This window comes from Streptomyces sp. NPDC033221, from assembly GCF_055577005.1.
The window spans coordinates 56051-113721 of record NZ_JBVIQN010000030.1; the positions used below are offsets into that span (position 1 = coordinate 56051).

At 72.6% G+C, this 57671-nt stretch carries 48 protein-coding genes and 1 tRNA gene (2 of these 49 running past the window's edge); 33 read left to right on the forward strand and 16 right to left on the reverse strand.

What is annotated here, in order from left to right:
* Window positions 1–309 carry the end of an endonuclease V gene (locus ACZ53K_RS31300; protein WP_468843173.1) on the forward strand. Its footprint begins 420 nt before the window's first position, so 309 of the gene's 729 nt are visible here — the last part of the coding sequence; the start codon falls outside the window, past its left edge; it ends in the stop codon at window positions 307–309.
* Window positions 310–354: 45 nt separating this feature from the next.
* Here ACZ53K_RS31300 and ACZ53K_RS31305 read toward each other — a convergent pair whose 3' ends face one another.
* Window positions 355–1575, reverse strand: a complete 1221-nt coding sequence (locus ACZ53K_RS31305; RefSeq protein WP_468843176.1) for a saccharopine dehydrogenase family protein — start codon at window positions 1573–1575, stop codon at window positions 355–357.
* Window positions 1576–1835: 260 nt separating this feature from the next.
* On the opposite strand from ACZ53K_RS31305, the gene ACZ53K_RS31310 reads away from it, so the two are divergent.
* Together ACZ53K_RS31310 and ACZ53K_RS31315 are read left to right on the forward strand one after the other, a co-directional pair.
* Window positions 1836–2765, forward strand: a complete 930-nt coding sequence (locus tag ACZ53K_RS31310) for a dihydrodipicolinate synthase family protein (protein ID WP_468843178.1) — start codon at window positions 1836–1838, stop codon at window positions 2763–2765.
* Window positions 2762–4225 carry a sialate:H+ symport family MFS transporter gene (locus ACZ53K_RS31315; RefSeq protein ID WP_468843181.1) on the forward strand — a complete coding sequence of 488 codons (1464 nt, stop codon included), beginning with the start codon at window positions 2762–2764 and terminating at the stop codon, window positions 4223–4225. Before ACZ53K_RS31310 ends, ACZ53K_RS31315 begins: the two co-directional genes overlap by 4 nt.
* Here the strand turns inward: ACZ53K_RS31315 and ACZ53K_RS31320 are convergent.
* Window positions 4210–4644: a phosphatase domain-containing protein gene (locus tag ACZ53K_RS31320; protein WP_468843184.1), complete on the reverse strand. Its 435-nt coding sequence runs from the start codon at window positions 4642–4644 to the stop codon at window positions 4210–4212. The genes ACZ53K_RS31315 and ACZ53K_RS31320 overlap by 16 nt on opposite strands.
* 24 nt (window positions 4645–4668) lie before the next feature.
* Entirely contained in the window at window positions 4669–5406 is a 738-nt protein-coding gene (locus ACZ53K_RS31325; protein ID WP_468843187.1) for an MgtC/SapB family protein, read from the reverse strand.
* 347 nt (window positions 5407–5753) lie between these two features.
* On the opposite strand from ACZ53K_RS31325, the gene ACZ53K_RS31330 reads away from it, so the two are divergent.
* The 4 genes from ACZ53K_RS31330 (at window position 5754) to ACZ53K_RS31345 (ending at window position 11748) form a co-directional block, all read left to right on the forward strand.
* On the forward strand, window positions 5754–6998 hold the full coding sequence (locus ACZ53K_RS31330; RefSeq protein WP_468843190.1) for a CaiB/BaiF CoA transferase family protein: 1245 nt from the start codon (window positions 5754–5756) through the stop codon (window positions 6996–6998).
* Window positions 6999–7063: 65 nt separating this feature from the next.
* Window positions 7064–8206: an acyl-CoA dehydrogenase family protein gene (locus tag ACZ53K_RS31335; protein WP_468843304.1), complete on the forward strand. Its 1143-nt coding sequence runs from the start codon at window positions 7064–7066 to the stop codon at window positions 8204–8206.
* Between the two features lie 117 nt (window positions 8207–8323).
* Window positions 8324–9538 (forward strand): acetyl-CoA C-acetyltransferase, encoded by a 1215-nt coding sequence (locus tag ACZ53K_RS31340; RefSeq protein ID WP_468843192.1) that lies wholly within the window; start codon window positions 8324–8326, stop codon window positions 9536–9538.
* Between the two features lie 35 nt (window positions 9539–9573).
* Window positions 9574–11748: a 3-hydroxyacyl-CoA dehydrogenase NAD-binding domain-containing protein gene (locus ACZ53K_RS31345; RefSeq protein ID WP_468843195.1), complete on the forward strand. Its 2175-nt coding sequence runs from the start codon at window positions 9574–9576 to the stop codon at window positions 11746–11748.
* 117 nt (window positions 11749–11865) lie between these two features.
* Here the strand turns inward: ACZ53K_RS31345 and ACZ53K_RS31350 are convergent, their stop codons facing one another.
* Both ACZ53K_RS31350 and ACZ53K_RS31355 read right to left on the reverse strand, forming a co-directional pair.
* Complete coding sequence (locus tag ACZ53K_RS31350; RefSeq protein ID WP_468843198.1) at window positions 11866–13260, reverse strand: ATP-binding protein; 1395 nt, start codon at window positions 13258–13260, stop codon at window positions 11866–11868.
* 88 nt (window positions 13261–13348) lie between these two features.
* Window positions 13349–14080 carry a MerR family transcriptional regulator gene (locus ACZ53K_RS31355; RefSeq protein ID WP_468843201.1) on the reverse strand — a complete coding sequence of 244 codons (732 nt, stop codon included), beginning with the start codon at window positions 14078–14080 and terminating at the stop codon, window positions 13349–13351.
* A gap of 196 nt (window positions 14081–14276) precedes the next feature.
* On the opposite strand from ACZ53K_RS31355, the gene ACZ53K_RS31360 reads away from it, so the two are divergent.
* Together ACZ53K_RS31360 and ACZ53K_RS31365 are read left to right on the forward strand one after the other, a co-directional pair.
* Window positions 14277–14468, forward strand: a complete 192-nt coding sequence (locus tag ACZ53K_RS31360; RefSeq protein ID WP_468843204.1) for a hypothetical protein — start codon at window positions 14277–14279, stop codon at window positions 14466–14468.
* Between the two features lie 384 nt (window positions 14469–14852).
* Entirely contained in the window at window positions 14853–16349 is a 1497-nt protein-coding gene (locus tag ACZ53K_RS31365; protein WP_468843207.1) for an amino acid permease, read from the forward strand.
* A 63-nt stretch (window positions 16350–16412) separates the two neighbouring features.
* On the opposite strand, the gene ACZ53K_RS31370 is transcribed toward ACZ53K_RS31365, so the two are convergent.
* The gene (locus tag ACZ53K_RS31370) at window positions 16413–17915 is read right to left on the reverse strand and encodes an MFS transporter (RefSeq protein WP_468843209.1); all 1503 of its coding nucleotides are present in this window, start codon (window positions 17913–17915) and stop codon (window positions 16413–16415) included.
* Window positions 17916–18095: 180 nt separating this feature from the next.
* On the opposite strand from ACZ53K_RS31370, the gene ACZ53K_RS31375 reads away from it, so the two are divergent.
* On the forward strand, window positions 18096–18983 hold the full coding sequence (locus ACZ53K_RS31375; RefSeq protein ID WP_468843212.1) for a CPBP family glutamic-type intramembrane protease: 888 nt from the start codon (window positions 18096–18098) through the stop codon (window positions 18981–18983).
* Here the strand turns inward: ACZ53K_RS31375 and sph are convergent.
* Both sph and ACZ53K_RS31385 read right to left on the reverse strand, forming a co-directional pair.
* The gene (gene sph / locus ACZ53K_RS31380; RefSeq protein ID WP_468843215.1) at window positions 18877–19875 is read right to left on the reverse strand and encodes a sphingomyelin phosphodiesterase; all 999 of its coding nucleotides are present in this window, start codon (window positions 19873–19875) and stop codon (window positions 18877–18879) included. The two genes, ACZ53K_RS31375 and sph, sit on opposite strands and share 107 nt — an antisense overlap.
* Window positions 19876–20028: 153 nt before the next feature.
* Window positions 20029–21540 carry a M1 family metallopeptidase gene (locus ACZ53K_RS31385; RefSeq protein WP_468843218.1) on the reverse strand — a complete coding sequence of 504 codons (1512 nt, stop codon included), beginning with the start codon at window positions 21538–21540 and terminating at the stop codon, window positions 20029–20031.
* 245 nt (window positions 21541–21785) lie between these two features.
* On the opposite strand from ACZ53K_RS31385, the gene ACZ53K_RS31390 reads away from it, so the two are divergent.
* The 3 genes from ACZ53K_RS31390 to ACZ53K_RS31400 all read left to right on the forward strand — a co-directional run bounded on the left by ACZ53K_RS31390 (window position 21786) and on the right by ACZ53K_RS31400 (window position 27039).
* Window positions 21786–23753 carry a Xaa-Pro dipeptidyl-peptidase gene (locus tag ACZ53K_RS31390; protein ID WP_468843221.1) on the forward strand — a complete coding sequence of 656 codons (1968 nt, stop codon included), beginning with the start codon at window positions 21786–21788 and terminating at the stop codon, window positions 23751–23753.
* Window positions 23754–23905: 152 nt separating this feature from the next.
* Window positions 23906–25219, forward strand: coding sequence for a M14 family metallopeptidase (locus tag ACZ53K_RS31395; protein WP_468843224.1), 1314 nt, complete (start codon window positions 23906–23908; stop codon window positions 25217–25219).
* 113 nt (window positions 25220–25332) lie between these two features.
* Window positions 25333–27039, forward strand: a complete 1707-nt coding sequence (locus tag ACZ53K_RS31400) for a BCCT family transporter (RefSeq protein WP_468843226.1) — start codon at window positions 25333–25335, stop codon at window positions 27037–27039.
* A gap of 57 nt (window positions 27040–27096) precedes the next feature.
* On the opposite strand, the gene ACZ53K_RS31405 is transcribed toward ACZ53K_RS31400, so the two are convergent.
* On the reverse strand, window positions 27097–28062 hold the full coding sequence (locus ACZ53K_RS31405; protein ID WP_468843228.1) for an FAD-dependent oxidoreductase: 966 nt from the start codon (window positions 28060–28062) through the stop codon (window positions 27097–27099).
* Between the two features lie 138 nt (window positions 28063–28200).
* Between ACZ53K_RS31405 and ACZ53K_RS31410 the strand changes: the two genes are divergently transcribed.
* The 3 genes from ACZ53K_RS31410 (at window position 28201) to ACZ53K_RS31420 (ending at window position 32131) form a co-directional block, all read left to right on the forward strand.
* The gene (locus tag ACZ53K_RS31410; RefSeq protein ID WP_468843230.1) at window positions 28201–29247 is read left to right on the forward strand and encodes an oxidoreductase; all 1047 of its coding nucleotides are present in this window, start codon (window positions 28201–28203) and stop codon (window positions 29245–29247) included.
* Between the two features lie 279 nt (window positions 29248–29526).
* The gene (locus tag ACZ53K_RS31415; protein ID WP_468843233.1) at window positions 29527–31683 is read left to right on the forward strand and encodes an FUSC family protein; all 2157 of its coding nucleotides are present in this window, start codon (window positions 29527–29529) and stop codon (window positions 31681–31683) included.
* A gap of 229 nt (window positions 31684–31912) precedes the next feature.
* A complete protein-coding gene (locus ACZ53K_RS31420) occupies window positions 31913–32131 on the forward strand; it encodes a hypothetical protein (protein WP_468843235.1) in 219 nt (72 codons plus the stop codon).
* Window positions 32132–32333: 202 nt separating this feature from the next.
* Here ACZ53K_RS31420 and ACZ53K_RS31425 read toward each other — a convergent pair whose 3' ends face one another.
* From ACZ53K_RS31425 to ACZ53K_RS31435, 3 genes are all read right to left on the reverse strand, one after another.
* On the reverse strand, window positions 32334–34796 hold the full coding sequence (locus ACZ53K_RS31425; protein WP_468843237.1) for a Tex family protein: 2463 nt from the start codon (window positions 34794–34796) through the stop codon (window positions 32334–32336).
* 142 nt (window positions 34797–34938) lie between these two features.
* Window positions 34939–35676 (reverse strand): SAM-dependent methyltransferase, encoded by a 738-nt coding sequence (locus ACZ53K_RS31430; RefSeq protein ID WP_468843239.1) that lies wholly within the window; start codon window positions 35674–35676, stop codon window positions 34939–34941.
* 144 nt (window positions 35677–35820) lie between these two features.
* Window positions 35821–36693: an SCO6745 family protein gene (locus ACZ53K_RS31435; protein ID WP_468843242.1), complete on the reverse strand. Its 873-nt coding sequence runs from the start codon at window positions 36691–36693 to the stop codon at window positions 35821–35823.
* 141 nt (window positions 36694–36834) lie between these two features.
* Here ACZ53K_RS31435 and ACZ53K_RS31440 point away from each other — a divergent pair, with 141 nt between their 5' ends.
* Window positions 36835–37803 carry a GlxA family transcriptional regulator gene (locus ACZ53K_RS31440; RefSeq protein ID WP_468843244.1) on the forward strand — a complete coding sequence of 323 codons (969 nt, stop codon included), beginning with the start codon at window positions 36835–36837 and terminating at the stop codon, window positions 37801–37803.
* 108 nt (window positions 37804–37911) lie between these two features.
* Window positions 37912–38550 carry a DJ-1/PfpI family protein gene (locus tag ACZ53K_RS31445; RefSeq protein ID WP_468843247.1) on the forward strand — a complete coding sequence of 213 codons (639 nt, stop codon included), beginning with the start codon at window positions 37912–37914 and terminating at the stop codon, window positions 38548–38550.
* 9 nt (window positions 38551–38559) lie between these two features.
* On the opposite strand, the gene ACZ53K_RS31450 is transcribed toward ACZ53K_RS31445, so the two are convergent.
* Complete coding sequence (locus ACZ53K_RS31450) at window positions 38560–40653, reverse strand: hypothetical protein (RefSeq protein WP_468843249.1); 2094 nt, start codon at window positions 40651–40653, stop codon at window positions 38560–38562.
* A gap of 138 nt (window positions 40654–40791) precedes the next feature.
* On the opposite strand from ACZ53K_RS31450, the gene ACZ53K_RS31455 reads away from it, so the two are divergent.
* Entirely contained in the window at window positions 40792–41187 is a 396-nt protein-coding gene (locus tag ACZ53K_RS31455; RefSeq protein WP_468843251.1) for a hypothetical protein, read from the forward strand.
* 21 nt (window positions 41188–41208) lie between these two features.
* On the opposite strand, the gene ACZ53K_RS31460 is transcribed toward ACZ53K_RS31455, so the two are convergent.
* Window positions 41209–41961 (reverse strand): enoyl-CoA hydratase/isomerase family protein, encoded by a 753-nt coding sequence (locus ACZ53K_RS31460; protein ID WP_468843254.1) that lies wholly within the window; start codon window positions 41959–41961, stop codon window positions 41209–41211.
* A 55-nt stretch (window positions 41962–42016) separates the two neighbouring features.
* On the opposite strand from ACZ53K_RS31460, the gene ACZ53K_RS31465 reads away from it, so the two are divergent.
* The 4 genes from ACZ53K_RS31465 (at window position 42017) to ACZ53K_RS31480 (ending at window position 45225) form a co-directional block, all read left to right on the forward strand.
* A complete protein-coding gene (locus tag ACZ53K_RS31465) occupies window positions 42017–43669 on the forward strand; it encodes an ABC-F family ATP-binding cassette domain-containing protein (RefSeq protein ID WP_468843256.1) in 1653 nt (550 codons plus the stop codon).
* Window positions 43670–43729: 60 nt separating this feature from the next.
* A tRNA-Met gene (locus tag ACZ53K_RS31470) sits at window positions 43730–43803 on the forward strand.
* Between the two features lie 115 nt (window positions 43804–43918).
* Complete coding sequence (locus tag ACZ53K_RS31475) at window positions 43919–44587, forward strand: HdeD family acid-resistance protein (protein WP_468843259.1); 669 nt, start codon at window positions 43919–43921, stop codon at window positions 44585–44587.
* Between the two features lie 131 nt (window positions 44588–44718).
* The gene (locus ACZ53K_RS31480; RefSeq protein ID WP_468843261.1) at window positions 44719–45225 is read left to right on the forward strand and encodes an ATP-binding protein; all 507 of its coding nucleotides are present in this window, start codon (window positions 44719–44721) and stop codon (window positions 45223–45225) included.
* Here ACZ53K_RS31480 and idi read toward each other — a convergent pair.
* On the reverse strand, window positions 45200–45811 hold the full coding sequence (gene idi / locus ACZ53K_RS31485; RefSeq protein ID WP_468843264.1) for an isopentenyl-diphosphate Delta-isomerase: 612 nt from the start codon (window positions 45809–45811) through the stop codon (window positions 45200–45202). The two genes, ACZ53K_RS31480 and idi, sit on opposite strands and share 26 nt — an antisense overlap.
* 164 nt (window positions 45812–45975) lie before the next feature.
* The gene (locus tag ACZ53K_RS31490) at window positions 45976–46923 is read right to left on the reverse strand and encodes a cation diffusion facilitator family transporter (protein ID WP_468843266.1); all 948 of its coding nucleotides are present in this window, start codon (window positions 46921–46923) and stop codon (window positions 45976–45978) included.
* Between the two features lie 571 nt (window positions 46924–47494).
* On the opposite strand from ACZ53K_RS31490, the gene ACZ53K_RS31495 reads away from it, so the two are divergent.
* The 10 genes from ACZ53K_RS31495 to hpnE all read left to right on the forward strand — a co-directional run.
* Entirely contained in the window at window positions 47495–49318 is a 1824-nt protein-coding gene (locus ACZ53K_RS31495) for a DUF5941 domain-containing protein (RefSeq protein ID WP_468843306.1), read from the forward strand.
* The gene (locus ACZ53K_RS31500; protein ID WP_468843268.1) at window positions 49315–50052 is read left to right on the forward strand and encodes a phosphocholine cytidylyltransferase family protein; all 738 of its coding nucleotides are present in this window, start codon (window positions 49315–49317) and stop codon (window positions 50050–50052) included. The genes ACZ53K_RS31495 and ACZ53K_RS31500 overlap by 4 nt, the downstream gene beginning before the upstream one ends.
* Window positions 50040–51101 carry an iron-containing alcohol dehydrogenase family protein gene (locus tag ACZ53K_RS31505; protein ID WP_468843270.1) on the forward strand — a complete coding sequence of 354 codons (1062 nt, stop codon included), beginning with the start codon at window positions 50040–50042 and terminating at the stop codon, window positions 51099–51101. The genes ACZ53K_RS31500 and ACZ53K_RS31505 overlap by 13 nt, the downstream gene beginning before the upstream one ends.
* On the forward strand, window positions 51079–51858 hold the full coding sequence (locus tag ACZ53K_RS31510; RefSeq protein WP_468843272.1) for a CDP-alcohol phosphatidyltransferase family protein: 780 nt from the start codon (window positions 51079–51081) through the stop codon (window positions 51856–51858). The genes ACZ53K_RS31505 and ACZ53K_RS31510 overlap by 23 nt, the downstream gene beginning before the upstream one ends.
* A gap of 41 nt (window positions 51859–51899) precedes the next feature.
* The gene (locus ACZ53K_RS31515; RefSeq protein WP_468843308.1) at window positions 51900–52745 is read left to right on the forward strand and encodes a glycosyltransferase family 2 protein; all 846 of its coding nucleotides are present in this window, start codon (window positions 51900–51902) and stop codon (window positions 52743–52745) included.
* A gap of 78 nt (window positions 52746–52823) precedes the next feature.
* Window positions 52824–53753 (forward strand): ABC transporter permease, encoded by a 930-nt coding sequence (locus tag ACZ53K_RS31520; protein WP_468843276.1) that lies wholly within the window; start codon window positions 52824–52826, stop codon window positions 53751–53753.
* Window positions 53746–54543 carry an ABC transporter ATP-binding protein gene (locus ACZ53K_RS31525; protein WP_468843278.1) on the forward strand — a complete coding sequence of 266 codons (798 nt, stop codon included), beginning with the start codon at window positions 53746–53748 and terminating at the stop codon, window positions 54541–54543. The genes ACZ53K_RS31520 and ACZ53K_RS31525 overlap by 8 nt, the downstream gene beginning before the upstream one ends.
* 424 nt (window positions 54544–54967) lie before the next feature.
* Window positions 54968–55912: a squalene synthase HpnC gene (hpnC, locus tag ACZ53K_RS31530; protein WP_468843280.1), complete on the forward strand. Its 945-nt coding sequence runs from the start codon at window positions 54968–54970 to the stop codon at window positions 55910–55912.
* Window positions 55909–56886 carry a presqualene diphosphate synthase HpnD gene (hpnD, locus tag ACZ53K_RS31535; RefSeq protein ID WP_468843283.1) on the forward strand — a complete coding sequence of 326 codons (978 nt, stop codon included), beginning with the start codon at window positions 55909–55911 and terminating at the stop codon, window positions 56884–56886. Before hpnC ends, hpnD begins: the two co-directional genes overlap by 4 nt.
* 133 nt (window positions 56887–57019) lie before the next feature.
* Window positions 57020–57671, forward strand: the beginning of a protein-coding gene (hpnE, locus tag ACZ53K_RS31540; protein ID WP_468843310.1) for a hydroxysqualene dehydroxylase HpnE. It continues 830 nt past the right edge of the window; 652 of the gene's 1482 nt are visible here — the first part of the coding sequence; it begins with the start codon at window positions 57020–57022; the stop codon falls past the right edge of the window.

Genomic DNA, 57671 nt, shown 5'->3' on the forward strand with positions numbered 1-57671 from the left:
ACCGGCCTGCCCGCCATCGGCGTCGCCAAGAACCCGTTCACCTCGCGGTACGACCTGCCCGGCGTGGCACGGGGCGAGTCCTCACCGCTGCTGGACGGCGCCGCCGACGGCGGTGAGGAGGTGGTCGGGCGGGCGCTGCGTACACAGCACGGCGTCAAGCCGGTGTTCGTGTCCGTGGGCCACCGCGTCGACCTCGACCGGGCATGCGCGCACACCCTCCACCTGGCGCCCAAGTACCGCATCCCGGAGACGACCCGGGCCGCCGACGCGCTGTGCCGGCGTGCCCTGTCGCAGGCGCGCGCCGACTGACGCCGGGGCGTCCGGCCCGGCTACGGGGACGTCCGCCCGGCCGGGCTACTGGGTCGTCTGCCCGGTCCGGGACGCCGACTCGGCGACCACCCGGAACGTGATGCCCGCCCGCCGGAGCCGCCCGGTGAGCGCGTCGCCCATCGCGACCGCCGTGGTCACCTGGCCGGACGTCTCGGGCAGCTCGTCGAAGGCCAGGCTCAGCGCCGACTCCGCGAGGATCTTCGCCGTCTCGTCATAGCCCGGGTCGCCGCCCGAGACCTCCGTCAGGACACGCCGGCCACCGCCCTCGCCGACGAACCGCACGCTGAACGAACTGCGCGCCCGGCGCTCCTCGTCCGGCCCCGAGCCCGGAGCCAGCCGCCCCGACAGCCAGCGGCGCGCGGGCGGCAGCTGCGCGACCGCGCACGCGGCGCCCGCGCCCAGCACGCCGCCCACGGCGACCGGCAGCCACTTGACGGCGGCGTAGTGGTGATAGGTGAAGTCGGGCCCGTACCGCTCCAGTCCGGCCGCCGAGCGCGCGACCACCTGGGGGTCGAGCGTCGGCAGCGGCACGGCCCACGCCTGTACGACGCCGTTGCGGTACGGCCGTCCGACCGGTGCCCGTACCGTACGGCCCGCCGGCCGCCCCTCCAGACGCTGCCGATCGCGGGCGGCGCGCGCCATGCCCAGCGGACGCGAGGCCGCCGTCAGCGCTGAGGCCAGGGTGCCGCCCGAGATGGTGCCGTTGCTCCGTACGAAGCCGTCGACGCGCAGCGGCACACCGGGCGGCAACTGGCCGACGGTGAAGTGCACGCCGAGGTCGGGCGGTACGCAGTCGAAGCCGCAGGCGTGCACGATGCGGGCGCCCGACGCGCGCGCCGCCGCGTCGTAGCGCACATACGTCCGGTCGACGAACTCGGCCTCGCCGGTCAGGTCGGCGTAGTCCGTACCGGCCTCGGCGCAGGCGGCGACCAGCGGATCCCCGTAACTGAGGTACGGGCCGACGGTCGTGGCGAGCACGCGGGTGCTCGCGGCGAGGGCGCGCAGCGAACCGGGGTCCTCGGTGTCGGCGTACAGCAGGGGAAGGTCCGCACAGGCCGGGTCGGTCTCCGCCAGGCTGTCCCGCAGCCGGGCGAGCTTCGTGCGGTCGCGGCCGGCCAGGGCCCAGCGGCAGCCCTCGGGAGCGTGCCGGGCCAGGTACGCGGCGGTCAGCCGGCCCACGAATCCGGTGGCGCCGAACAGCACCAGGTCGTGGGGTCGTGCCGCGGTGTCCTGCCGTGTGCTCACGCCTGCCTCCGCATCGGGTCCCCGGCCGTGGCGCGGCCGGTCCGGCGCCACGCTAGGCAGCGGTCCATCTTCCGTCAACGAGGGGCCCCGGGCGCGCGGTCTTGACACGCCCGGGCGGCTGGTCCACATTCACCCGCACGTCCGCCAACATGGGACGTCCGACGTCCGGAATGTTCCTGGCCGGGGGCGGGCGCCGGGCCTGGCCGGGCGGCCGCGCCGCTCCCGTACGGCACGCGGCACGAGCAGAAAGCTGGTCACCGATGACGCTCCCCGCGCCGCTCACCGGCGTCGTCCCGCCGCTGTGCACCCCGCTGACCCCGGACGGCCGGGTCGACACCCGCTCGCTGGCCGCGCTCGCCACCCGGCTCGCCGGTGCCGGGGTGAGCGGGCTGTTCGTCCTCGGTTCCAGCGGGGAGACCGCCTTCCTGACCGACGCGCAGCGCCGCACCGTCGTCGAGACGGTGACCGAGGCGGTCGGCGGCCGGCTGCCCGTACTGGCCGGTGCCATCGACATGACGACCGCCCGGGTACGGGAACACGCCCGTACCGCACGGGACCTGGGTGCCGACGCGATCGTGGCCACCGCGCCCTTCTACACGCGCACCCATCCCGCCGAGATCGCCGACCACTTCACCCGCGTACGGGAAGGCGCGGACCTGCCGCTGTTCGCGTACGACATCCCGATGGCCGTGCACACCAAACTGCCCGCCGACATGGTGCTCACCCTCGCCCGGAACGGCGTACTGGCCGGCCTCAAGGACAGCAGCGGCGAGGACGGGGCGCTGCGGCGCCTCCTGGTGCGGGTACGCGCGCAGGCACCGGACTTCTCCGTGCTCACCGGGTCCGAACTGACCGTGGACGGCGCCCTGCTGGCGGGCGTCCACGGCGTCGTCCCCGGCCTCGGCAACGTCGACCCGCACGGCTACGTACGCCTCTACGAGCACGCCGTGGCGGGCCGCTGGCGCGCGGCCGCCGCCGAACAGGACCGGCTCGCCGCGCTTTTCGCCCTCACCGAAGCGGGCGACCCGGCGGTGATGGGCCGCGGCTCGTCCGCACTGGGTGCCTTCAAGGCGGCCCTGCACCTCCAAGGAGTCATCGACTGCCCGGCCACCGCACCGCCGCAGCTCCCGCTGGACGAGGCGGCCGTCGGCACGGTCCGGCGGTGCCTGGAGGAAGCCGGACTGCTGTGAGGACGCGCCCCGCGAAGGCCGCCCGGCACCAGGACCGGCACCCGCCCTGGTACCGGCAGGTGACACCCCGCCAGTGGAAGTCGATGTTCGCCGCCTGGGTGGGCTACCTCCTGGACGGCTTCGACTTCGTCCTGATCACGCTCGTCCTGACCGAGATCGCCGGCACGTTCGGCCTGAGCACGGCCGGCGCGGCCTCCCTCGTCTCCGGCGCGTTCATCACCCGCTGGCTCGGCGGGGCGCTCCTCGGCGCGATGGGCGACCGGTACGGGCGCAAGGCGGCGATGATCGCCAGCATCCTCCTGTACTCGCTGGGCACCTTCGCCTGCGGCTTCGCCTGGGACTACACCAGCCTGTTCGCCGCCCGGCTGGTCATCGGCATGGGCATGGCGGGGGAGTACAGCGCCAGCGCCACCTACGTCCTGGAGAGCTGGCCCGCCGCCCTGCGCAACCGGGCCTCCGGCTTCCTGATATCCGGCTACGCGGGCGGGACGGTCCTCGCCGCCCAGCTGTACCGGTGGGTGGTGCCGAACTGGGGCTGGCGCTGGATGTTCTGGATCGGGGTGCTGCCCGTGCTGGTCGCACTCTGGGTCCGCAGGTCGCTTCCGGAAGCGGACGACTGGAGCGCCGAGGTGGGAGCCGCCGGGGTCCGCCCGAACCCGTTCCGCCCGCTGTTCGCCGGGCGCGCCCGGCGGCAGCTCAACATCCTGCTCGCGGCCGTCGCCTCCACCGCCCTCTTCTGCGTCTTCACCCCGGCCGGTGCGGGGTACGTCCCCTGGCTGGCGGCGCTCGCCGCGCTCTGCCTGACCGCGTTCGCCGTCCAGCTCGGCGGCCGGCGCGGCTGGGTGCTGTACGTGGCCCTGACGCTGACCGTGTTCTGCGCGTTCCTCTACAGCTGGCCCGTGCAGGCGCTGCTGCCCACCTACCTCAAGACCGAGCTGGGGTACGCGCCCGCGCAGGTCGCGGACGTGATGTTCTACGCCGGGTTCGGCACGATGGCGGGCTGCTGGCTGGCCGGCTTCACCGGCGACCGGTTCGGCACCCGCCGCGCGTACGCCGGGACACTGCTGGCCTCCCTCGCCTTCGTCTTCCCGGTGTTCGCCGTCCAGGACAGCCTGGTCGCGCTGGGCGTCCTGCTCTTCGGGCTGCTCGCCCTCGGCCAGGGCATCTCCGGCATCCTGCCGAAGTACATCGCCGGGCACTTCCCGACGGCGGTCCGCGCGGCGTCGCTCGGCTTCGTCTACAACGTCGGCGCGCTCGGAGGGGCGGTCGCCCCGGTGCTCGGCGCCCGGCTCGCCGAGGGCATGCCACTGGGCCGGGCGCTGGCCGTCCTGACCTTCGGGCTGACGCTGGCCGTCATCGTCCTGGTGGGCGGCGACGTACCGGTGCGGCTCGCCCGGCTGCTGGACCGCGAGGTGGTGGGCGACCACCTCGCGTCACCTGGAGGTCAGCGCCCGAAGTGACGGATGTAGCGCCGCTGCCAGGGCGTCTCGACGGCTCGGCGGTCGTAGCCGCTGCGGACGAAATCCACCGCCTGACCAGCCGGTACCCCGTCCAGGACGGCGATACAGGCGAGGGCCGTGCCGGTACGGCCGCGGCCGCCTCCGCAGGCGACCTCGACACGTTCCGTCTTCGCGCGTTCCCAGACCTCGCCGAAAAGGTCACGCGCCCGGGCGCGGTCGCTCGGCAGCCGGAAGTCGGGCCAGCGCAGCCAGCGGGTCTCCCAGGGGACCTCGGGCGGCTGTTGCCCGAGCAGGTACACGGCGAAGTCCGGTGCCGGGCCCGGCGGCAACGGGCGGCGCAGGCCGCGGCCCCGGACCGTGCGTCCGGAGGGCAGCCGCAGCACCCCGGGGCCGTCCTCCTGCCACATCGCGTTCACCATGCCGTGCCCGCCCTTCCCCGCCCGTCACTCCGTACGGTCCGATTCCCGCCCCAAGGACACCCCGCGCACGCCGTCCAGCTCCGCCAGCCGCTCCACGAGCGGATGCGCCGAGCCCGGGCCCTCCAGCCGGAGCAGCACCTCGGCCGGTACCTGCTCGTCCGAGCCCGTCTCCACCTGGACATCGGTCACCTGGAAACCGCTGCCGGTGCACATCTCCAGCATCCGGCCCAGCAGACCGTGCTGTGCACGGTAGCTCAGGCGCAGCTCGATGCGCTCGACGAACGGAGCACGCCGCCGCCCGGAGAACAGCTTCGGGAATCCGCGGACGACGAGGAAATGCACGAGGGTCGCCCCGAGGGCGAGCAGGGGCAGACCGCCGCCGCAGGCCATGCCGATGGCGCAGGTCAGCCAGATCGTCGCGGCGGTCGTCAGGCCCCGTACCGCGTCCTTCTTCACGAAGATCAGACCGCCGCCGATGAAGCCGATGCCCGAGACGATCTGCGCGGCCACCCGGGACGGGTCCAGCGCGACGCCGTCCGTGCCCAGCAGTGCGTAGAACCCGTGGACCGAGACCTCCATGAACAGCGCGCTGCCCACACCGACCAGGGTGTGGGTGCGCAGCCCCGCGCTCTTCTGCTGGACCTGCCGCTCCAGCCCGATGAGGGAGGACAGGACCAGGGCCAGCGCCAGTTCGGCGAACTGGCGGAGGCCCTGACCGTGGCTGATGTCGAACAACGGGGCTGCGAGGTGCGTATGAGGCATCCGGCCATTGTCCCTCCATGACCGGCGTGCGGGCCGTTGTCAGTGGTCGCCGCTAGCGTGGTTCTCACGGTGACCGGCAGGCGGCCGGTCCGGCGGGGGAGGGGTGGTCGCGGTGGTGGAGCGGTCCATATCCGGGCGGGGGTCCATCGCCGGTTCCGACGGGGGAGCGCGCCGCTGGTGAAGTGACGCGTGAAGGCCCGTGGCGGCGGTGGGAGTTGGCCACCGCCGCCACGGGCTTTTCCGGTGCCGGCCGATGGCCGTGGGGGCTTGTGGAAAGTGGAACACGTTCTTAACATCGCGAGTGTTACATCAGTTGTGTCACAGTGCTGCGGAGCTCAGGGGGCCCGATGGCAGGGACAGGAAACGGCCCGCTGAGCGGGGTGCGCGTGGTGGAGCTGGCCGGCATCGGGCCCGGCCCGTTCGCCGCGATGCTCCTGGCCGACCTCGGCGCCGACGTGGTCCGCGTCGACCGGCCCGGCGGCTCCGGCCTCGGCGTCGACCCGGCGTACGACCTCACCAACCGCAACAAGCGCTCCGTGCTGGTGGACCTGAAGTCCGCCGCAGGACCCGGCCAGGTGCTGGACCTCGCCGCCCGCGCCGACATACTGATCGAGGGATACCGCCCCGGCGTCGCCGAGCGCCTCGGCATCGGCCCGGACGCCTGCCTGGCACGCAACCCGCGGCTGGTCTACGGCCGGATGACCGGCTGGGGCCAGCAGGGCCCGCTGGCCGGGACCGCCGGACACGACATCGGCTACATCGCCGTCACCGGCGCGCTCGGCATGATCGGCCCGCCCGGCGGGCCGCCCGCCGTCCCCGCCAACCTCCTCGGCGACTACGCCGGCGGCTCCCTCTACCTGGTCGTCGGTGTCCTCGCCGCGCTGCGGCACGCGCAGACCGAAGGCGGCCGCGGCCAGGTCGTGGACGCGGCCATCGTCGACGGCACGGCCCACCTCACCGCGATGATCCACGCCATGCTCGCCGCCGGTGGCTGGCAGGACCGCCGTGGCGCCAACCTCCTGGACGGCGGCGCGCCGTTCTACGGCACGTACGAGACCGCCGACGGCGGCCACATGGCGGTCGGCGCCCTGGAGCAGCGCTTCTACGGCGAATTCATCCGGCTGCTCGGCATCGAGGACGAGGCACCCGCCCGCGAAGACCTCGCCGCCTGGGAAGAGCTGCGGGCCGCCATCGCCGCCCGCTTCAAAACCCGTACGCGCGCGGAGTGGACGGCAGTCTTCGAGGCGTCCGACGCCTGCGTGGCGCCCGTGCTCTCCCTGCGCGAGGCGCCCGGCCACCCGCACCTCGCCGCCCGCGGCACCTTCGCCGGCCACGGCGGCATCACCCAGCCCGCACCCGCCCCGCGCTTCTCCGCCACCCCCGGCGCGATCCGCCGGCCGCCGGCCCAGCCCGGCGCCGACACGGTCGAGGTGGCCCGCGACTGGGACGTCCCGGCGCTCGCCGACCGCCGGGACCCGGCGCCCGGGGCAGGTCGCGGCACGACCTGGCCGGACGGCACCCGGGCCGCCGACGCCTTCGCCCCGCCACCGGGGTCGGACGCCGGCTCTCCGCCACCGGGATCGGACGCCTGATGGACAACACCCCCCTGATCCCTCCCCCGCCGTCCCCGAGGAGGCTCCCCGCGATGACCGCGCAGCTGGAACGCCAGATCTTCACCGAGGACCACGACGCCTTCCGCCGCACCGTACGGACCTTCCTCGAAAGGGAGGTGACACCGCACTACGACCAGTGGGAGAAGGACGGCATCGTCAGCCGCGACGCCTGGCGTGCGGCGGGCAAGCAGGGCCTGCTGGGCATGGCGGTCCCCGAGGAGTACGGAGGCGGCGGCAACACCGACTTCCGCTACGCCGCCGTACTGGCCGAGGAATTCACCCGGGCCGGCGCCGCCGGACTCGCCGTCGGCCTGCACAACGACATCGTCGGCCCGTATCTGACCCAGCTCGCCACCGACGAGCAGAAGCGCCGCTGGCTGCCCGGCTTCTGCAGCGGCGAGACCATCACCGCCATCGCCATGACCGAACCGGGCGCCGGCTCCGACCTCCAGGGCATCCGCACCACCGCCGAGGACCGCGGCGACCACTGGCTGCTGAACGGCTCCAAGACGTTCATCTCCAACGGCATCCTCGCCGACCTGGTGATCGTCGTCGCCAAGACCACGCCCGAGGGCGGCGCGCACGGCCTGAGCCTGCTGGTCGTGGAGCGGGACACGCCGGGCTTCGAGCGCGGCCGGAACCTGGACAAGATCGGCCAGAAGGCGCAGGACACCGCCGAGCTGTTCTTCACCGACGTACGGGTGCCCAAGGAGAACCTCCTCGGCGAGCTGAACGGCGCGTTCATCCACCTGATGACCAACCTCGCACAGGAGCGGATGGGCATCGCGGTCGCCGGGATCGCCGCCGCCGAGCATCTGCTGGAGATCACCACGCGGTATGTGAAGGAGCGCGAGGCGTTCGGCCGGCCGCTCGCCAAGCTCCAGCACATCCGGTTCGAGATAGCCGAGATGGCCACCGAGTGCGCCGTCACCCGCGAGTTCCTGGACCGCTGCATCGTGGACCACTCCGACGGGAAGCTCGCCGCCGTACACGCCTCGATGGCCAAGTGGTGGGCCACCGAACTGCAGAAGCGCGTCGCCGACCGCTGTCTGCAACTGCACGGCGGGTACGGCTACATGAGCGAGTACCCGGTCGCCAGGGCCTTCACCGACGGCCGTATCCAGACCATCTACGGAGGCACCACCGAGATCATGAAGGAGATCATCGGCCGCTCCCTCCTCGGCTGACCGGCCCGCCCCGGCCCACGCCCGAAGCCCGAAGGCCACCGCCCACTGTCCCCTCACCCCACCCTCACCCCACGCCCCCCGCCGCTCCCGAAACACCAGCTGGAAAGGCTGCCCACCGTGACTTCCGAAGCGTACGTATACGACGCGATCCGCACCCCGCGCGGCCGCGGCAAGGCCAACGGCGCGCTGCACGGCACCAAGCCGATCGACCTCGTCGTCGGCCTCATCCACGAGGTGCGCAGCCGCTTCCCCGGCCTCGACCCGGCAGCCGTCGACGACATCGTGCTCGGCGTCGTCGGACCGGTCGGCGACCAGGGCTCCGACATCGCCCGGATCGCGGCGATCGCCGCCGGGCTGCCGGACACCGTCGCGGGCGTCCAGGAGAACCGCTTCTGCGCCTCCGGCCTCGAAGCGGTCAACATGGCCGCCGCCAAAATCCGGTCCGGCTGGGAGGACCTGGTGCTCGCGGGCGGCGTCGAGTCGATGTCGCGGGTCCCGATGGCCTCCGACGGCGGCGCCTGGTTCGCCGACCCGATGACCAACTTCGACACCGGCTTCGTCCCGCAGGGCATCGGCGCCGACCTCATCGCCACCGTCGAGGGCTACTCCCGCCGCGACGTGGACGAGTACGCCGCGCTGTCCCAGGAGCGCGCCGCCGCGGCCTGGAAGGACGGCCGCTTCGCGCGTTCCGTCGTACCCGTCACCGACCGCAACGGCCTGGTCGTCCTCGACCACGACGAGCACATGCGGCCCGGCACCACCGCCGATTCGCTGGCCGGCCTCAAGCCGTCCTTCGCCGCCATCGGCGACATGGGCGGCTTCGACGCGGTGGCCCTGCAGAAGTACCACTGGGTGGAGAAGATCGACCACGTCCACCACGCGGGCAACGCCTCCGGCATCGTCGACGGCGCCGCGCTGGTCGCCATCGGCTCCCGCGAGGTCGGCGAGCGGTACGGCCTGACCCCGCGCGCCCGTATCGTCTCCGCCGCGGTCTCCGGCTCGGAGCCCACGATCATGCTCACCGGCCCCGCGCCCGCCTCCCGCAAGGCCCTGGCCAAAGCCGGGCTGACCATCGACGACATCGACCTCGTCGAGATCAACGAGGCGTTCGCCGCCGTCGTGCTGCGCTTCGTGGCGGACATGGGCCTGAGCCTGGACAAGGTCAACGTCAACGGCGGCGCCATCGCCCTGGGCCACCCCCTCGGTGCCACCGGCGCGATGATCCTGGGCACCCTCGTCGACGAACTGGAGCGCCAGGACAAGCGCTACGGCCTGGCCACCCTCTGCGTCGGCGGCGGCATGGGCATCGCCACCGTCATCGAGCGCGTCTGACCCTCGTCCCTCACCCACTACGGAGTACGCACCCCATGAGTGAATCCACCACCATCCGCTGGGAACAGGACGAGACCGGCGTCGTCACCCTCGTCCTCGACGACCCGGACCAGTCGGCCAACACGATGAACGAGGCCTTCAAGACCTCGCTGACGGCCGTCGCCGACCGCCTGGAGGCCGAGCGGGACACCGTACGCGGCGTCATCTTCACCTCCGCCAAGAAGACCTTCTTCGCCGGCGGCGACCTGCGCGACCTGATCGCCGTCACCCCCGAGCACGCCCAGCGCGCGTTCGAGACCGGCCAGGGCATCAAGCGCGACCTGCGCCGCATCGAGACCCTCGGCAAGCCGGTCGTCGCCGCCATCAACGGCGCGGCCCTCGGCGGCGGTTACGAGCTGGCGCTCGCCTGCCACCACCGCGTCGCCCTCGACACCCGCGCCACCAAGATCGGCCTGCCCGAGGTGACCCTCGGCCTGCTCCCGGCGGCCGGCGGCGTGGTCCGTACGGTCCGGCTGCTCGGCATCGCCGACGCGCTGCTGAAGGTGCTGCTCCAGGGCACCCAGTACAACGCCACCCGCGCCAAGGACAACGGCCTGATCCACGACGTCGCGGCCACGCCCGAGGAGCTGATCGAGAAGGCGCGCGCGTTCATCGACTCCAACCCGCAGGCCCAGCAGCCCTGGGACGTCAAGGGCTACAAGATCCCCGGCGGTACCCCGGCGCACCCGAAGTTCGCCGCCAACCTCCCCGCCTTCCCGGCCAACCTGAAGAAGCAGCTGAACGGCGCCCCGTACCCGGCCCCGCGCAACATCCTCGCGGCGGCCGTCGAAGGCTCCCAGGTCGACTTCGAGACCGCGCAGACCATCGAGGCGCGCTACTTCGTCGAGCTGGTCACCGGCCAGGTCTCCAAGAACATGATCCAGGCGTTCTTCTTCGACCTGCAGGCCGTCAACTCCGGCGCCAACCGCCCCAAGGACGTCGCGCCGCGCACCGTCGAGAAGGTCGCCGTGCTCGGCGCCGGCATGATGGGCGCGGGCATCGCGTACTCCTGCGCCAAGGCCGGGATCGAGGTCGTCCTCAAGGACGTCTCCCTGGAAGCGGCCGAGAAGGGCAAGGCGTACTCGGAAGGGCTGCTCGCCAAGGCGCTGGGCCGCGGTCGGACCACCGAAGCCCAGCGGGACGAACTCCTCGCCCGCATCACCCCCACCGCCGACCCGCAGGACCTGGCCGGCTGTGACGCCGTCATCGAGGCGGTCTTCGAGGACACCGCCCTCAAGCACAAGGTGTTCCAGGAGATCCAGCACCTCGTCGCCCCCGACGCGCTGCTGTGCTCCAACACCTCCACCCTCCCCATCACGGGTCTCGCCGAAGGCGTCGAGCGGGCGGCCGACTTCATCGGCCTGCACTTCTTCTCGCCCGTCGACAAGATGCCGCTGGTCGAGATCATCAAGGGCGCGCGGACCGGCGACGAGGCGCTGGCCCGCGCCTTCGACCTGGTACGCCGGATCCGCAAGACCCCCATCGTCGTCAACGACTCGCGCGGCTTCTTCACCTCCCGCGTCATCGGCCACTTCATCAACGAGGGCGTGGCGATGGTCGGCGAGGGCGTCGAGCCGGCCTCGGTGGAGCAGGCCGCGGCCCAGGCCGGATACCCGGCCAAGGTGCTCTCCTTGATGGACGAGCTGACCCTCACCCTCCCGCGCAAGATCCGCAACGAGACCCGGCGGGCGGTCGAGGCGGCCGGCGGCACCTGGCAGCAGCACCCGGCCGACACCGTCATCGACCGCATGGTGGACGAGTTCGGGCGGCCGGGCCGCAGCGGCGGCGGGGGCTTCTACGAGTACGGCGAGGACGGCAGGCGGGCCGGCCTGTGGCCGGGCCTGCGCGAGCACTTCACGAAGGCCGACACCGACATCCCGTTCCGGGACATGCAGGAGCGGATGCTGTTCGCCGAGGCGCTGGACACCGTCCGCTGCTTCGAGGAGGGCGTGCTGACCTCCGTAGCGGACGCCAACATCGGCTCCATCCTGGGCATCGGCTTCCCCGGCTGGACCGGTGGCGTCATCCAGTACATCAACGGTTACGAGGGCGGACTGCCCGGCTTCGTCACCCGCGCCCGCGAACTCCAGGCGGCGTACGGGGACCGGTTCGCGCCGCCCGCGCTGCTGGTGGAGAAGGCGGAGCGGGGGGAGAAGTTCAGCGACGCGTGACGTCGCACGGCGGTGCGGACCGGCCCGCCGGGGCCGGCCCGCACCACCCCGTGCACCGACGGCCGGTACGCATCCGCACCGCCCGCACGTGCCCGGCCGGGGGCATGACGCAGGCTCTCAGTCCCGCTTGAGTCGCCACGCCGCACGGGAGCCGGCCCGGTCCGGCACGGGCTCGATCTGCCCGGCGTCCCGCAGCCGGTGGAAGACCCGTTTCATCCGGTTCTCGGAGGCGATGCCGGTGATGCGGCGCGCGATCCGGTTGGGGATCTCCGGGTTGGACCGCAGGTACTGGAGCACCAGTTCCTCGGGCCGGGCCAGCGGCGTGTGCTCCAGCACCACGACGAACGCGTTGGCCTCCACGAAGAACCGCGGCTCCTTGAGCTTCGCCGCCTTCATCGTGCTCAGCACGGTGTCCAGGCCCTCGCCGATGTCCTTGTTCGGAGGGTCCGGGTACTTGTTCAGCAGCCGCACGATCGTGGGGTTGCGCGCGAAGCGCTCCGTGAACAGGTTGTCCGGCGTCATGTGGCCGGGCAGCCGGCCCGGACTGCGTACCTCCACCCGGTTGTCGAACACCGAGATCAGGATGTCGTCGGAGAGGTTGTAGTCCCGGTGGATCACCGCGTTGACGATGATCTCCTTCAGCGCCTCCGGCGGGTAGGCCATCGGCGACAGGGCGCCGTCCGGACCCAGCACCGGCACCGACTGGATGATCCGGGTGACCGCCGCCAGCGTCCGGTCGATCAGCACCCGGGCCGGCCCGTCCACCGTCGTCGGCGCGGACTTCAGGTGCCGGCGGTCCGGGACCTGCTCCCCGGTCTCGTACCGGGCGATCTTCACCGAGCACTTCTTCGGTACGACGGCGGGCGGCTCGGCGGCGAACAGCACGGCACCGGCGACGGTCGCCAGCGCCCCGCCGCGGTCCACCAGGCGCTGCCGGCGCAGGAACCGCTCGGCGGAGGTGCGCGGACTGTACCGGCCGAGGAAGGCGTGCAGCTCGTCCTCGGCCCGCAGCTCCTCCAGGGCGTAGTCGCGCAGCAGCTGGTCCTCGTAGGAACGGGCGCCCTTGGACAGCGACAGATCGGTGATCTGCGTGCCCTTCAGCCGCCGCGACTGGGCGCCGCGGCGCTGCGGCACCTCGCCGCGCGCCGTCTTGTGCACGTCCGGGCTCTTGTGGACCGTGACCAGAGCGGCCCAGCCCAGTTCCGCGCGGCCCTCGACCCGCAGGAACTCGATGTCGTACGGCACCGGCGGCTCCACCTGGTCGACCATGGCCTGCTGGACGAAATTGGCGTCCTCCAGCGAGGCGAAGCCGCGCCACCGGGCCAGCCCGCGCCCGCTGCGCGGGTCCTCGATGCCGACGATGAACTCCCCGCCCTCGGCGTTGGCCAGGGCGGCCGCGATGATCTGCACGACCGCCCCGCCGCTGCGGCCGCTCTTGAACTCCCAGAAGTGGCTCTCCTGCCGGGCGAGGATGTCCGCCGCCTCGGCCCGGGAAACGCTGCGCCCCTCCACCCACCGCCTCGTCTCGCTCGTCGGGCTGTGCCGCACCACCGGCCGCACCCGGGGACCGGTAACCACGTCATGCCCGCCGGGCGCGCGCTCACTCCTCGGCGTAGGTCGCCCGCAGCTCCTCGCGCATCGACCGCTGGAAGGCCGTCACCAGAGCCTGCACCACCATCGGCTGCATATGGGCGGAGAGCGACTTCATCGACTCCACCTGTTCGGGGTCCGACTCGCGTTCCCGGTAGGGGCCCCACACCTCGGCGTGGAAGAGCCGGGTCAGCTCGCGCGCCGCCGAGCGGGTGTGCTCCTGGACGACGGTACGGGCGGCGAGCAGCGTCTCCAGCGCGACCGGTACGTCCAGCAGCCGGATGCCCAGGTGCAGGACGGCCGGGTCGACCCGGAAGGCGTCGGGGGCGTCGGTGCGCTCCAGGACGTCCATCGCCGCCAGCCGGTCGATGTCGTCCTCGCTCAGCGCGCGGCCCGCACGGCGCTCCAGGTGGGCCCGGGTGGCCTCCTCGGCGGAGTCCGGCGCCCAGGAGGCGACCAGGGCGCGGTGGATGGCGAGGTCGTGGGCGCTGAGGTCGTCGGGCAGCCGGGCGAGGTAGCGCTCGATGGCGGCCAGCGTCATGCCGTGGTGCTGGAGTTCCTCGATGAGCGCGAGCCGGGAGAGGTGGGCGTCACCGTACCGGCCGACGCGGCGCGGGCCGATCGCGGGCGGCGGCAGCAGCCCCCGGGTGCTGTAGAAACGGACGGTGCGCACGGTCACGCCCGCGCGGGCGGCCAACTCGTCGACGGTGAGCGTCGGTTCTTCCCCGGTCCCGGTGGCCATGCCGCGCCTCACTTTCCTCGCTGCGTCCGCGCGTGTGCCCGCGCCCCCTGCGCCCGCCGCGACCGTGCCGCGGCCGACCGTGTTCAACAGTATTGCTGTCTCACCGGCCTTGTGAAACCTTCCGGGGCCTGGCGGGAGTGAGGTGCGCGGCCGGCTGGACCGGACGGATGTCGTGGCTCTCCGGGGGCTCGGGTCGGTGAGCGTCGATCTGCGGGTCCGGGAACCGGTGCGGTACGCGGCCGTGCCTTCCGAGCTGGTGCCCGTCGATGCGCACGTCCACGACCAGTACGGCGAGTACATCGGTGAACCGCTGGTGTGGACCGGCAAGGGTGCCGGCCTGGCAGCGCTGGCGTACGCCTGGATCACGGACGAGATGCCGGAGTCTTAGCCGCCCACGGGCCACGTGCTCATCACGGTGCGCTGACCCGCCTGCTCCCCACCGGCGCCCCCGGCGAAATCGTCACTGCGGCTGCGCCACGTTCTCGGCCCGACAGCGATTTCCGGCCAGTGAAGACCGGAAGGTGACGGCGCGTATCGCTCTCCTGCGTGAGGAGTGGTGACCGGAGCGTGGCGGAATCTGGGGCTCATCGACATGACCCCGACAACTCATTCCGGTCATATCCGGACGGATTATTGATGGCTCATACACGCTGTGATCCAGCACACAGACGAGGGGGCGGCTCTGGGGGAAGGTGTGCCGTCGGCCGGACTCGCGTGACCCGTGGGACCGGTGACGGCTCCATCGCCTGCCCGAAAGCGAGATGAACCAGCTGTGAGCACGGAAACCGTCCAGGAAGACGCCCACAGGCCACCGGACGGGGGGAAGGCCTCGACCGCCCAGGACGCGGGCGACGCCGGATACAGCAAGGGCCTCAAGGGCCGGCACGTCAACATGATCGCGATCGGCGGGGCGATCGGCACCGGTCTGTTCCTGGGCGCCGGCGGCCGGCTCGCCTCCGCCGGGCCCGCGCTCGCCATCGCGTACGCGGTCTGCGGTCTGTTCGCGTTCTTCGTCGTCCGGGCCCTGGGCGAACTGGTGCTGCACCGCCCGTCGTCGGGCTCGTTCGTCTCGTACGCGCGGGAATTCCTGGGGGAGAAGGGCGCGTACATCGCGGGCTGGATGTACGTCGTCAACTGGTCCACGACCGGTATCGCCGACATCACCGCGATCGCCCTCTACACCCACTACTGGAGCCTGTTCACCGCCATCCCGCAGTGGGCGATGGCGCTGATCGCGCTCGCGGTGGTGCTGGCCATCAACCTCATCTCGGTGAAGATCTTCGGTGAGATGGAGTTCTGGTTCGCGATCATCAAGGTCGCGGCCCTGGTCGTCTTCATGTTCATCGGGATCTTCCTGCTGGCCACCCAGCACCCGGTGGGCGGCGAGACCCCCGGCCTGAGCCTGATCACCGACCACGGCGGCTTCTTCCCGAGCGGCCTGCTGCCCGTGGTGATCGTGCTGCAAGGCGTGGTGTTCGCCTACTCCGCCGTCGAACTGGTCGGCGTCACCGCCGGTGAGACCGACGAGCCGGAGAAGGTCGTGCCCAAGGCCGTCAACTCGATCATGTGGCGGGTCGGTGTCTTCTACGTCGGCTCGGTCATCCTGCTCGCGCTGCTGCTGCCGTGGAACAAGTACACCGGCTCCGAGAGCCCCTTCGTGACCGTGCTCTCCAACGTGGGCGTACCGGCCGCGGGCGACGTGATGAACCTCGTGGTGCTCACCGCCGCCATGTCCAGCCTCAACTCCGGCCTGTACTCCACCGGCCGCATCCTGCGCTCGATGTCGATGGCGGGCTCGGCGCCGAGGTTCGCCGGCCTGATGAACCGCAATCAGGTGCCGTACGGCGGCATCATGCTCACCTCCGCGGTGTGCGTGCTGGGCGTCGGCCTGAACTATCTCGTGCCCGGCAAGGCGTTCGAGATCGTGCTGAACATCGCGGCGCTCGGCATCATCAGCACCTGGTGCACGATCATGGTCTGTCACATCGTCTTCGTCCGGCGCTCCCGCGAGGGCCTGGTCGACCGCCCCCGCTTCCAGCTGCCGGGCACCCCCGTCACCGACATCGCGACCATCGTCTTCCTGCTCGGCGTCATCGTCCTGATGGCCTTCGACAGCGAGGGCGTGGGACAGCAGACCGTGATGCTGCTGCCGATCATCGGCGCCGCGCTGGTCGTGGGCTGGTTCGTGGTCCGCGGCCGGGTGAGCCGGATCGCGGCCGAACGCGAGCGGGACGCGGTCACCGGCGGGGGCAAGCTCGACAAGGGCTGACCGTACGGCCGGGGGCACTCGGCCAGGGCTGACCGTACGGCCGTACGGCACGGCGGACGCGTCTCAGGACGCGTCCGCCGCTCGCTTCTCGCGTTCGGCCCGCTCGGCCCGCTCGGCCCGCTCGGCCGCGCGCCGGATGACCGTCGTCAGCACCGTGACCACACAGGTCAGGGCGACCGAGACGACGGTGGTCCACATGGCGGCCCGCGCGTATCCGGCGGCGCTCGGCGCGCTGCCGGCCAGCGCGAAGAAGGCCGCGCCGATGACCGCGACACCGGCGGCGCCGCCGAACTGCTGGGCGGTGGTGAGCACTCCCGCGCCGATACCGGCCCGGTGTGCCGGCACCCGTACCAGTGAGGCGCCGATCAGCTGCGGGAACAGCAGCCCGTTGCCCACCCCGGCCACCGCCATGGTGACGACGATCCAGGGCAGCGCCCCGCGGTCCGGCTGGAAGTGCAGCGCGAGGGCGACCGCCGTCAGGCCGGTCACCGTGATGGCACTGCCCAATTGCAGGACGCGCAGGCCGAAGCGCTGTACCAGCGGGCGGCTGAGCAGCGAGCAGGCGGCAAAGCAGACGCCGGTCGGCGCGAAGGCCAGCCCGGCCTGGAACGGGCCCAGCCCGAAACCGCCCTGGAGCAGCAGGGTCAGGGTGAACATCAGACTCGCCCAGTACGCCATGAAGGCCGCACCCGTCACCACACCGGCGAGATAGGAACCCTCCCGGAACAGCGCGAGGTCCAGTACGGGCTCGCCGCCGCGGGCGGTCAGGGTCCGCTGCCAGTGCACGGTGGCCGCGCCCACCGGTACGGAGGCGGCCAGGCAGATCCAGGTCCAGGCCGGCCAGCCGGCGGTGCGTCCCATGGCGAGCGGTACGAGCACCAGCCCCAGCGTCAGCGCCACGCCGCAGGCGCCGGGCAGGTCCAGCCGGGCCCGCCGGCCGGGGCGTACCGAGGGCAGGAAGCGCAGGGCCAGCAGGGCCGCGACCGCGCCGATCGGCACATTGATCAGGAACAGCACCCGCCAGCCGAGGCCGAGGATGTCGGCGTCGAGCATCAGCCCGCCGAGCACCTGCCCGGCGACCGAGGCCGTCCCTCCGGCGACGCCGTACCAGGCCATCGCCCGGCCCCGCGCGTGCACCGGGAACGTGGCGGTGATCGTGGCGAGCACCTGCGGGACCATCACGGCCCCGGCGAAACCCTGGAGCAGCCGGGCGCCGACCAGTTGGGCCGGATTCATCGCGATGCCGCACAGCAGCGAGGTGACGGCGAAGGCGAGCAGGCCCACGACGAAGGTGCGCCGGTGGCCGAAGAGGTCCCCGAGCCGGCCGCCGGTGATCATGCCGCTGGCGTACGCGAAGGCGTAACCGCCCACGATCAGTTCGAGGGCGGCGGGCCCGGTGTGCAGGTCCTTCTCGAACGAGGGGGCGGCGACGTTGACGACGAAGAAATCGAACTGTGCCATGAACCACGCGGACAGCAGGACGGCGAGCAGCGGTCCCGGGCGCGGGGCGGTGGTGGGGGAGGGCTGCGCGGGCGTGGCCCGTGCATCAGCTGATATCTCGGTCACGGCAGCAATCCTGGACCTGTTGCGTCCAGGACGGCAAACGGCGCCCGGACCGGTCGCCGCGCATCGGCCGTGCGCCCCCGTACCCGTAGAACCACCACTCGCCGGGGTGTACCTGGATACACCCCCGTCCGGTAAGCAGACCCAGTGGCTGCGGACCCGCGGGGCGGCATCGTCATGGCCATGCGAAAGAAATCTGCCGACATCACGGCGATGGCCGTGTTCGTCATCGTGGCCTTTGTGGCGTCCGGAGCCCTGGGCGCGCTCCAGCCCGCCACCGGGATTCCCGGTGAGGTCATCCAGCTGGTCCAGTTCGGCCCCGCGCTCGCGGTGGGAGCGGTCGCGCTGCTCCGGCCGGGGCGGGTACGGGAGTTGTTCGCCGGCTCCGAGCCGGGCCGCGGCGGACGGAAGACGCCCGGGGTGCTGCTGCTGGCCACGGCACCCCTGGTCATCGCGCTGACCGTCGCGGTGTACGCGGCGCTCACCGGGGACGCCCGCTTCACACGGCCGCACGCCCCGTTCGCGCTGATCGCCGTGGCGCAGCTGATCGGCGCGTGCGGCGAGGAGATCGGGTGGCGCTGCTTCCTGCGGCCGCTGCTGCGCACCCGCTTCGGCTCGGTGACGACATCGGTCGTGGTGGGTGTGCTGTGGGGCGTCTGGCACGTCCAGATCTTCGCTCGGAGCCCGGAGTACGCGGGCGCGTTCATCGTGGGGACCGTGGCCATGTCGGTCGTGCTGGGCTGGGCCCTGGAAGGAGCACGGGCGGCCTCCGGGCTGCCGCTGGCCGGGGGTTTCCACGCGCTGATCAACCTCGGCCTGCTGCTGTTCATGGACGAGGAGGCCGGCGTGGTGCTGCCCATGGTGCTGCTCGGCACCGCGTGCCTGGCGGCGGCGGGGCTGTGGACATGGGCGAACTTCCGCAAGGTGCGGCCGTCGGCCCCGTCGTCACCTCCGGCACCGGTTACTACCTCAAGCGCTGACCGGCCGTCACGGGGTAGTGGTCCGACAGGTCGGTATACGTGTACTCCTTGCCCCAGCTCGACACCGTCCAGGGCGCGGACCGCTCCTTGACGACCTCGTTGTGCCAGCCGGCGGGCCGGGCGTGGCCGCGACGGTGCAGGACGTGGTCCAGGTCCTCGCGCGGGTCGTCCGGGTACCGGTAGGCCGCGACCGAGTTGTCCCGGGTGTCGAAGGAGTACGGGTGCCCGGTACGCGCGTCGGCCGCCACCAGACCGGCGTTGTCGAGCAGGGAGGCGAACTCCGGGCTGCGCGAGTCCACGTTCACGTCACCGGCGACCATGACCTGTTCGTCCGCCGGAATGCGCTTCGCGTCCAGGAAGGCGTCGATCTCCTTGAACTGCTTCGCCCGGACGGCGGCCGCTTCCCCCGCCCTGCACCCCGGGTCGGTCGACTGGGCGTGCGTACCGACGACGTGCACCGTGGAGCCGCGGACGTTCAGCGCGGCGTAGGCGAAGCCCTTGTTGGACCAGGAGTCGGCCCCGCAGGCGTCCTTGAACACGTACTGCTCCTTGCGGAGCACCGGCCACTTGCTCAGCAGGGTGACTCCGCCGTCCTCGGGAGTGGTGGCGGAGTAGGCGCCGCCGGTGGCGTCCCAGCCGCTCTTCCCGCGTCCGACGACCGGTGTCTGGTAAGGGTACTGTGCCGCCGCGGCCGACTTGAGCGCGTCGGAGGAGGAGTTGTCGAAGGCTTCCTGGAGGACGACGACGTCCTGGCCTCGGAAGAAGCCGGCGGAGGCGATCGCCTTGGCCCGGTGGTCCTGGCCCCAGTTGGGGTAGAGGGTCCTGCTCATCAGGAAGACGTTGTACGAGAGCACGTTGATCGCGGGCACCTCGGCCGGCGCTGGCGCGGCCGATGCCGGGAGCGCCGTGACCAAGCACGTCGTGGCGGCCAGTCCGGCGGCCAACGCCGTGCCGGCAATGGCTCTGTGCGGGCGGTACGGCATGCGGTCTCCTGGTCGTGTGAGGGGCGGGGATGACCCGCCGCACATCGAACCAGGCGCACTTACTTCTGAGTAACCTCCGGGTGTCGCGGAGGTGGAGGGGACGTGGCACGTGGGCGGGGCCCGGCGGCGGTGTGCGCCGGGCCCCGTCTCGGGTCAGTGCTGGTGACCGTGGCCGTGCACGTTGTTCGTGGCCTGGATCGACTTCCAGGACTTCGGCTGGGCCGGTGCCTTGGCCGGAGCGGCCGACCGGGCGCCGAACGTGGCCTTGGCCGCGGCGGCCGCGGGCTTGGACGGCTGGAAGAGCCAGGTGTCGAACAGCTCGGCCAGCGGCTTGCCGGTCTTGCGCTCGGCGTACGTCACGAAGTCCTGCACCGAGGCGTTGCCGTACTTCTTGTCGGTCGGCCAGGACTTCAGGAGCCCGAAGAAGGCCTGGTCACCGACCTTGTTGCGCAGCGCCTGGAGGGCGAGCGCGCCGCGGTCGTACACCGCGCCGTGGAACTGGTTGTCCGGGCCCGGGTCGCCCGGCTTGACCTTCCAGAACGGGTCGTCGGCCGGGTGCTGGGCGTACACGTAGTCGGCCAGCTCCTGACCGGTGCCCTCGCCCTCCTTCTCCGACCACAGCCACTGGCTGTAGCGGGCGAAGCCCTCGTTGACCCAGATGTCCTTCCAGTCCTTGACGGAGACGCTGTCGCCGTACCACTGGTGCGCGAGTTCGTGCACCACGACGGAGACGTTGGCGCCGTTGGCGAACGCCTCCTTGCCGTAGAACGGGCGGGTCTGCGTCTCCAGCGCGTAACCGGCCTTCACATTGGGGACGTACCCGCCGACGGAGTTGAACGGGTACGGACCGAAGACCGACTCCAGCCACTCCGTGACCTCGGTGGTGCGCTCGATGCTCGCGCGCGCCGAACCCTCGTAGGCGCCGAGGTCCTTGCTGACGGCGTTGATCACCGGCAGGCCGCTGGCCGTGGTGTCCTTGGTGACGTCGAACTTGCCGACCGCGAGCGTGGTCAGATACGTCGCCTGCGGCTTGTCCGAGCGCCAGTTGTAGCGCGTCCAGCCGAGCTTGGAGGTCTGCGACAGCAGGACGCCGTTGCTGAGCGCCTGGTTGCCGTCCGGCACCGAGACCGAGATGTCGTACGTCGCCTTGTCGGTCGGGTGGTCGTTGCTCGGGAACCACCACACGGCGGAGTCCGGCTCCTGCGCGATCACCCCGCCGTCGGGCGTGCGGTGCCAGGCGGAGTACCCGTCGATCTTCAGCTCGGACGGCTTGCCCGCGTAGCGCACGACGACGCTGATGTCCTTGCCCTTGGGCAGCGGGGTGGCCGGCGTGACCTCCAGCTCGTGCTTGCCGGAGGTGGCGAAGGACGCCTTCTTGCCGTTGACGCGTATCTCGCTGACCTTCAGGCCGAAGTCGAGGTTGAAGCGGTTCAGGTCCTGCGTGGTCTTGGCGAGCAGCGTCGCCGTGCCCTCCAGCAGGTCCGTCTTCGGCTGGTACTTCAGCCGAAGGTCGTAGTGGGAGACGTCATACCCGCCGTTGCCGCTCTCGGGGTAGTAGGAGTCGCCCGCGCCCGGAGCGCCGGGTGTGTAACTGGCCGCGGAAGCCGGGATCGCCAGCAGCAGGCTGAGGGCGGCCGCACCCGGAACGATGAGTCTGTGACGCACGAAATCCTCCAGCTTGTAGGGGAGGTGAGCCCGTTCGGCTCATCAGGTCCTCAGTTCTTCAGACCCTATGTACTCGGAACCCGCCCGTCATGTCCATGGCCCCATCTGACACATGACCGACATCAGGACGACACAGGCACCCCGGCCGTCGCGCGGCTCAGCGTCCCCGCGAACCCCTTTTCGCCCCCGCCCGCCACGTCGCGCACTCTTACGCGCAGGAGTTCCCCCGCGCTACCGTCCGCCCCGTGACCAAAAGCGCGCGGTTCCCCCGCATCCCCTGGAAAGCGCTCGTGGCGGCGGTGACCGTCGCCCTGTTGACCACGCTCACCGGACCGGCATCCGCCGCACCGTCCGCCGCCGGTGAGTCCAGACCCGTGTACTCCTACGACCGCGCGATACGCGAATCGGTCTGGGTGGACACGAGGATCGACGGCGACTCGGACGGGCGGACCGACCGGGTCGCCGTCGACATCGTGCGGCCGCGCGAACCCGCGCAGCAGGGCCGCCGGGTCCCCGTGATCATGGATGCCAGCCCCTACTACTCCTGCTGCGGGCGCGGCAACGAAAGCCAGAAGAAGACCTACGACAGCACCGGCAAGCCTGTGCAGTTCCCGCTCTTCTACGATAATTACTTCGTACCGCGTGGCTATGCGACGGTCCTGGTCGACCTGGCTGGCACCAACCGCTCGGACGGCTGCGTGGACGTCGGCGGACGCTCCGACATCCAGTCCGCGCGCGCCGTCGTCGACTGGCTCAACGGCCGGGGGCGCGCCTTCGACTCCCGTACGGGCGGCAATCGCGTCACCGCCGGCTGGACCAACGGCGACACCGGCATGATCGGCAAGAGCTGGGACGGCACCATCGCCAACGGCGTCGCCGCCACCGGCGTCGAGGGCCTGAAGACCATCGTGCCCATCGCCGCCATCTCCTCCTGGTACGACTACTACTTTGCCAAGGGCGCCCCGCTGTACAACTCCGGCCCCGACGCTCTGGCCAACCGCGTCAACAGTCCCGAGGCGCGCCTGCGTTGCGACGCCGTGCAGAAGAAGCTCGCCGAGGGCGCCCCGCGCACCGGCGACTGGACCCGGTTGTGGACCGAGCGCGACTACGTCAAGGACGCGGAGAACGTCACCGCCAGCGTCTTCGCCGTCCACGGGATGCAGGACCTCAACGTCCGCACCAAGCACTTCGGCCAGTGGTGGGACGCGCTCGCCGACAACGGCGTCGAGCGCAAGGTCTGGCTCTCCCAGACCGGCCACGTCGACCCGTTCGACTTCCGCCGGTCCGACTGGGTGCGCACCTTGCACCGCTGGTTCGACCACTACCTGATGGGCTACGACAACGGCATCGACGACGAGCCGATGGCCGACGTCGAGCGCGCCCCCGACCAGTGGGCCACCGACCGTGTCTGGCCCGCCGCCGGCACCTCGGCCACCACCGTACGGCCGCGCAACGGCAGCGCCCCGGGCGTCGGCGAACTCGGCACCCGGCGCGCGCCGCACGGCACCACCGAGGCCTTCACCGACGACCCGCGCCTGAACGAGGCCGACTGGGCCGCGCAGATCGACACGTCCACGCCCGCCAAGGCCGGATTCACCACCAAGCCGCTGACCAAGCCGCTGCGTCTGTCCGGCTCCGGCAAGGTCACCGTCACCGCCACCCCCAGCACCTCCACCGCCCACCTCTCCGCCGTCCTGGTGGACCTCGGCCCCGACACCATCCGCAACTACGGCGCGGCCGGCGAAGGCATCACCACCCTCACCGGCCGCACCTGCTGGGGCGCGAGCACCACCGGCGACAGTTCCTGCTACAAGGAGACGAAGGCCGACACGGTGCACGTCGGCCACACCGTCTTCAGCCGCGGCTGGGCCGACCTGGGCAACTGGGCGAACCCCGGCAAGGGCCGCCCGCTGACCCCCGGCAAGCCCTACACGATCACCCTCGACCTGGCCGCGAGCGACCACGTCGTACCCGCCGGGCACCGCCTCGCGCTCATCATCGCCGGCACCGACGCCGACCTGATCGACCCGCCGTCCACGACCCCGCGCCTGACCCTGGACCTAGCCCGCACCGCCGCCCGCCTGCCCGTCGTCGGCGGCGGCAAGGCGCTGGCGGCGGCCACGGCGGGGACCGGCGGACCGGCGCGCCTGGCACCGGCGCCGACGACCGGCGTGCGGCCGTCCGCACCGAGCCGGATCCCGGACGTGCGCTGACGGTACGGGCGGGGCCGGGGCACCGCGCCCCGGCCCCCGCCCGCAAGCCCGGACACAGGGTCCCAGCCCCCCGGAGCCCGTACGCCCAACCCGGAACCCCGCCGTCTTCCTCCACCGTTCGCCCCACCGTCCGACACTGGAGGCACCCCCTCGTGACACCCCTCTCCCGCGGCCTCGCCCTCGGAGCGCTGACCGTCGCACTGACCACGACCCTGCTGGCCTCGCCGCCCGCCGGCGCGGCCGGCCCGGACCTGCCCCGCACCGGCTTCGAGACCAGCAAGGGCGCCCGCTGGACCACCCAGCCGGAGGAGCAGGACTTCCTCGCCGCCGTGGACCGGGCGAGCGACCGCGTCCGTACGGACCGGATCGGCACCACCGCGCAGGGCCGCCCGCTCCGGCTCATACGCATCGGCGCCCCGGCCCCGAAGAGCGCCGCCGACGTGCGGCGCGGCAACGCGGTGCTGCTGATCTGCTCGCAGCACGGCGACGAGCCGTCCGGGCGCGAGGCGTGCCTGTCCACCGTCCGCGACCTCGCCTTCGCCGGGGACCCGGCCACCCGGCGCTTCCTGGAACGCACGAGTGTGCTGGTCGTGCCGACCGCCAATCCGGACGGCCGGGCCGCCGGCACCCGCGGCAACTCCGACGGCGTGGACATCAACCGCGACCACCTCGCCCTGAAGACCGCCGAGGCGCGCGCCCTGGCCGCCGTACAGCGCGACCACCGCCCGGACATCATCTACGACCTGCACGAATACGGGCCGACCGTGCCGTACTACATGAAGGACGTGCTCTCCCTGTGGCCGCGCAACCTCAACACCGCCCGCGCGGTGCACCGGGAGTCCACCGTCCTGTCCGAGGAGTACGTACGGCCGGAAGCCGCCGACGCCGGATTCAGCACCGGCATCTACGGCATCTGGACCGACCCGGAGACCGGCGACCCGGTCAAGCAGGTGGCCGGTGACGGCCAGGAACGCATCCTGCGCAACACCGCCGGGGTGAAGAACTCCGTCGGGCTGCTGGTGGAGACCCGGGTCGACGCGCTGACCGACGCCGAGAAGGCCGACCCGGCGCTGAACAACCGCCGCCGGGTCACCTCGCAACTGGCCGGACTGAAAGGCTTGTTCGATTTCGCCGGTGAGCGCCGGGCCCGGATCGAGTCCGCCACGACTCGCGCCTGGCTGGCCGGTTACGCCGACCGTGGACCGGTCTACCTCGGCGGCGCCGACAACGAACCGCCCGCTGCCGGGAAGATTCTGGGCAGCCCGCCCTGCGCGTACCGTCTCGACGCACGGCAGTACGCCGAGGTCAACGACGAACTCGCGTTGCATGGCGTGGCGTCGCACCGGGCCGGTAAGGGCGGGGCCGTGGTGCCGCTCCGCCAGCCGATGCGCGCCCTCGTTCCACTGCTGCTGGACGGCCGGGCCGAATATCACCTTACGGCCGCGACTCCGCTCAAGGGCTGCTGAACGCGTCCCACCGTGTGGTAGGGGGTAACGGGTAGGGAAAAACTGGCCAATTGAAAGGTCGACACGTGTCGGAATCAGACAAGGACACGGGCGGCGGGGGAGGTGCGCCGGTCATGGCGGACCTCCCCGGCGAGCCGCACCGCACCGGCCCCCCGCAGACCGACCGCGTGGTCTTCGGCGTCACGGCGCTGCTCACCCTCGCCTTCATCGTCTGGGGCGCCACCTCCACCGAGACGCTCAAGAGCGCCTCGTCGACGATGCTGGACTGGGTCATCAAGAACGGCGGCTGGGCCTTCGTGCTCTCCGCCTCCGGCTTCGTGGTCTTCGCCATCTGGCTGGCGGTGAGCAAGTACGGCCGGATCACCCTCGGCAAGGAGGGCGAGGAGCCCGAGTTCCGTACGGTGTCCTGGGTCGCGATGATGTTCAGCGCGGGCATGGGCATCGGCCTGATGTTCTACGGAGTCAGCGAACCGCTGGGGCACTTCGGCGCGCCGCCGCCGGGCACCGACCCCAAGGACGCCGCCCAGGCCATGGACACCGCGCTGGCCACCACGCTCTTCCACTGGACGCTGCACCCCTGGGCGATCTACGCGGTCGTGGGGCTGGCCATCGCGTACAGCTGCTTCCGGCGGGGGAGGCGGCAGACCATAAGCGCGGTGTTCACCCCGCTGATCGGCGAGCGGCGCGCCAACGGCTGGGGCGGGCAGGTCATCGACATCCTGGCCATCTTCGCCACGCTCTTCGGCTCCGCGGCCTCGCTGGGGCTCGGCGCGCTGCAGATCGGCAGCGGCATCAAGGTGCTCGGCTGGATGGACGAGGTCAGCACCACCCTGCTCGTCGCCGTCATCGCCGTACTGACCGTCGCCTTCATCCTGTCGGCGGTCTCCGGCATCGCCCGGGGCGTCCAGATGCTGTCCAACATCAACATGGTGCTGGCGCTGATCCTGGCGGTCTTCGTGTTCGTCGTCGGACCGACCATCCTCGTCCTGAACATGCTGCCGACCTCCATCGGCACCTTCATCGGCGAACTGCCGCAGCTCGCCGGCCGCACGGAGGCCAGCAGCGGGGACAAGGTCGGCGACTGGCTGCGCGGCTGGACGGTCTTCTACTGGGCGTGGTGGATCTCCTGGACGCCGTTCGTGGGCATGTTCATCGCGCGGATCAGCCGCGGGCGCACGATCCGGCAGTTCATCGGCGGGGTGATCCTCGTGCCGAGCGTGGTGAGCCTGCTGTGGTTCGCGGTGTTCGGCAGCTCGGCGATGCACCTCCAGGACGGGAAGAAGCTCTCCGGCGAGACCACGCCCGAGGGGCAGCTCTTCGACGTACTGCACCAGTATCCGGCGGCCACCCTCACCAGCATCCTGGTCATGATCCTCGTCGGCATCTTCTTCGTCTCCGGCGCGGACGCCGCCTCCATCGTGATGGGCACGCTCTCCCAGAAGGGATCCTTCGAACCGACCCGGCTCGTGGTGATCTTCTGGGGCGTGGTCACCGGCGCGGTCGCCGCGATCATGCTGATGATCGGCGGCGGTTCGGGCGACGCCCTCACCGGGCTGCAGAACCTGACGATCCTCGTCGCGGTGCCCTTCACCCTGGTGATGATCGCGATGTGCTGGGCGCTGCTGAAGGACCTGCGCCACGATCCGCTGATCGTGCGCGGCCAGAAGGGCGAGGAAGTCGTCGAGCTGGCCGTCATCGCGGGCCACGAGCGCTACGACGGCGACTTCGAGATCCGTATCGGGCCGGGCAACGGCGCGCCCGGCACCGGCACCGGGACGGCCGGCGCGCCCGCCCCGGCCGCCGAGGAGGGCAAGCCGTAGCACCGGGCAAGCGGAAGTGAACCCAGGGGGAGGGCCGGCGGGAGACCGGCCCTCCCCTCACACCGTCCCGCCGCCCACCAGCCGCACCACCTCGTCCGCACACCCCCACGCCACCGTCACACCCGCCCCGCCGTGCCCGTAGTTGTGCACGCACAGCGCGCCGCCCGGCAGCCGCTCCGCCTCCAGCCGCACGGCGGTACGCGCCGGGCGCAGCCCGACCCGGTGCGCCAGGACCCGGGCGTGCGCCAGCTTCGGGTGCACGCGCGCGCAGCGCTCCACGATCGCGCGGGCGGTCGCCGGGTCCGGCTCCCGCGACCAGGCGCCCTCGCGCGCCGTGCCGCCGAGGACCACCCCGTACGGCTGCGGCAGGATGTACGTCGTGGTCTCGGCGTGCCCGTCGGCCGACCCGAACCACTCCTCGACGCCCGGATTCTCCACGATCACCAGCTGCCCCTGCACGGGCTGCACCGCCAGGTCGGGAACCAGCTCGCGGGCGCCCAGTCCCGAGCAGTTGACGACCGTGCCGGCCTCCCGCCCCGCCTCGGCGAGGGAGGTGAACGGCCGCCGCTGCAGCGTGCCGCCCGCCGCCGCCAACCGCCGCTCCAGATACCGCAGGTGGGACGGCATGTCCACCAGCGGAGTGGCCGCGCGCCAGCCCGCGCCGTAACCCGCCGGCAGCTCGTCCGGGGTGGCCCGCCGCAGCCCCGGCACCGCGGCGTGCCAGCCGTCCGGCTCCGCGTTCCCGGCGTCGGCCATCGTGCCGGTCACCAGCCGCACACCGGTCTCCGCCGGACGCCGCGCCAGCTCGGTGAGCACGTGGAAGGAGCGCAGTGACCAGGCCACGGCCCGTTCCTCCGGCCGTACCCGGTAGGGCCAGCACAGGCCGCCCGCGACCGCGGAGGTGGTGTCCCCGGCCGGGTCGCGGCTGACGACCCGCACCTCGCGCCCGCGCTCCGCCAGCCCGACGGCGGCCGTCAGGCCGATCACCCCGCCGCCGATCACGATCACATCGCTCGTCGTCATGCCTGGACGCTATCCGGTGCGCCCGCCGGGGGCGACGGCTCCGGCGGGGCGGCCACCTCGCGGATACGGAACGGGCCCCTCCCTGTGAATTGTCCGGCGCCGGGCTCATATCGGCGGTTGCGTGGGGATACTCAGGACATGTCTGCGCACTACGCGACTTTCGGACTGGCGCCCGCGACGCGCGCCGGAGCGGTACTGTCGAACGGCGCGTACGAAGCCCACCGGGACTTCTGGGACTTCATCGTCGACGGCAGACCGCTCCTGCTGCGCCTGGCCGACCTCGACGCGGTCTCCCCGCTCGCCGCCGACCTCGGCCCGTCCCTGTTCACCGCGCACGTGCGCCGGCTGCTCCTGGAGGAGGACGCCCCGCTCGCCGGCGGACGCTACGTCCTCTACGGCTGCCCGGAGTGCGAGGGGCTGGAGTGCGGCGCGGTCACCGCCGTCATCGAGCGGGACGGCGTGGACGTCGTCTGGCGGGACTTCGCCTGGCAGACGGGACAGACCGCGGACCTGCGGCGGGACGGCTATCCGGGCATCGGCCCGTTCCGCTTCCACGGCGCCCGGTACCGCGCCGCACTGGAACACCTGCTGTCCGACGCCGGGCCGGAGCGCGGCGCGGCGGCCTCCCGGCGGGTCCTGCTGGTCGGCCAGCGGGTCGCGCTGCCGGCCCGGCTGGCCGCGGCGCTGCGCGGCATCGGCATCGGCGCGGAGATCACCCGGGACGCGGCGGGCGCCTCACCGGACGAGTTACGGTCCTACGGAGCGGTGGCCTTCGGCAGCGCGGTGGGCGAGGCGGAGCGGGCCGCCGTGCGGGCCGCGTTCGCGGCGGCGGGCTCCTCGGCGGTGTTCGTGGACCTGCCGGTGCCGGTCGTGCCGCTGCTCGTCGCCCGCATCGAACAGGCCCTGGACCGCTGTCCGCAGGACCAGCGCCGGCTGCTGCGGCTGGCCGCGGTCCGCGGCCAGGTCACGGTCGAGACCGCGGTGCCGTGCCGGATCGGCATCACCGCGTACCGCGTGGACCGCCTCTCGCGGACGCGGACGGTCGAGCTGTTCGCGGGACAAGTCGAAGCGGGTACGCACCGGTTGGCGGTGGACGCGCGGGCGATGAAGGGGGCCGCGCACGTCGTGGCCCGGACGAGCGGGAGCGTGCTGGTCGCGGCGGTGGCGGCGGCCGCGGGGGAGTAGGCGGGGCGGGACGGGCCGCCGGACGGCAGGCGTTCGGTACGGCTGAATGTGATCTTGACATCCCGGTAACCCGCACGTCCCGGTGCGTACAAACAGGACCGTAAGCTGGATGTCAGCACCGTCGGCCGATGACGCCCCTCGGACACCCGCACCCGTCCCGGGCACTCCCTGTGCCCTTCCCTCCCCTGTGTCCAGCCCTTTGCCGGGCAGTACGTCCCGCTTCGTACGGGTACGTACCCATAAGCCCGCCCCGCCGTCATCCGCCGTACAAGGAGGCCCATGCCCCGCGCTCCGCGCGCCGTGCCCACCTGGCTCGCCCACCCCCTGCGCTGGCAGCGGCTGCCCGTCCCCTGGGCCGCCGTGATCCGCGGCGCGCTGTGCGCGGGCCCGCTGCTCGCCGCGGGCGTGGCCACCGGCCACCCGGCGGCCGGAGTGCTGGCCGGCCTAGGCTCCATGCTCGCGGGCGTCAACGACCGCCCCGGCACCCGCCGCCGCGGCATCGTGCACATCGGCCTGCCCGCCCTCGCGTCGGCGCTCGGCATGCTGGCCGGCGCCACGCTGCAGACGGTCGGCGCGGGCTGGTGGGTGGTCCCCGCGCTGTTCGCCGTGGGCTTCGTCTCGGGCGCGGGCAGCGTCGCCGGACCGGTGCGGTCCAACGCGGGCATGCAGATGCTGGCCAGCACCATCCTCGGCGCGGGCATGCCGCTGTCCGGCGCCCCGTGGCTCAAGGCCCTCTACCTCCTGGCCGGCTGCCTGTGGCTGCTCCTGCTGCGCCTGGTCTTCCACCCGCCGCGCCCGGCGGGCGGCCCGCTGAGCGGCGAGCGGGCGGCCGTCGCCACCGTCTTCGACGCGCTCGCGGACGCGCTGGAAGCCGTCGGCGGACCCGGCGCCGAAGCGGCCCGCCGACGCCTCACCGCCGCCCTCGACCGCGCCGACGAGGCCCTGCGGCTGCGCCGTCTGCTGCGCCGCCGCCCCCGGGCGGACGAACGGCTGCTGGCCGAGCGGCTGGCCGCCGGCACCGCGCTGTGCGAGGCCAGTGTCGCGCTGCTGTGGGAGGCCCAGCCGCTGCCGAACCGGGTCGCCGAGGGCCCGCGCTGCTTCGCCGAAGCGCTGCGCACCGGCCGAGCGCCGGGCCGGCTCGCCGCGCCGGAGACCAGCTCCCCGGCACGGGGCGCGTTCGACCGCGCGCTCCTGGACGCCGCGGTGGTCTTCGACCGTACGGAACCGCTGGACGCCGCCGGGGCCGAGGGCGGACCGGCGGCGATCTCCGGGGCCGTACCCGCTCGTACGGAGACGGAGACGGAGACAGGGACAGGGACAGGGACAGGGCCGGCGGATGAGGTGCGCGGAGCCCCTGGGCCCGCCGCGGAGCCCGCGGCCGGAACCGCCCCGGAAACCGGGCCGGACCCACAGCGGCAGGAACCCCGGCGCCCGCGCCCATCCGTCCTCAACCGGATGATCGCGCTGGTCAGTCCCCGAACCAGTCCCCGACCCGGCTCCCGGCGCGGCCGGAGCACCCTCGGTCCGGCCGGCCGTGACTACGGCCTGCGGGTCGGCCTGTGCATCGCCGTCAGCGCGGCGGCGGCCCTCGCCCTGCGCGCCGAGCACTGGTACTGGCTGCCCGCCACCGTCACCTTCCTGGTCAAGCCCGATCTCGGCCCGCTCTTCTCGCGTACGGTCAACCGCTTCGCCGGCACCGTCGCCGGCGTCCTGGTCTTCGCGGCGGCGGGGGCGCTGCTGGACGGCTGGTGGTGGCCCGCGCTCATCGCCGCTGCGGGCGGCGCGCTGCTGCCGTTCGCCACCCGCCACTTCGCGCTGCAGACCGTCGCGATCACTCTGATGGTGCTGTCGTTCGTGCACGTCAGCGGTGATCCGCAGGCCGCGCTGGAGCGGATCGTGGACACCTCGGCCGCGTGCGGCATCGTGCTCGTTGTCGGCCACCTGCCGCGGCTGGCCGACCCGCGCCGCCGTGTCGGCCACCGGGTCACCGCCGCGCTGCGCGCCACCGGCGGATATCTGGGCGAGGTGCTCAAGGCCGAGCCGGGGCACGACCGGGGCGAGCGGCTGGTGCTGCGCCGGGAGGCCTACCGGGCGCTGGGCGAGGCCCGCGCGGCGGCCGAGACCGCGGCCGCCGAACTCGTCGCGGCGCGTGGCCGCAACCCCGACTGGCTCACGGTCGTCACCGCCGCCGAGCGCATCGTCGACGCGGCGACTGCCTGTGCCGTCCGGCTCGACCACGGCGCCCGCCGCCCCACGGAGCAGGAGGCGCGCCGGCTGTCCGAGGCGCTCACCGCGATGGCGGACGCGCTGGAGGACCCGGGCCGGCCGGGGCCGCCCGCGCTGGCGGCGCAGATCCCGCCCGTACCGGGCTGCGCGACGCTCACGGACGTGGCCGCCGAGCTGGAGCGGATGCGGGGCTTCGCCGGCGCGGTTTGAAGCGGCCGCCGGGACCGCGCCGGCCACGCGCGCCCGGTCTGAAGCCGTCCGCGGCGGGTAGGCGTGCCGTCGACGGGCGCCGGTGCGGCTGCCGCCGGCCGCCACCCGCTTGGCACGCCGGGCAGGACGACGGCGCTGGGCCGGTGCGGTACTGGAGGAGCCGCGCGGCACCGCCGCGGCGCCAGCTATCCACCGATTCCAGCGTGAGCCGGGAGCCAGCATGGGTGACATGTCGAAGAACCGCCCCGAACGGGAGCGCAGGGCACAGCGAGCGGCGCAGGAGAGCGCCCCCGCCGCCCCGGACCGGAGCGCCGGGGAGGCCGCTGGCATCGGGGAGAGTTACGTATCGCAGGAGGACGGCCGCTGGGTCAGCCACGTGGGGCACCCGGGGACCGGGAAGCACCGCAAGGGGCCCGGCCCGGTGGCGCGCGAGGACGCGGCCGAGTGACCTGAGAGCCTGTCTTTGAACCCCCGCCTGCGCCCCGACGCCCGGCACGCACTCCCCCGAGCTCTTCGAGCAGGGGGGACCCCCATCGCACGCACCGACCGCCGCTGCGCTTGCCCTTCGGGCGGACGACGGGGGTTCAAAGACAGGCTCTGACCGCCCGTGCGGCCGGGACCGGTTCGGGCCGGTCCCGGCCGTCGTGGGGTCAGCGTCCGCCGCGTTCCTTGCCCAGCAGACCCGCGCGGCGCAGCGCGTCGGCCATGGCGCCGTTCGCCGGGGCCGCGTCCCGCTGGCCGCCGCGGCGCTCGTTGCCGCCCTGGCGCTGCCGCGGCGTGCCGCCGCGCCGCTGCTGGCCGTCCCGGTCGCCGCGGCCTTCCCGGTCGCCGCGCCGGCCGTCGCGCGGGGCGCCCGCGCGCTGTCCGCCGTCGGCCGCGCCGCCGCCCTTGCCGGGCTCGTCGTCGAGGCGCAGCGTCAGCGAGATCCGCTTGCGCGGGATGTCGACGTCCAGCACCTTCACCCGCACGATGTCGCCGGGCTTGACCACGTCGCGCGGGTCCTTGACGAAGGTCTTCGACATGGCGGAGACGTGTACCAGACCGTCCTGGTGGACGCCGATGTCGACGAACGCGCCGAAGGCGGCGACGTTGGTGACCACGCCCTCCAGGAGCATCCCGGACTGCAGATCGCCGATCTTCTCCACGCCCTCCTTGAAGGTGGCCGTCTTGAAGACCGGGCGCGGGTCGCGGCCCGGCTTCTCCAGCTCCTGGAGGATGTCGGTGACGGTCGGCAGGCCGAAGGAGTCGTCGACGAAGTCGGCCGGCTTCAGCGAGCGCAGCACCGCGGTGTTGCCGATCAGCGAGGAGACCTCGCCGCCCGCCGTCTTCACCATCCGGCGCACCACCGGGTATGCCTCCGGGTGCACGCTGGACGCGTCGAGCGGGTCCTCGCCGTCGCGGATGCGCAGGAAGCCCGCGCACTGCTCGTACGCCTTCGGGCCGAGCCGCGCCACGTCCTTGAGGGTCTTGCGGGCGCGGAACGGGCCGTTGGCGTCGCGGTGCGCGACGATGTTCTCGGCCAGCCCGGAGCTGATGCCGGACACCCGCGACAGCAGCGGCGCGGACGCGGTGTTGACGTCCACGCCGACACCGTTCACACAGTCCTCGACCACCGCGTCCAGCGACCGCGACAGCTTCACCTCGGACAGGTCGTGCTGGTACTGGCCGACCCCGATCGACTTGGGGTCGATCTTGACCAGTTCGGCCAGCGGGTCCTGGAGGCGGCGCGCGATCGAGACCGCGCCGCGCAGCGACACGTCCAGCTCCGGCAGCTCCTGCGAGGCGAACGCGGAGGCGGAGTACACCGAGGCGCCCGCCTCGGAGACCATCACCTTGGTCAGCTTCAGCTCCGGCTGCGCCGCGATCAGGTCGGCGGCCAGCTTGTCCGTCTCGCGGGAGGCGGTGCCGTTGCCGATCGCGATCAGCTCGACGTCGTGCTCACGGGCCAGCCGCGCCAGTGTGGCCAGCGACTGGTCCCACTTCTGCTGCGGCACGTGCGGGTAGATGGTCTCCGTGGCCGCCACCTTGCCGGTCGCGTCCACGACGGCGACCTTCACGCCCGTACGGAAGCCGGGGTCCAGGCCCATCGTGGCGCGGGTGCCGGCGGGCGCCGCGAGCAGCAGGTCGCGCAGGTTGGACGCGAAGACCCGTACCGCCTCGTCCTCGGCGGCCTGCCGCAGCCGCAGCCGCAGGTCGATGCCGAGGTGGACCAGGACGCGGGTGCGCCAGGCCCAGCGGACGGTGTCCTTGAGCCACTTGTCGGCCGGCCGGCCGCGGTCGGCGATGCCGAACTTGTGGGCGATGGACTGCTCGTACGACGTGGTGCCCTCGACCGGCTCGGTCTCCGGCTCCAGCGCGAGGTCGAGGACCTCCTCCTTCTCGCCGCGCAGCATCGCCAGGACGCGGTGCGACGGCAGCGCGGTGAACGGCTCCGCGAAGTCGAAGTAATCGGCGAACTTCGCGCCCGGCCCCTCTTTGCTGTCGCCTTTGCCCTCCCGCACCCTTGCGGCGATCTGGCCCCGCGTCCACATCCGCTCGCGCAGCTCGCCGATCAGGTCGGCGTCCTCGCTGAACCGTTCGGTCAGGATGGCCCGCGCGCCTTCCAGCGCGGCAGCCGGGTCGGCGACGCCCTTGTCCGCGTCCACGAACGCCGCGGCGGCGGCGTCCGGCGCCACCGAGGGGTCATTCAGCAGGCCGTCCGCGAGCGGCTCCAGACCCGCCTCGCGCGCGATCTGCGCCTTGGTGCGCCGCTTGGGCTTGTACGGCAGGTAGATGTCCTCCAGGCGGGCCTTGGACTCCGCGCCCCGGATCTGCGCCTCCAGCGCGGCGTCCAGCTTGCCCTGCGACCGGACGGACTCCAGGATCGCGGTACGCCGCTCCTCCAGCTCCCGCAGATAGCGCAGCCGCTCCTCCAACGCGCGCAGCTGCGCGTCGTCGAGCATCTCGGTCGCTTCCTTGCGGTATCGGGCGATGAAGGGCACGGTCGAGCCGCCGTCGAGCAGGTCGACCGCGGCCTTCACCTGCCGCTCCCTGACGCCGAGCTCGTCGGCGATCCTCGCTTCGATGGATCCGATGGTCCCGGACGCCCCGTTGGCCTCGGTGGATGCCGTCACGTTGATTCCTGCCCCGCCTTCCAGCGCTTGCTTGAGCCTGCATTGTGCAGGTTGCCGGGCCGCACTGTCGCGTGACCCGGCCCGCCGCGGCCAGGTGTGAGAAGCCGCACGCGTCCGCACGGGGCACCGGCGGTACAGGCTCTCAGCCGTCGGTCCGGCGCAGCACCAGGCTGATGAATCCCCAGCTGTCCCGGTAGTCGCGCAGCCACTCCGTACGGTGGGCGTCGGCCACCGCGAGCGCCTCGGTGCGGTCGGGGCCGGCGGGGCGGTCCAGTGCCCACGAGGCCAGCGATCCGGTCCAGGACCACTCGTAATCGTCCAGTTCCCGGCGGGTGCTGACATGCCCGTATACGGGGGTCCAGCCGTCGGCGGCGACGCGTTCCAGGGTGGTCGGCAGGTCGGCGAAGTCCCCGAGCATGCCGACGGCTTCCCTGGACGGCGTACGCTCCCAGAACCCGTCACCGACCAGGACCCGCCCGTCCGGGGCCAAGTGTCCCCGCGCCGCGGCCAGGGTGGACAGCAGACCGCCGAAGGCGTGTGCGGCCCCGACGCTGAGCACCAGGCCGAAGGGGTCGGGGGAGCGGAAGCCGGCGGCGTCCTCGTGGTGCAGGACGAGACGGTCCCCGACGCCCTGCGAGGCGGCGGCCGTACGGGCGTGCGCCAGGGACTCCGCGCTCACGTCGACGCCCTCGGCCCGCAGCCGCGGATGCCGGTCCAGCGCGCGCAGCAGCCACTCGCCGCCCCCGCAGCCGAGGTCGAGTACGCGCTCGTCGCCGTGCGGCAGGGCGTGTTCCAGCAACTGCCGCACCGAGTCGTCGTCGAGCGGTGCCGCGATGGGGTGGCCGGTGTGGGCGATACGGGAGATCCGTTGACGGTCCATCGGCGCAGCCTGGCAGCGACGGCCCGTCCCGCGCACCTGAATTCCCGTGCGCGGGACGCCTCGCGGGCGTAGGGCAGGGCCGCTCAACTGCCCTGCCGTTCCCGCGAGTCGGGTCGCTGTCATGTGTGTACGCCGGCCGGTGGCTCAGCGCTTGCCGAACAGCTCCTTGGGGAACGCCCCCGCAGCCATCGCGGTCTGGACGAAGCCGGTGGCCAGCTCGGTGAGCCGGGCCACGTCCGCCGCGCCCAGGTGCTCGTACGGCGCCAGGTCCAGCCGGTCCGTCGTGTCCTCCAGGTCCGCGCGCAGCTCGGCGCCCGCCTCGGTCAGGGCGCCCGCCTCGTCCAGGATGCCGCGCTCGCGCAGCCCCTCCTCGGCGGCCTGCCACTCCTCCAGCGACCAGCCGCGGGTCGCCAGGATCCACGAGGGGTCCGCGCCGCGGTCGGTGGCGGTGTGGGTGACCAGCGCCTCCAGGCCGTTCAGACCGGCGTGCAGCAGCGCCACGAGGTGGCCGTCGCCGCGGTGCTCGCGCAGCAGCGTCGCCGCGTGCCAGTAGGCCAGGTGCGGGGCCTCGGGCACCGGCAGGTCGGCGTGCGCGGAGTACAGCGGCCGGGCGTGCCGGGTGCAGGCCTCGGCGGCGCGCAGCGCCAGCCGGGCCGCCTCGGCCATCTCCGGCGACTCCACGGCACTGTCGCCGAGCAGCCGCCGCAGGGTGCTGTCGACCGCCCGCAGCCGCGCGGCCAGCACCTCTTCGGGCGGGACGACGGACCACACCTGCGGTATGTGCCGGGCGACCAGGTCGTGCTTGAAGTTGTAGAAGGCCGCGGTGACGGTGCCGGGGCCCACCGCGCCCATGGCCGCCGCGCGGCTCGCGAAATAGGCGGCGCCGCGGTCCTCGACGCCGATCGCGGCGAGCTCGGCGGGGAGGTCGGGGGAGAAGTAGACGGTCGAGTGCAGCGGGTTGACGACGTTGTGACAACGCCGGCCGGCGCGCTCGGGGAGCGAGGTCGTGGTGGTCATGACCGCAGGTTACCGACCCGTTGGTATGGAGGGGAGGGCAGGCCCGCCCTCCGTTTCCGCGCGGACGGTCACGGCCGATGGCCGTAAAAGTGGGTTTTTCGTCATTGCCGCCATCGCCGCACCCCGACCAGGATGGTCGCCATGGAACAGCGCGACGTGCTGGTCGTCCTCTTCGAGGGCGTACAGAGCCTCGATGTCACCGGCCCCCTGGAGGTCTTCCACCAGGCTGACCGGCGGGTGCCCGGCGCGTATCCGGTCCGTACCGCATCGCTCGACGGCGCCCCGGTCCGTACGACCAGCGGGCTGGCCCTCACACCCGACCTCGCGCTGCCCGACGCCACGCCGCCGCACACCCTCCTCGTGCCCGGCGGACGGGGAACCCGCGCTCCCGACCCCCGCCTGGTCGACTGGCTGCGGCCGCACGCGCCGCACGCCCGGCGCAAGGTGGCCGTGTGCACCGGAGCGTTCCTGCTCGCCGCCGCCGGACTGCTCGACGGGCGCCGGGCGACCACCCACTGGACCCGGTGCGACGCGCTCGCCGCGCAGTTCCCGGCCGTACGGGTCGATCCGGAGCCGATCTACGTACGGGACGGCGACGTGGCCACCTCGGCCGGGGTGACGGCGGGCATCGACCTGGCGCTGGCCCTGGTGGAGGAGGACCACGGCCGTGACGTGGCCCTGGCCGTCGCCCGCCACCTGGTCGTCTTCCTGCGCCGGCCCGGCAACCAGACCCAGTTCAGCGCCCAGCTCGCCGCCCAGACCGCGGACCGGCGCCCGCTGCGCGACGTCCAGCAGTGGATCACCGAGAACCCGGCGGCCGACCTGTCCGTCGACACCCTCGCAGGCCGCGCGGGCCTGTCGCCCCGGCACTTCGCCCGCGCCTTCCGCGCCGAGGTCGGCATGACGCCGGGACGCTATGTCGACCGGATACGGCTGGAAGCCGCCCGGCGCCTCCTGGAGGACACCGCCGACGGCATCGAGGGCATCTCCCGCCGCTGCGGCTACGGCACCCCGGAGGCGATGCGCCGCGCCTTCCTGCGCACGCTGGGCGCCGCGCCGGCCGAATACCGCCGCCGCTTCCGGCCCGTGGCCCCGCCGCCGTTCCCCTGACGACCCGTCCGCTCCGGTTCCCGCACCCTGCCCCACACCGCACTTCCCGCTCCGCCACGCAGCCGCGCACCTCATCCCACCGAGCACCCACCACCGAAAGGTTTCGCCATGCAGATCGCCGTCCTCCTGTACGACCGCATCACCGCCCTGGACGCCATCGGCCCGTACGAGACCCTCAGCCGCGTCCCGGGCGCCGAGACCGTCTTCGTCGCCGGGCGCACCGGAGAGCACCGCACCGGCTGCGGCTCCCTCGCGCTGACCGCCGACGCCGTGCTGTCCGAGGTCACCGCGCCCGACGTGCTCGTGGTACCCGGCGGCCGCGGCCATGCCGCGCTCATGGACGACGGGCCGCTGCACGACTGGCTGCGCGCCGTGGACACCCGCACCACCTGGACGACCTCCGTCTGCACCGGCTCGCTGCTCCTCGCCGCCGCCGGGCTCCTCAAGGGCCGCCGTGCCACCTCGCACTGGCTCGCGCTGGACCGGCTCCCGTCCTACGGCGCCGAACCGACCGGCGAGCGCGTCGTCTTCGACGGCAAGTACGTGACCGCCGCAGGCGTGTCCTCCGGCATCGACATGGGCCTGGCGCTGGCGGGCCGGATCGCCGGCGACACGTGCGCGCAGGCCATCCAGCTCGGCATCGAGTACGACCCGCAGCCGCCGTACGACGCGGGCTCGCCGGAGAAGGCCCCGGCCGGGGCCGTCGCGGAGATGCGGGCCCGGAGCCGGTCCGTCCTGGAGGGATGACACCGGCTCTCACGTCGCCTCCGGCCCGCCGCCGCCCTCCAGCTCCTCCTGCCACAGCAGCTCCGTCAACCGCCCGATGCCCGCGGCCAGATGGCGCCGGTACGTCGTCATCGGCAGGCGCAGCAGCTCCGCGGCACGCGCCTGGGTACCGGCCGGGCGCAGATACGTGTGGTGCAGCGCCCGGAAGGCCCGCCGGTCCCGCGGCGACGCCTCCAGCGCTGCCGCCGCCGCGCGGACCGCCTCCCGCAGGGCCGCCACCCGCCCCTGCGGTGCCGCCCCGTCCGCGGTGTCCGCCGCGCACCGCCCGGCCACCAGCCGCGTCTCCAGCAGGGGTGAGTCCCGCAGCCCGTCCGGCCGCGCCAGCTCACGCAGCGCATCCCGTACGGCCGCCGCGAACGCGTCCTGGTCCAGTACCCGCAAGGGGTTCGAGGAGACCGGCGGGGCCACAGCGAACGGGTCCTCGGCCCGTTCCCGCTCGGTCAGCATCGCCAGCCACGCCAGCCCCGGCACCCGCCGCCAGTCGTGCGTGAACATCCCGAACCGGCGCCCGGCGACCGTGAAATCGGCCTCCGGAAGCCGGGCGAAGTCCACATACGCACAGCCCGGCTCCCAGAACTCCGGGTCCGCGAACGGCAGCAGCGTCACGGCGGGCTGGCGGCCGGTGAGGTAGTGGTGGGTCAGCCGCAGCGTGATCAGGGTCTGCACGGGGGAGACGGCCTGGTACTCGTCGCGGCTCATCCAGAAGCGGACCAGCAACGCCGTCTCGCCCTCGCGCAGTTCACCGTGCGCGGCCAGCCAGCCGCAGGCGGCCCGTACCGCCGGATCGTCCGGCGCGCCCGGCGGGGGAGCCCCGCCCAGCTCGATCAGTGTGTAGAACCCCGCCGCCACTCCGTCCGGACCGCGCACGGTGTACGTCTCGGCCTCCGGGCGCCCCGACCAGTCGTGCACCAGCCGCGCCGCCTCGATGCCCTCGTGGATCGCGGCGATCGTGCACGCCTCCACCAGCTCGCCGCCGGAGACCGGCCCCGGCGACACGGTCAGCCGGTCCAGCCGGGCTGCGCCCGCCGCGCCGCGCGCCACCGGCTCCAGCAGCGGCCCGACGACCGGGCTGTCCCGGTGCAGGTACGCGAAGTCCGCGAGCACCGCCCGCTGCCGCGCCCGGTCGTCCGTCCGGGTGAACAGCCGCTGGTAGTACGCGCTCGCCCGGCGGTGCAGCACCGCCCTGCGCTCCGGGTCCCGCCAGCGCAGCTCCGCGCCCAGCGCGTCCCGCACCAGGTCGTGCGGGTGCACCCCGCGGACGCCGCTCTCCACGGCGGACAGGCCGCACAGCCAGTCGAAGTACGGCCGGGCGTCGGCCACTTCGAGCAGCGCGGCCAGCAGTGGCTCGGTCGTCGACAGCACCTGCGCCGACGCCTCCAGCGCGGCCCGGTGCAGCGGCGTGGGCACCGCTTCGAGCAGGCTGGCCAGCAGCGCCCGTACGACCTGCGGCGACGGCTCGGGCCCGGCCGCCTCGCCGCCGAGCGCGGCGACGTCCGCCACCAGTGCGAGCGCCAGCGGATACCCGCGGGTGAAGGCCAGCCCCTGCTCCTGCACGGCGGGCGGCACACCGCGCCGGGTGAGCAGCTCCCGGCTGTCCGCTTCGTCCAGCGGGCCGAGCGGCAGCAGATGCAGCAGCCCCTGCCAGGCCGGGTCCAGGCGCCAGGACAGTGGCGGCGCCGTCCGGCAGGCCAGCGCGACCAGCGCGTCGCCGGGCAGCCGGGGCAGCAGCTCGCGGTGCAGCGTCTCGCGCGCCACCCGGGGGTCGTCGAGGCCGTCGATGAGCAGCACCAGGTCCGGCCGGTCCGGGATGCGCTCCGCCAGTTCCTCTTCGTAGGAGCGCACCCCGGGTGCCTCCAGCCGTACGGCGGGCCGCCCGGCGCGCCTGGCGAGCTGCGCGAAGTGGTGCAGCAGGGTCGTCTTGCCGATCCCGCCGGGACCGTGCACGTACACCACGGCGCCGTGTCCGGCGGCCAGCAGCGCGCGGAAGGCCGCGGCCTCACCGCGGCGGCCGACGAAGCCCTCTTCGCGCGCCGTCGCGAGCCGGTCGCCCAACCGGTCGGTCACCCGTCAAGTATGTCGCCGAGGTGGTCGGAACGGACCCTCATCGGACAGGAATCGGATACCCGGCGGGCTGCTGTCCGGCCGGCCGCCGCCCCTAGCTTCCTGGGTGTCGGTCCATCGACGACACAGGGGGCGAAGAAGATGAACCGCAGGATCACCACCGTCATGGGCGTCGCGTTCGCCGCCGCCTCGGCCGCCGGACTGGCCCTGTCGGCCGCGGGGCCGGCCGCCGCCTCGCAGTTCTACGGCGGGACGCTGCACCCGGGGGAGCAGCGTTGCGTCCAGCAGTCCGCCGCGCACATGGTGCGCGCGGACGGCAAGGCGACCGGGCAGGGGGCCAAGTTCAAGCTCCAGTACCAGGGCGCGACCGTCCCGGGCACCGGCTCGCCCGGCCTGGTCACCGCGTACGGCGCGGAGCTGCGCGATACCTGGGCCGGCTGGCCGGGCGCGGGCGACTACACCGCCTGCGCCACCAACAACGGCACGGCCGACACGAACGTGCGTCTGACGCTGAAGACGGACGGCGAGGTGGGATGACCCGTCTCCCCGTGGCCCGTATCACCGCGCCGTCCAGGTGAAACGCGGCGTCCGGCGTTCGAGGAAAGCGGCGACACCCTCCGCGGTGTCGCCGCTTTCAGCTGCCGCGGCCTCCCAGTGGGCCACCCGCTCCGCGCCGGCCGGACCGTCCGCGAACTCCTTCGCCGCGGCCTGCGTCAGCTGCGACCGGCCCGCCAGTACGGCGGTGAACGCCGCCACCCGCTTGTCCAGCTCCCCCTCGGGCAGCACCTCGTCCAGCAGCCCGGTCCGCAGCGCCCGCGCGCAGTCGATCAACTCGCCGGAGAACAGCAGGTACTTGGCGGCCGACGGGCCCACCAGGCGCACCAGCCGCTGCGTGGCGGAGGCCGGGTAGACGATCCCCAGCTTCGCGGGCGTCACCCCGAACAGCGCGCCGTCCTCCGCGAACCGCAGGTCGCACGCCGCCGCCAGCTGGCAGCCGCCGCCCACGCAGTACCCGCGTACCGCCGCCAGCGACGGCTTCGGGAACGCCGCGAGCGCCTCCTCGGCAGCCGTCGCCAGCCCCTTCTCCGCCCCCGCCGACCCGCGCAGCGACCCGATGTCCGCACCGGCGCAGAAGGTGTCGCCCGCACCGGTCAGCACCAGGACCCGTACGGCGGGGTCCGCGGCCAGCCGCTCCAGCAGCGGCGGCAGGTCCCGCCACATCCCCGTCGTCATGGCGTTGCGCTTGGCGGGGTTGCTGAGGACGACGGTCGCTGTGCCGTCGCTGACGCGTGTGACGATGCCGGGTTCCATGCCCCGGATATTAGGACGACCGTTCCCCGGCGGTACGGATACGATCAGCGGTCTGATGTCTGCCACCGCCGCCACCCTCGTCGCCAAGTCCCTCGCCGCCGGCCACGGCGAGCGCGTCCTGTTCTCCGGTCTCGACCTGGTGGTCGCGCCCGGGGACGTCATCGGCCTGGTCGGCGCCAACGGCGCCGGCAAGTCGACCCTGCTGCGCCTGCTGGCCGGGCTGGACACCCCGGAGGAGGGCGGGCTGACCCTCAGCCCGCCCACCGCCACCGTCGGCCACCTCCCGCAGGAGCCCGACCGCAGGCCGGGAGAGTCCGTACGCGCCTTCCTGGGCCGCCGCACCGGTGTCACGGCGGCCCAGGCCGCCCTGGACGCCGCCACCGAGGCCCTGGTCGAGGAACGGCCCGGCGCCGACGACGCGTACGCCGCCGCCCTGGAGCGCTGGCTCTCGCTCGGCGCCGCCGACCTCGACGAACGCGCCGAGGAGACGGCCGGCAGGCTCGGCCTCGCCGTCGGCCTCGACCAGCCGATGACGTCCCTGTCCGGCGGCCAGGCCGCCCGCGCCTCCCTCGCCTCGCTGCTGCTCTCCCGGTATGACGTCTTCCTGCTGGACGAGCCCACCAACGACCTCGACCTGGACGGCCTGGCCCGGCTGGAGGAGTTCGTCACCGGCCTGCGCGCCGGCACGGTCCTGGTCAGCCACGACCGCGAGTTCCTGACCCGCACGGTCAGCCGCGTCGTCGAACTGGACCTCGCGCAGCAGCAGGTCAACACCTACGGCGGCGGCTACGCCGGGTACCTGGAGGAACGCGAGCGGGCCCGGCGCCACGCCCGCGAGGACTACGAGGAGTACGCGGACACCAGGGCGGCCCTCGAAGCGCGCGTCCACACCCAGCGCAACTGGATGGAGAAGGGCGTCAAGAACGCCCGGCGCAAGGCCACCGACAGCGACAAGATCGGCCGCAAGTTCCGCGCGGAGTCCACCGAGAAGCAGGCCGCCAAGGCCAAGCAGACCCAGCGCATGATCGACCGCCTGGAGGTGGTCGAGGAGCCGCGCAAGGAGTGGGAACTGCGCATGGAGATCGCCGCCGCGCCCCGCGCGGGCGCGGTCGTGGCCACCCTGCGCGGCGCCGAGGTCCGGCGCGGGGACTTCCGCTTCGGCCCGGTGGACCTCCAGATCGACTGGGCCGACCGGGTCGCCGTCACCGGCCCGAACGGCTCCGGCAAGTCCACCCTGCTCGCCGCCCTGCTGGGCCGGCTGCCGCTGGACGCCGGCCACGCCGCTCTGGGCCCCGGCGTCGTCGTCGGCGAGGTCGACCAGGCCCGCGGTGCCTTCCTCGGCGACGAGCCGCTGGCGGACGCCTTCCGCGCCGCCGTACCGGATCTGTCCCCGGCCGACGTCCGGACCCTGCTGGCCAAGTTCGGCCTCAAGGCGGCCCACGTGCTGCGGCCCGCCTCGACGCTCTCCCCGGGCGAGCGGACCCGTGCCGCCCTCGCCCTCCTCCAGGGCCGTGGCGTCAATCTCCTGGTTCTGGACGAGCCCACCAACCACCTCGACCTGCCGGCGATCGAACAGCTGGAGTCCGCGCTCGCCTCGTACCAGGGCACGCTGCTGCTGGTGACGCACGACCGGCGGATGCTGGAGGCGGTGCACACGGACCGGCGTATCGAGGTCGAGGCCGGGCGCATCACGGAGCGCGTGCTCTGACGGTGTCCCGCCCGGCGATTTGGCGTGTGGCCCGGCACCCCGTAGTGTTGGCACAACCGACGCGGGGTGGAGCAGCTCGGTAGCTCGCTGGGCTCATAACCCAGAGGTCGCAGGTTCAAATCCTGTCCCCGCTACTTCCGCAGCAGGCCCGGTGTTCCTCGTGAGCACCGGGCCTGCTGTCGTGCGTGCGCTGCCGTCCGGCCCCGAAAGAGGTATACCGGGACAAAGGCGTCCGTGAGGAGGGCCGTGATGCTCGGCAGAAGCAGATCCTCGAAGTCCCCGGCGGGAACGGCGCCACCGGGGACGCAGGCGGCGGGCGAGCTGAAACGCAGCTTCGGCCTGCTGGCGGTGCTCGGGGCGATCCTGGTGGTCGCCGGTCTGGTGGGTCTCGTGTACGTGGGATTCGCGACCCTCACCTCGATGCTGCTCTTCGGGTGGCTGCTGCTGATCGGCGGCGTGGTGGGGCTGCTGCACGCCATCCAGTCGCGCGGTTCCAATTTCTTCTGGCTCGCGGTGATCGTGGCGGCCCTGAACATCGCCGCGGGGGTGGTCGTGATCCGGCAGCCGGAGGTGGCCGCGGCGGGGCTGACGATGTTCGCGGCGCTGCTCTTCCTGACCGGCGGCGTGTTCCGGCTCGTCGGCGGGGCGGTCGTCCGGGGACCGCAGTTCGGCTGGACGCTGGTGCAGGGGGCATTCGGCGTCCTGCTGGGCGTGCTGGTGCTCGGCGACTGGCCGCACAGCAGCCGGTACGTGATCGGCTGCTTCTTCTCCCTGGCCCTGCTCTTCGACGGGCTCGGTCTGATCGCGATGGGGATCGGGGGCCGGCGGATCGTCGGTATGGTGACCGGCGGGCAGGGCCCCGGGGCCGGCTCACCGGCCGCCACCGGTCACCCACCGGCCTCGTCCGGCAATCTTTGAACAGAAAACAAAAGGGTCAGGGCCGGTCGAAGGACCGATCACCGATTGCGGAATCGGTCAGAAAGCGTCGATAGAAGCTGACTTGTGTTCAGCGGGTCGGTACGGACCAGCTCACCACCAACACTCGGAGGGTGAGGACGCCTTCCGGCCCCCCGGCCGAACCCCCCGAGGAGCTGACCGCCGCGCGCGCGTACGAAGGAGTCTGGCGCTTCACCGCACCGGCACTGGAGTCATCGGTGCCCCAGGCGCGGCACGCGGTCCGGGACCTGCTCGCCCGGCAGCACGTACCCGCCGCCGGCGAGATCCTGGACGCCCTGCTGCTGATCGTCTCCGAACTGGTCACCAACGCCGTACAGCACGCCGCGCTGCTCTCCCCGGAGATCACCGTCGAGACCACGGTCGGCGACGACTGGGTCCGGGTCGCCGTGGAGGACGGCCATCCCTACCGCCCCAAGGCCGTCGAGGCGGACGAGGGCGACGTCGGCGGGCGCGGCCTGTGGCTGGTCAAGATGCTCACGACCGAGGCGGGCGGCAAATGCGACGTCGAGCACACGGCGAGCGGCGGCAAGGCGGTCTGGGCCGAACTGCCGCTCGCCCCGCTGACGGGCGGGCCTACCAGCCCGCCGTCGGCCCTGTGAGCTCCCGCACGGCGGGCCGGGCCGCGTCCAGCACGGTCATGAACCACGCCGAGAACGGCACCCGCTCATGCCGCTCCGCCAGCTCCTGCGGCGTCACGAACGCGACCTCGCCGACCTCCTCCGGATCCGGCTCCGGCGCGGCCTGCACCAGCCCCACGAACAGGTGGTTGTACTCCTGCTCGACCAGCCCGGACTCCGGGTCCGGGTGGTTGTAGCGGACCGTACCGGCTTCGCCGAGCAGCGCCGGGGCGACACCCAGCTCCTCGGCGGTGCGCCGCGCCGCGGCGGCGAACGGGGTCTCACCGGGGTACGGGTGACCGCAGCAGGTGTTCGACCAGACGCCGGGGGAGTGGTACTTGCCCAGCGCCCGGCGCTGGATCAGCAGCCGCCCCCGGTCGTCGAAGAGGAAGACCGAGAACGCCCGGTGCAGCAGGCCGGGAGGCTGGTGGGCGGTGAGCTTCTCCTCGGTGCCGATCGTCGTGCCGTCCTCGTCGACAAGCTCCAGCAAGATCGGTTCGGCGGTGCCGCCCGGTGGGTTCACCGCCGTGGTCCCGGCGGTCTGTCCATTGGCAGGTGTGATCGGCATGCCCATCCTTGTCGTCGGTCTCCTCGCCGCTCAAGTCTGCCCTAGGGGCCGCCGTCACACTCCCCGCTGCCCTTCCGGCGGCCCAGGTGAGAGTGTCGGCAGGGGCCCGGCCGTGGGACGGCAGGGCCCGGCGGCCGTGACGGCCGGGCCTCGCCACGCCCGTGTCATGGGCACAGTTGTGCCTCGTGCGCCGCGTGACCGCCCGGCTCCAGCTGGAAGGTGCAGTGCCCGACGTCGAAGTGGCCGGCCAGGCAGCCGCGCAGGGCGTGCAGCAGTTTCTCGTGCCCCACGGCGTCCAGCGTGTCCGGCGCGACGGTCACATGGGCCGAGAGCACCGGCATCCCGGACGTGATCGTCCAGGCGTGCAGATCGTGGACGTCCTCGACGCCCGGCAGTGCCAGCAGATGGGCCCGCACCTCGGTCATGTCCATGCCCTTGGGTGCCGCCTCCAGCAGGATGTCCAGGGACTCGCGGAACAGCTTCCAGGTACGCGGCACGATCATCAGCCCGATCACGACGGACGCGATCGGGTCCGCCGCCGACCAGCCCGTCAGGGTGACCAGCAGCGCCGCCACGACGACCGCCACCGACCCCAGCGCGTCCGCCATCACCTCCAGGAACGCGCCGCGCACATTGAGGCTGTCGCGCTGCCCGCGCATCAGCAGGGCCAGCGAGACCAGGTTCGCCACCAGACCGACGGCGCCGAAGGCCATTGTCGTGCCGCCCTCGATCCCGACCGGTTCGAAGAACCGCGGCACCGCCGTGACCAGCACATACCCGCCGACGCCGAACAGCAGCAGCGCGTTGGCCACCGCCGCGAGGATCTCGGCGCGGGCGAGTCCGAAAGTGCGCTGCGGCGACGGCGGCCGGTTCGCGAAGCGGACCGCGATCAGCGCCATCGTCAGCCCCACCACGTCGGTGGCCATGTGCCCCGCGTCGGCGAGCAGTGCGAGCGAGCCGGTGACCGCACTGCCGATGATCTCGGCGACCATGACGGTCGTGGTCAGCGCCAGCGCGCCGCGCAGCCGGCCGCGGTACGCCGCGGTCGCCGTGCCGCTCCCCGCGCCGCCCGGCGCCGGTCCGCCCGATCCGTGGTCGTGTCCTGCACCCATGCCGTACGCCTCCCGGAAGATGCCGCGCCCGTGCCGTCGGGCCGAAGCCGTCGCTCCCTGCAGTGAACTACGGGCGGGGGGTATGTGGCAACGCGGTGGTGAACACCGTTGTCATGTCGCTGACCTGCGGTGATGTCCGGCGGGGGAGGGGAGCGGAAGGGGGGTGGAGGCGGGGTGACGTCCGCTGGGCGGAGGGCCGTTTTCCGGACACCCGGACTGGCCGCCCGGTACGCGCGGAAGGCCGTGCCCCGACCCGTGACCCGCCCCACACTCCGCCGCGCGGCAATCCGCCCACACGTGACCAGCCGTGTCATAACCGGCGCCGTGCCCGGGCGTCAGTTGTTCCCGGGAGCGTTGATCCACCATGATGATCGCGGCAGGCGCAGCCCGCGGTCACTCGATCGTGCGGTGAATGCGCGGTGAACGGCCGCATCCGGCGATCCGATAGCCTCTGCCGACGTGCCCACCCACCCCTCCGGGGCGCAGGTGTGCCACGCCCGCCGCCCGGGTAGCCCGTATCGAATGCGGACCGACCGGCGCGGCCTCGCCAGCTTCCAAGGAGTGAGTTCGTCTGTCGACCGCCATCCTCACCGGTCCGCCGGTCGCCGGGTCGCCGCTCGAAGCCGGCCTGCGCTCGCTGGGCTTCGACGTCCGTACGGCGGACGGCGCGGCGGCCGTGGCCGACGCGCTCGCCGCGGTCCCGGCCGATGAACGTGTCGCCGTCGTCGACCCCCGTTTCGTGGGCCATCTGCACAGCCTCCGGCTGGCGCTGACCGACCCGCGCTTCCCGGCCGCCGCCGTGCCGGGCGCCGTCACCGCGCAGCCCGAGGCGCGCGCCGCGCTCCGGCGCGCCGCCACCGCGGTCCCCGCCGGACCCGGCACCCGCTACCGCGTGGACGTCCTGCCGGACGCGATCGCCGAGACCATGGAGGCCGAGGACGCCGCGCCGCAGCGCGTCGAGCTGGGCAGCCTGGTCGCGGCCGTGCCGCTGACGCCCGCCGAGCGCGCCACCGCCGAGGAGGCCGTCGCCGCCGTCGACGACGAGGCCGTACGGCTGCGTACCGCCGTCAAGGCCCGCGACGGGTTCTTCACCACCTTCTGCATCAGCCCGTACTCCCGCTACCTCGCCCGCTGGTGCGCGCGCCGCGGCCTGACCCCCAACCAGGTCACCACGGCGTCGCTGCTCACCGCGGTGATCGCGGCGGGCTGCGCGGCCACCGGCAGCCGTGGCGGCTTCATCGCCGCGGGGCTGCTGCTGATCTTCTCGTTCGTCCTGGACTGCACCGACGGGCAGCTCGCCCGCTACTCGCTCCAGTACTCGACGATGGGCGCCTGGCTCGACGCGACCTTCGACCGCGCCAAGGAGTACGCGTACTACGCGGGCCTCGCGCTCGGCGCGGCGCGCGGCGGCGACGACGTCTGGGCGCTGGCTCTGGGTGCCATGGTCCTGCAGACCTGCCGCCATGTCGTCGACTTCTCCTTCAACGAGGCGAACCACGACGCCACCGGCAACACCAGCCCCACCGCGGCACTGTCCGACCGGCTCGACAGCGTCGGCTGGACGGTCTGGGTACGCCGGATGATCGTGCTGCCCATCGGGGAACGCTGGGCCATGATCGCCCTGCTGACCGCCTGCACCACCCCGCGCATCGTCTTCTACGCGCTGCTCGTCGGCTGCGCGCTGGCCGCCTGCTACACCACGGCGGGCCGGGTGCTGCGCTCGCTGACCAGGCGCGCGGTGGGGGTACCCCCAGGCGTCAAGCGCTGGGGGAGTACCGACCGCGCCGCCGGCGCCCTCGCCGACCTGGCCGACTCCGGGCCGCTCGCCGCACTGTCCGCCCGGGGCGGCAGCGGCGGCGCCTTCACCGCCCCCGTCATGGCCTTCCTCGGCACTGCCTGCCTCCTGACCTGGGTGATCTTCCAGGACGCGCCCGTGACCTGGACGACCGTGGTGATCGCGGTCATCTACGCCCTCTTCTCCGGCCAGGCCGTCGCCCGCCCGCTCAAGGGCCCGCTCGACTGGCTGGTGCCGCCGCTGTTCCGGGCGGGCGAGTACGTCGCCATCCTGGTCGTGGCGGCCCGCTCCGACGCCGACCAGGCGCTGCCCGCGGCGTTCGGGCTGGTCGCGGCGGTCGCCTACCATCACTACGACACCGTCTACCGCATCCGGGTCGGCGCGGGGGCCCCGCCGAACTGGCTGGTGCGGGCGGCTGGCGGGCACGAGGGGCGCACGCTGCTCGTTGTCCTCCTCGCGACCCTGCTGCACGGCTCAGGTTTCACAATCGCGCTGACGGTCCTGGCACTGGTCCTGGCGCTGCTGGTGCTCGCGGAGAGCATCCGCTTCTGGGTGTCTTCACAAGCACCCGCCGTACACGATGAAGGAGAACCCGCATGATCGGCCTCGTGCTGGCCGCCGGCGCCGGACGGCGTCTGCGTCCCTATACCGACACCCTGCCCAAGGCACTGGTGCCGGTCGACGGCGACACGACCATCCTGGACCTCACACTCGGCAACTTCGCCGAGATCGGTCTGACCGAGGTCGCGATCATCGTCGGATACCGCAAGGAGGCCGTGTACGAGCGCAAGGCGGCGCTGGAGGCCAAGTACGGCCTCAAGCTCACCCTCATCGACAACGACAAGGCCGAGGAGTGGAACAACGCCTACTCCCTGTGGTGCGGCCGCGACGCGATCAAGCACGACGTGATCCTCGCCAACGGTGACACCGTGCACCCGGTCTCCGTCGAGCGCACGCTGCTCGCCGCCCGCGGCGACGGCAAGAAGATCATCCTCGCGCTGGACACGGTCAAGAACCTGGCCGACGAGGAGATGAAGGTCGTCGTCGACCCCGGCAAGGGCGTCCGGAAGATCACCAAGCTGATGGACCCCGCCGAGGCCACCGGCGAGTACATCGGCGTCACCCTCATCGAGGGCTCGGCCGCCGAGGAGCTCGCGGACGCGCTGAAGACCACCTTCGAGCGCGACCCCGACCTGTACTACGAAGACGGCTACCAGGAGCTGGTCAACCGCGGCTTCACGGTGGACGTCGCGCCGATCGGCGAGGTCGCGTGGGTCGAGATCGACAACCACGACGACCTCGCGAAGGGCCGTGAGATCGCATGCCGGTACTGACCCGCCTGATTCCGTCCCCGGTCGTCGTCGACATCAGCGCCGGCGCACTGGACGACCTGGCGGGCCTGCTGGCCGATCAGCGCATCTCCGCGTCCGGGAAGCTCGCCGTCGCCATCAGCGGCGGCTCGGGCGCCCGGCTGCGGGAGCGGCTGTGCCCCGCGCTGCCCGGCGCCGACTGGTACGAGGTCGGCGGCGGCACGCTGGACGACGCGATCAAGCTCGGCGACGCCATGAAGAAGGGCCACTACGACGCGGTCGTGGGCCTGGGCGGCGGCAAGATCATCGACTGTGCGAAGTACGCGGCGGCCCGCATCGGCCTCCCGCTGGTCGCCGTCGCGACGAACCTGTCGCACGACGGCCTGTGCTCGCCGGTGGCCACCCTCGACAACGATGCGGGCCGCGGCTCCTACGGAGTGCCCAACCCGATCGCCGTGGTGATCGACCTCGACGTCATCCGCGAGGCCCCGGTCCGTTTCGTACGGTCCGGGATCGGCGACGCGATCTCCAACATCTCCGCCGTGGCGGACTGGGAGCTGTCGCACCGCGAGACCGGCGAGAACATCGACGGGCTGGCCGCCGCCATGGCACGCCAGGCCGGCGAGGCCGTGCTGCGCCACCCCGGCGGCGTCGGCGACGACGGCTTCCTCCAGGTGCTGGCCGAGGGCCTGGTCCTCACCGGCATCTCGATGTCGGTGGCCGGCGACAGCCGCCCGGCCTCCGGCGCCTGCCACGAGATCAACCACGCCTTCGACATCCTCTACCCCAAGCGGGCGGCGAGCCACGGCGAACAGTGCGGCCTCGGCGCCGCCTTCGCCACGCACCTGCGCGGCGACAAGGAGACCTGCGCGATGATGATCGAGGTGCTGCGGCGGCACGGCCTGCCGGTGACGCCCGGAGAGATCGGCTTCAGCGACGAGGAGTTCGTCGCGGCCGTCGCCTACGCGCCGCAGACCCGCCCCGGCCGCTACACCATCCTCGAACACCTCGACCTGTCCACCGACCAGATCAGGGACGCATACGCCGACTATGCACAAGCCGTCCGTAGCTGAACTCCGCCCGGTCGTGCACCCCGAGGGTGTCAAGGATCGGCGCAGCGGTGAGCACTGGGCCGGTCGCCTGTACATGCGGGAAATCTCGCTGCGCTGCGACCGGTACCTGGTGAACACCAGGGTCACGCCCAACCAGCTGACCTATGTGATGACCCTCTTCGGCGTCCTCGCGGCCCCGGCTCTGCTGGTGCCGGGGATCTGGGGCGCCGTGCTCGGGGTGCTGATGGTCCAGCTCTACCTGCTGCTCGATTGTGTCGACGGCGAGGTGGCCCGCTGGAAGAAGCAGTTCTCGCTCGGCGGGGTCTACCTGGACCGGGTGGGCGCCTACCTCACCGACGCCGCCGTGCTGGTCGGTTTCGGCCTGCGCGCCGCCGACCTGTGGGGCTCCGGGCGGATCGACTGGCTGTGGGCCTTCCTCGGCACCCTGGCCGCCCTGGGCGCCATCCTGATCAAGGCCGAGACCGACCTGGTCGGTGTCGCCCGGCACCAGGGCGGGCTGCCGCCGGTCAAGGAGTCGGCGTCCGAGCCGCGCTCCTCCGGCATGGCGCTGGCCCGCAAGGCCGCCGCCGCGCTCAAGTTCCACCGGCTGATCCTCGGCATCGAGGCGTCGCTGGTGATCCTGGTCCTGGCGATCGTGGACTCGGCCAGGGGCGACCTGTTCTTCTCGCGGCTCGGTGTCGCGGTCATGGCGGGCATCGCGCTCCTCCAGACGCTGCTGCACCTCGTGTCCATCCTCGTCTCCAGCAGGCTCAAGTGACGGGGGCACGCGTGACGAAGGTCGGCGCTGTCGTCCTGACCATGGGCAACCGCCCCGAGGAGCTGCGGGCGCTGCTCGACTCGGTCGCCAAGCAGCACGGCGACCCGGTCGAGGTGGTGGTCGTCGGCAACGGCTCGCCGCTGCCGACGCTGCCCGAGGGCGTACGGACCGTGGAGCTGCCGGAGAACGTCGGCATCCCCGCCGGGCGCAACGTCGGCATCGAGGCGTTCGGACCGGGCGGCAGCGAGATGGACGTGCTGCTGTTCCTGGACGACGACGGACTGCTGCCCGGCGCGGACACCGCCGAGCTGTGCCGCGAGGCGTTCGCCCGCGACCGGAAGCTGGGCATCATCAGCTTCCGCATCGCGGACCCGGACACCGGCGAGACCCAGCGCCGGCACGTACCGCGGCTGCGCGCCTCCGACCCGATGCGGTCCTCCCGTGTCACCACCTTCCTCGGCGGCGCGAACGCGGTCCGCACCAAGGTCTTCGAGGAGGTCGGCGGGCTGCCCGACGACTTCTTCTACGCCCACGAGGAGACCGATCTGGCCTGGCGTGCCCTGGACGCGGGCTGGATGATCGACTATCGCGCCGACCTGGTGCTGTTCCACCCCACCACGGCGCCCAGCCGGCACGCGGTCTACCACCGTATGGTGGCCCGCAACCGGGTCTGGCTGGCCCGCCGCAACCTTCCGGCCCCGCTGGTTCCGGTCTATCTCGGCGTCTGGTTCCTGCTCACCCTGGCCCGGCGGCCCTCGCGGCCCGCGCTGCGTGCCTGGCTGGGCGGCTTCAAGGAGGGCTGGTCCACACCCTGTGGTCCCAGGCGTCCGATGAAGTGGCGTACCGTGTGGCGCCTGACCCGGCTGGGCCGCCCTCCCGTCATCTGACAAGCTCGTATCTGAGAGCATCAGGCGCGAACCGGGGCACGGCCCCGGCAGCGCACCTTGAGGACGAAAGTGTCAACAGTGAGCGAGACTACGCACGACAGTGCGGTCGCCATGAGTGCCCCGCCAACACCCGACGACGGGCTGTCCCGCGCCGAGCTGGCCCGTAAGTACGGGCTCACGCAGAGCGGGGCGCGGCCCAGCCTGCCGGAGTACGTGCGGCAGCTGTGGGAACGGCGGCATTTCATCCGCGCCTTCTCCAGCGCGAAGCTGACCGCGCAGTACAGCCAGGCGAAGCTGGGACAGGTGTGGCAGGTGGTGACGCCCCTGCTGAACGCGCTCGTCTACTACCTCATCTTCGGCCTGCTGATCGGCACCAGCCGCGGTGTCGAGGACTACGTGCCCTTCCTGGTCACCGGTGTCTTCATCTTCACCTTCACGCAGAGCTCGGTGATGGCCGGCACCCGCGCCATCTCCGGCAACCTGGGACTGGTGCGCGCGCTGCACTTCCCGCGCGCCTGCCTGCCCATCTCGTTCTGCCTGATGCAGCTCCAGCAGCTGCTGTTCTCCATGGGCGTGCTGATCCTCATCCTGCTGGGCTACGGGCAGGTGCCCACCTGGTCCTGGCTGCTGGCGATCCCGGCCCTGGTGCTGCAGTTCGTCTTCAACACCGGGCTCGCGATGGTCATGGCCCGCCTGGGCAGCAAGACCCCCGACCTGGCGCAGCTGATGCCCTTCATCATGCGGACGTGGATGTACGCGTCCGGCGTGATGTTCAGCATCGACGTGATCCTCAAGGAGAAGGCGGTCCCCGCCTTCGTGCACGTCCTGCTGGACTGCAACCCGGCCGTGGTCTTCATCGACCTGGTGCGCTTCGCGCTGATCGACAGCTTCACGTCGGAGAAGCTGCCCCCGCACGTGTGGCCGCTGGCCGTGGGCTGGGCGCTCGTGATGGGCATCGCCGGCTTCGTGTACTTCTGGAAGGCTGAGGAGCGGTACGGCCGTGGCTGAGCAAGAGGACGCCGTACAGACGGCGGACGGGAACCGCGTCCCCACCGTGATCGCGGACGACCTGCACATCGTGTACCGGGTGTACGGCACCGGAGCGGGCAAGGGCAGCGCCACCGCGGCCCTGAACCGCATCGTGCGCCGCAAGCCCTCCGGTGGCGTGCGCGAGGTGCACGCGGTCAAGGGCGTCAGCTTCACCGCCTACCGCGGCGAGTCGATCGGGCTGATCGGCTCCAACGGCTCGGGCAAGTCGACGCTGCTCAAGGCCGTCGCCGGGCTGCTGCCCGCGGAGCGCGGCAAGGTCTACTCGCACGGCCAGCCGTCGCTGCTGGGCGTGAACGCGGCCCTGATGAACGACCTGACCGGCGAGCGCAACGTCATCCTCGGCGGGCTGGCGATGGGCATGTCCCGCGAGCAGGTGCGCGAGCGCTACCAGGGCATCGTCGACTTCTCCGGCATCAACGAGAAGGGCGACTTCATCTCGCTGCCGATGCGCACGTACTCCTCCGGTATGGGGGCGCGGCTGCGCTTCTCCATCGCGGCGGCCAAGGACCACGACGTCCTGATGATCGACGAGGCGCTGGCGACGGGTGACCGGGCGTTCCAGAAGCGCTCCGAGGCCCGCATCCGCGAGCTGCGCAAGGAGGCCGGTACGGTCTTCCTGGTCAGCCACAACAACAAGTCGATCAGGGACACCTGCGACCGGGTGCTGTGGCTGGAGAAGGGCGAGCTCCTGATGGACGGCCCGACGGACGAAGTGATCAAGGCGTACGAGAAGGAGTCGGGCAAGTAGCCCGCCCGGTGCCGTACGGCCCCCGCGAGTCCGGCTCGCGGGGGCCGTTGCTCGTCGCGGACCGGCGGCGGAACGTCGTGTGCCGGTCTCCGGATCGTTAACGGATGGTCAACTCGGCCGGTTCCGGGAACAGTTCGCGGCGATTGGATGTTGACCGGATCGTTGCTTCGAGGTTCGGTACCCCCTCGGACGCCGGAGAGATGTACGGCGTAAGCTGTACGGGTACTGAACAGCACAAGTGGCACAAGTCGGGCAATGCTTACCCGTCCTGGCGGCCGGGGGTCCGATCGGACGGGTCGCACCATGCGGCGTGTCCGAAATGGGATGTTTTGGCTTGGCGGTGTAGAACGGGAGGCGTGACGGCAATGGCTACTGGAACTCTCCGGCTCCGAAACGCGCCGGGCAGCCTCCGGTGAGCCGAGGGATGGCACGGGCACGCGACGTCCTGGGCGGACGCCGGACGCCGGACGGCGGCCGGGGCGACGCCCAGTCGCGCACCGTCCTGGACCAGGCCGCGCACGAGAACTTCCCGGTGGCGCCGATCTTCCTGCCCCGCGCCTGGCGCCGGGACCTGATGGCGGTCTACGGCTTCGCCCGCCTCGTGGACGACATCGGCGACGGCGACCTGGCGCCCGGCGGCGGCGACGCCCGGCGTCTGGGCCTGGACCCCGCCGAGGACGGGACGGACCCGGTAGCCCTGCTCGACGCGCTGGAGGCGGACCTGTACCGCGTCTTCAGCGACCGGGCACCCGGCCCGCTGCACCCGCTGATGCGCCGCCTCGGCCCCACCGTGCGCCGCTGCGGACTGACCCCCGAGCCCTTCCTCGGCCTGATCGAGGCCAACCGGCAGGACCAGCGGGTCACCCGCTATCCGGCCTACGGCGACCTGCTCGCGTACTGCGAACTGTCCGCCAACCCCGTCGGGCGCCTCGTGCTGGGCATCACCGGCACCGCGAGCCCGGAGCGTGTCCGGCGCTCGGACGCGGTCTGCACCGCGCTGCAGATCGTCGAGCACCTCCAGGACGTCGCCGAGGATCTGGAGCGGGACCGCGTCTACCTCCCCGGCGAGGACATGAAACGGTTCGGGGTCACGGAAGCGGACCTCGCCGCCCCGACCGGGGGCGCGTCGGTGCGCGCATTGATCGCGTACGAGGCGGAACGCGCCCGTGAACTGCTGAATGAAGGCACCCCGCTGGTGGGTAGCGTCCACGGCAGGCTCAAACTGCTGCTCGCCGGCTTCGTCGCCGGCGGACGCGCCGCACTTCAGGCGGTCGCGGCCGCCGACCACGACGTACTCCCTGGACCGCCCAAGCCGACCAAGCTCAGCCTGCTGCGCGAGGTGGGGGCGACATTGCGAAGAGAGGGGTGAGTCGGACCGTGGAGGACATCGCACACACGTCCGCGCCGGTGCTCGCTGCATACCGTTACTGCGAGGCCGTGACCGGGCAGCAGGCACGTAACTTCGCCTACGGCATCCGGCTGTTGCCGGCCGACAAGCGGCAGGCCATGTCGGCGCTCTACGCCTTCTCGCGCCGGGTCGACGACATCGGCGACGGCCCGCTGGGGGACGACGCCAAGCAGCAGCGGCTGGAGGAGACCCGGACCCTGCTCGGCCGGATCAAGGACGGCGCGGTCGACGAGGACGACACCGACCCGGTGGCGGTCGCGCTGGCCGACGCCGCCCGGCGCTTCCCGATCCCGCTCGGCGGGCTCGACGAGCTGATCGACGGCGTCCTGATGGACGTACGCGGCGAGACGTACGAGACCTGGGACGACCTGAAGGTCTACTGCCGCTGTGTCGCGGGGGCCATCGGACGGCTCTCCCTGGGAGTGTTCGGCACCGTACCCGGCGCGCCGGACACCGCGCGCGCCGCCGAGTACGCCGATACGCTCGGGCTGGCGCTGCAACTGACCAATATCCTGAGAGACGTTCGCGAGGACGCGGGAAACGGCCGTACGTACCTCCCCTCCGACGACCTCGCCAAGTTCGGCTGTTCGGTGGGCTTCCACAGTCCGGTCCCACCCCCCGGCTCGGACTTCACCGGACTGGTCCACTTCGAAGTCAGGCGTGCCCGCGCCCTGTTCGACCAGGGCTTCCGGCTGCTGCCGATGCTCGACCGGCGCAGCGGAGCCTGCGTCGCCGCCATGGCCGGCATCTACCACCGCCTCCTGACGAGGATCGCGGCGGCCCCGGAGGCCGTGCTGCGCGGCCGGGTCTCGCTGCCCGGCCGGGAGAAGGCGTTCGTGGCCGTGCGCGGCCTGTCGGGTTTCGACGCGCGGGCGATCGGCCGTCGCCAGGCGGCCCGGGCGGCGGGCCGGTCGCCCGTGAGGAGACGCGGATGACGGTGCGGGAGACGGGCGAGGCCGACGAGCCCAGCTCAGGGCCGCTGCGTCGGTCCAAGCGGCGGGCAACCCTCCGCCGGGCCGCTGCGTCCCTGACGACAGTAATCAGGGAGGGCGAATGACATCGGAACCGATGGGGCCCGACCGGCACGATGCACATGAGGCAGGCCGTCCCGATGGGGCGGCTGCGGTGGTCATTGGGGGCGGTCTCGCCGGCATCACGGCAGCGCTGGCGCTGGCCGACGCGGGCCTGCGCGTCACGCTCGTCGAGGGGCGGCCCAGGCTGGGCGGGCTGGTCTTCTCCTTCCGCCGGGACTCGGCGGTGGGAGAGCTGACCGTCGACAACGGCCAGCACGTCTATCTGCGCTGCTGCACCGCGTACGACTGGTTCCTCGGCCGGGTGGGCGGCCGCGGCCTGGTGCCCCTCCAGGACCGGATGGACGTCCCCGTGCTGGACGCCGACGGCCTGCGGCTGGGCCGGCTGCGGCGTACGGCCCTGCCCGTACCGCTGCACCTGGCGAAGAGCCTGGCCATGTATCCGCACCTGTCGCTCGCCGAGCGCGCGAACGTCGGCCGCGCGGCGCTGGCCCTGAAGAAGCTCGACCCCGAGGACCCCGCGCTGGACGATGTCGACTTCGCCTCCTGGCTGGCCCGGCACGGCCAGTCGCCGCGCGCCGTCGAGGCGCTGTGGGACCTGGTCGGCATCGCGACGCTGAACGCGCGGGCCGGTGACGCCTCACTCGGCCTCGCCGCCAAGGTCTTCAAGACCGGCCTGCTCTCCGACA

Bases quoted from the DNA above. Each gene is read 5' to 3' on its own strand.
- ACZ53K_RS31445 (WP_468843247.1), top strand. From the start codon at position 37,912: ATGCAGATCGCCGTCCTCCTGTACGACCGCATCACCGCCCTGGACGCC.
- ACZ53K_RS31455 (WP_468843251.1), top strand. From the start codon at position 40,792: ATGAACCGCAGGATCACCACCGTCATGGGCGTCGCGTTCGCCGCCGCC.
- ACZ53K_RS31430 (WP_468843239.1), bottom strand. From the start codon at position 35,676: ATGGACCGTCAACGGATCTCCCGTATCGCCCACACCGGCCACCCCATC.
- ACZ53K_RS31440 (WP_468843244.1), top strand. From the start codon at position 36,835: ATGGAACAGCGCGACGTGCTGGTCGTCCTCTTCGAGGGCGTACAGAGC.
- ACZ53K_RS31320 (WP_468843184.1), bottom strand. From the start codon at position 4,644: ATGGTGAACGCGATGTGGCAGGAGGACGGCCCCGGGGTGCTGCGGCTG.
- ACZ53K_RS31355 (WP_468843201.1), bottom strand. From the start codon at position 14,080: ATGGCCACCGGGACCGGGGAAGAACCGACGCTCACCGTCGACGAGTTG.
- ACZ53K_RS31460 (WP_468843254.1), bottom strand. From the start codon at position 41,961: ATGGAACCCGGCATCGTCACACGCGTCAGCGACGGCACAGCGACCGTC.
- ACZ53K_RS31515 (WP_468843308.1), top strand. From the start codon at position 51,900: ATGGGCAACCGCCCCGAGGAGCTGCGGGCGCTGCTCGACTCGGTCGCC.
- ACZ53K_RS31375 (WP_468843212.1), top strand. From the start codon at position 18,096: ATGCGAAAGAAATCTGCCGACATCACGGCGATGGCCGTGTTCGTCATC.
- ACZ53K_RS31345 (WP_468843195.1), top strand. From the start codon at position 9,574: ATGAGTGAATCCACCACCATCCGCTGGGAACAGGACGAGACCGGCGTC.
- ACZ53K_RS31505 (WP_468843270.1), top strand. From the start codon at position 50,040: ATGCCGGTACTGACCCGCCTGATTCCGTCCCCGGTCGTCGTCGACATC.
- idi (WP_468843264.1), bottom strand. From the start codon at position 45,811: ATGCCGATCACACCTGCCAATGGACAGACCGCCGGGACCACGGCGGTG.
- ACZ53K_RS31435 (WP_468843242.1), bottom strand. From the start codon at position 36,693: ATGACCACCACGACCTCGCTCCCCGAGCGCGCCGGCCGGCGTTGTCAC.
- ACZ53K_RS31415 (WP_468843233.1), top strand. From the start codon at position 29,527: ATGCCCCGCGCTCCGCGCGCCGTGCCCACCTGGCTCGCCCACCCCCTG.
- ACZ53K_RS31310 (WP_468843178.1), top strand. From the start codon at position 1,836: ATGACGCTCCCCGCGCCGCTCACCGGCGTCGTCCCGCCGCTGTGCACC.
- ACZ53K_RS31475 (WP_468843259.1), top strand. From the start codon at position 43,919: ATGCTCGGCAGAAGCAGATCCTCGAAGTCCCCGGCGGGAACGGCGCCA.
- ACZ53K_RS31500 (WP_468843268.1), top strand. From the start codon at position 49,315: ATGATCGGCCTCGTGCTGGCCGCCGGCGCCGGACGGCGTCTGCGTCCC.
- ACZ53K_RS31325 (WP_468843187.1), bottom strand. From the start codon at position 5,406: ATGCCTCATACGCACCTCGCAGCCCCGTTGTTCGACATCAGCCACGGT.
- ACZ53K_RS31490 (WP_468843266.1), bottom strand. From the start codon at position 46,923: ATGGGTGCAGGACACGACCACGGATCGGGCGGACCGGCGCCGGGCGGC.
- ACZ53K_RS31400 (WP_468843226.1), top strand. From the start codon at position 25,333: ATGGCGGACCTCCCCGGCGAGCCGCACCGCACCGGCCCCCCGCAGACC.
- sph (WP_468843215.1), bottom strand. From the start codon at position 19,875: ATGCCGTACCGCCCGCACAGAGCCATTGCCGGCACGGCGTTGGCCGCC.
- hpnC (WP_468843280.1), top strand. From the start codon at position 54,968: ATGGCACGGGCACGCGACGTCCTGGGCGGACGCCGGACGCCGGACGGC.
- ACZ53K_RS31420 (WP_468843235.1), top strand. From the start codon at position 31,913: ATGTCGAAGAACCGCCCCGAACGGGAGCGCAGGGCACAGCGAGCGGCG.
- ACZ53K_RS31330 (WP_468843190.1), top strand. From the start codon at position 5,754: ATGGCAGGGACAGGAAACGGCCCGCTGAGCGGGGTGCGCGTGGTGGAG.
- ACZ53K_RS31510 (WP_468843272.1), top strand. From the start codon at position 51,079: ATGCACAAGCCGTCCGTAGCTGAACTCCGCCCGGTCGTGCACCCCGAG.
- ACZ53K_RS31410 (WP_468843230.1), top strand. From the start codon at position 28,201: ATGTCTGCGCACTACGCGACTTTCGGACTGGCGCCCGCGACGCGCGCC.
- ACZ53K_RS31465 (WP_468843256.1), top strand. From the start codon at position 42,017: ATGTCTGCCACCGCCGCCACCCTCGTCGCCAAGTCCCTCGCCGCCGGC.
- ACZ53K_RS31405 (WP_468843228.1), bottom strand. From the start codon at position 28,062: ATGACGACGAGCGATGTGATCGTGATCGGCGGCGGGGTGATCGGCCTG.